The sequence below is a fragment of the Flavobacterium sp. genome, assembly GCF_031381455.1.
Classification (GTDB): Bacteria; Bacteroidota; Bacteroidia; order Flavobacteriales; family Flavobacteriaceae; genus Flavobacterium.
This window is the reverse complement of record NZ_JANMXZ010000041.1, coordinates 57,672-115,342: the sequence shown is the minus strand read 5'-3', so window position 1 is coordinate 115,342 and position 57,671 is coordinate 57,672. Positions and strand designations below refer to the sequence as shown.

Genomic DNA, 57,671 nt, shown 5'->3' with positions numbered 1-57,671 from the left:
TCGTGGAGAATATATGTGGGTTTACAAAATTTTAGAAAATGCCATCGCCGAAGCTAAAGCTGCCGGTTGGTTGGGTAAAAATATATTGGGTTCAGGTTATGATTTGGATTTATACGTTCAAATTGGTGCCGGAGCTTACATCTGTGGAGAAGAAACTGCTCTGATAGAAAGTCTGGAAGGAAAACGTGGAAATCCAAGAATCAAACCGCCATTCCCAGCTGTCATGGGACTTTGGCAAAATCCAACCGTAGTAAATAATGTTGAAACAATTGCAGCTGTGCCTTGGATTGTAAATAATTCGGGTGCTGATTATGCCGGAATTGGAATCGGGCGTTCTACAGGAACAAAATTAATTTCGGCTTCGGGAAATATCAAAAACCAAGGCGTTTTTGAAATTGATTTGGGATTATCCGTATATGAATTCATGAATTCGGATGAATATTGTGGCGGAATGCAAACCGACAGGCCGTTAAAAGCATTGGTTCCGGGAGGAAGTTCAGTTCCGGTTTTACCAGCTCATTTAATATATAAAACGGCTGCAGGTGAAGACCGTTTGATGACATACGAAAGTTTGGCTGATGGTGGATTTACATCTGGTTCAATGTTAGGTTCAGGTGGTTTTATTGTGTATGATGATCGAGCTTGTATCGTTCGTAATACATGGAATTTCTCAAGATTTTACCACCACGAAAGTTGCGGTCAATGTACACCATGTCGTGAAGGAACTGGTTGGATGGAAAAAGTATTATGGAGAATCGAAAATGGACAAGGTCGCGAAGAAGACATCGAACTGTTATGGAGTATACAAGCCAAAATTGAAGGAAATACGATTTGTCCTTTAGGTGATGCTGCTGCATGGCCAGTCGCTGCTGCTATTCGTCATTTTAAAGATGAGTTTGAATACCATATCCGTTTCCCAGAAAAAATTAAAAATAGAGATCACTTTGTTGCTGAACCTTTTGAAAAAGTAAAGCATTTAGTAGCAAAGCAAGAAGTATAATAGTAATGAAAAAGTTTTTGATTCTTTTTTTGGTTAGCGTTTCAATATATTCACAAAAATATCATGGATATGTTGTTACTAATTCAAATGATACAATCAAATGCAAATTTAAAGTACAAACAAATTTGTTTAATGATGATATTTATTATCCGTCGTCAGGAACTATAATAACTTTAAACGATTCTGGTGAAAAAACAAAATATAAGCCAAATCAATTGAAGTCTTATTATCTCCAAGGACCAAATATTAAGAACTATAGATTTGTAAGTCTAAAAGAAGATAAAAATAAAGCTTTTTATGATGAAATACAAAAAGGCAGGATTTGCATGTATTATCATTATAAACCAAATTACGGTGGTGGAGATCCAATAAGGACAATTTATGTTCTTAAAGAAGGCATATTTGAAAAGATAAGTGGTTTAGCCACGAGAAAAAAGTTTGGAGAGTATATAGAGGATTACCCTGAACTATATCAAAGATGGATGAACTCAAACAAATCTTTTGATATCGAAAGTATGGATTATGTTGTTGAGTTGTATAACAAGCATTTTGAGTCTTTAAATTAAAAAAATCTAAGTCTAAAACATAGAGAATGAAAGTAACCATAGACGGTCAAGAAATTGAAGTAGCTCCAGGAACAACCATCCTACAAGCAGCTCGTATGATTGGTGGAGAATCTGTTCCGCCAGCCATGTGTTATTATTCTAAACTAAAAGGAACAGGCGGAAAATGCCGTTGTTGTTTAGTGGATGTAACCAAAGGAAGCGAAGCCGACCCAAGACCAATGCCAAAATTAATGGCATCATGTGTAACTGGTTGTCAGGACGGAATGGAAGTAGCCAGCAAATCTTCTGAACGCGTTCGCGATGCAAGAAATGCCGTAACCGAATTCCTTTTAATCAATCACCCTTTAGATTGTCCTGTTTGTGACCAAGCTGGCGAATGCGATTTGCAGAATTTAAGCTTCGAACACGGAAAATTACAACAGCGTTTTATTGAAGATAAAAGAACATTTGAACCTGAAAATATTGGGGACAAAATCCAATTGCACATGAACCGTTGTATTGTTTGTCAACGTTGTGTGGAAGTCGCAGACCAATTGACTGACGGAAGAGTACACGGTGTGTTGAATCGTGGTGATCATTCGCAAATTTCGACTTGTGTTTCTGCCGCCATTGACAATGAATTCTCCGGAAACATGATTGATGTTTGTCCGGTTGGTGCTTTGACCGATAAGACGTTCCGTTTTAAATCGAGAGTTTGGTTTAATAAGCCATTCAATGCACATAGAGAATGCACAACGCCAGGATGTTGTGGAAAAACTACGGTTTGGATGTTTGGAAACGAAATTCAAAGAGTAACAGCCCGTAAAGATGAATTCCATGAAGTGGAAGAATTTATTTGTAATACCTGTCGTTTCGATAAAAAAGATTTGACTGATTGGGTAATTGAAGGGCCAAGAAAATTCGAGAAAGATTCAGTTATCAACCAAAATAAATATTTCGGCAAAACTGATACAGTAGTTATAAACACCGAAAAAGGAATCCTTCAAGGTAGAGACATCGACCGCAAAAAAATCAGTATGTCTGAGATTGAATACAACGAAAAAATAGACGGTAACCCAGTAAATTCAAACAAAAATGGATAGTGCCTTTATTATAGAAAAAAGCGTTTTAATCGTAACTGTTTTTGCAATAACAATGGTCATGGCAATGTATTCTACTTGGGCAGAACGTAAAGTTGCGGCATTTTTGCAAGACAGAGTTGGTCCAAATCGTGCTGGTTGGGGCGGATTATTACAGCCACTTGCCGATGGAATGAAATTGTTTGCTAAAGAAGAATTCGAGCCTGATACTAAAAATAGATTCTTATTCTTTGTTGGGCCAGCAATTGCCATGAGTACGGCTTTGATGACTAGTGCCGTAATTCCGTGGGGTGATAAATTACATATTTTTGGACGCGATGTTATTTTACAGGCTACAGATATTGACGGTTCATTATTATACATTTTCGCCATCGTTTCTATTGGCGTATACGGAATTATGATTGGTGGTTGGGCATCTAACAATAAGTTCTCCTTAATGGGCGCGGTTCGTGCTGCTTCTCAAATGGTTTCTTATGAGGTGGCAATGGGATTATCTGTGATTGCTTTAATTATGATGACCGGAACCTTGAGCTTAAAAGAAATTTCGGTACAACAAGCCGGAATGAACTGGAATGTTTTCTATCAACCTGTTGGATTTTTAATCTTCTTAATTTGCGCTTTTGCAGAAACAAACAGAACGCCTTTCGACTTAGCAGAATGTGAATCGGAATTAATTGGAGGTTATCACACCGAATACTCATCCATGAAAATGGGATTCTATTTATTTGCCGAATACGCGAATATGTTTATCTCATCAACTATTATCGCAGTTCTTTATTTTGGAGGTTACAACTATCCTGGAATGCAATGGATGGTAGATAACGTAGGCGTAAACACCGCAAATATTTTAGGAATCGGAGTTTTATTTATTAAAATTTGCTTCTTCATTTTCTTCTACATGTGGGTTCGTTGGACGATACCGCGTTTTAGATACGATCAATTGATGAATTTAGGTTGGAAGATTTTGATTCCGCTTTCTATCATTAATATAGTAATAACAGGAATTTGCATTCTAGCTTTTAACTAAGAAAAGAAATTATGTCAGCATCAGTACAAAGTATATCGCTTTCCGGTAGAAAAAAACAAGTTTCCAATAAGGAAATGACTTTTTGGGAAAGACTATATCTAATAGCCATCGTCAAAGGATTGCTTATCACCATCAAACACTTTTTCAGAAAAAAAGCCACTATTCATTATCCGGAACAAACGCGTGAATTCAGCCCTGTTTATCGTGGACAACACATGTTGAAACGAGATGAACTTGGTAGAGAAAACTGCACCGCTTGTGGATTGTGTGCTTTGTCTTGTCCGGCTGAAGCTATCACAATGAAGGCTGAAGAGCGCCAACCCGGTGAAGAACATTTGTACCGAGAAGAAAAATACGCTTCGATTTATGAAATCAATATGTTGCGTTGTATTTTCTGCGGTTTATGTGAAGAAGCTTGCCCGAAAGATGCTATTTATTTGACTATTTCAAAAGAACTAGTTCCTTCTCAATACAATAGGGAAGATTTCATTTTTGGAAAAGATAAATTGGTAATGCCTTTAGAAATGGCAATGAAAAATAACAACCTCCTTGCAGAAGGCAAGCTCAAAAACGCTAACTAATGTCGTCTTTATTAATTACATTCTACTTTTTATCAGCCATTACCTTGGCTTCGGCGTTTTTAACGATTTATAGTAAAAACCCTATTCATAGTGCAATTTATCTGGTGATTTGCTTTTTCACAATTGCCGGTCATTATCTACTATTTAATTCTCAATTCTTAGCGATAGTTCACATTATTGTTTACTCCGGAGCCATTATGGTACTCTTCTTATTTACCATTATGTTGATGAATTTGAATAAAGAAGATGAAGTACACAAGCCACGAATCACAAGGCTTGGTGCAGTTACCGTTTGTATTTTGATGAGTGTGGTTTTGGTAACAATTTTTATCAATTCAAACCCAATTGTTGGTGATGAAGTAGCTACAACTGAAGATTATCAATCTATAAAAAAATTGGGAACCTTATTATTAAACGAATACATGGTTCCATTTGAATTTGCTTCTATCCTATTGTTAGTAGCCATGATTGGTGTGGTTCTATTGTCTAAAAAAGAAAAAACAGAAAAGTAAGATGAATAATGTTATAAATGAAATAGGTATAGAAAACTACATTTTCCTTGCGTCATTGCTATTTTGTATTGGAGTTTTTGGAGTGTTGTACAGAAGAAATGCAATTATCGTATTCATGTCGATTGAAATTATGCTGAATGCCGTAAACTTATTGTTTGTAGCTTTTTCAACTTTTCGTCAGGATGCCGAAGGACAAGTATTTGTGTTCTTCTCGATGGCGGTTGCCGCTGCCGAAGTTGCCGTTGGTTTGGCAATTTTAGTTTCTGTTTACAGAAATGTCGGCTCGATTGATATCGCTAATTTAAAGAACTTAAAAGGATAATCTAAAATGGACAAAACTTTAGCTTTAGTATTACTCTTATCACCATTCGCTGGATTTCTTTTCAATGTTTTCTTTGGGAAAAAAGTAAGCAAAAGAATTTCTGGTGCAGTCGGAACAATCACAGTCTTGGTTTCTTTCCTGATGAGCGTTTGCTTTTTTGCACAATTAAATCAAAACGGAAAACCATTTGAAATCTCTTTATTTGAATGGATTTCAGTTCATAATTTCAAATTAGATTTCGGACTTCTATTAGACCAATTGTCATTGCTCTGGTTGTTGTTCGTTACTGGAATTGGCTCATTGATTCATCTGTATTCAATCAGCTATATGCACGATGACGAGAATATGCACAAGTTTTTTGCGTACTTAAATCTATTCGTGTTCTTTATGATAACATTAGTAATCGGAAACAACTTATTGGTAATGTTTATCGGTTGGGAAGGCGTTGGATTGTGTTCGTATTTACTAATCGGATTTTGGTATAAAAATCAATCGTATAACGATGCCGCAAAGAAAGCATTTATCATGAACCGAATTGGAGATTTAGGATTTTTGATTGGGATTTTCATTTTAGGACTTTTGTTTTCAACATTGAATTTTGTTGAAATGAAACAAGCGCTACTTGCCGGAAATGAAAATACACTTATATTAAGTGTTGCTGCTTTATGTTTATTCATTGGTGCTTGTGGAAAATCAGCTCAATTACCTTTATACACATGGTTACCCGATGCAATGGCTGGTCCAACACCAGTTTCGGCGTTAATCCATGCGGCAACGATGGTAACTGCTGGTATATTTATGATTACCCGAATGAACTTCTTGTTTGACTTAACTCCGGATGTTCAAAATATAATTGCCATTGTTGGTGCAGCAACAGCATTGGTAGCTGCATCCATTGGTTTACTACAAAACGATATCAAAAAAGTATTAGCATACTCTACGGTTTCTCAATTGGGATTAATGTTTTTAGCATTAGGATTGGGAGCTTATAATGTAGCTGTATTCCACGTAATCACACATGCTTTCTTTAAAGCGTGTTTGTTCTTGGGTTCAGGTTCGGTAATTCATGGCTTACATGGCGAACAAGACATGCGAAAAATGGGTGGTTTACGCAAAGCGATGCCAATCACGTTTTGGACGATGATGATTTCTACTTTAGCGATTGCCGGAATATTTCCATTTGCGGGTTTTTGGTCAAAAGACGAAATCTTGATGGTCGCTTTCGAACATAACAAAGTCTTATGGGTTGTCGCTTCAATCGCTTCTATCATGACGGCTTTTTATATGTTTAGATTGATGTATTTAACCTTCTTCAAAGACTTCAGAGGTACTGAAGAACAAAAACATCATTTACACGAAAGTCCTAGTCTGATTACAATTCCGTTAATAATATTAGCTGTTTTGGCAGCTATTGGCGGAGCAATTAACTTACCTGGAAGTAATTGGTTAAACCATTTCTTAGAACCAATTTTAGCCACAAAACACGAAGAACACAATCTGGGAACTCACGAATATATGTTGATGGGAATTGCTTTGGCCGGAGCTGTTTTTGGAATCCTTTGGGCCTATTCAAAATACATAAAACAAGCTTTTGTTCCAAAAGAAGATGCTAAAATTGTTGGCTTTTCTAAAATAATATACAACAAATATTATGTTGATGAATTCTATACTTTTCTAATTGTAAGACCTTTGAACAGTTTGTCTAATTTCTTTAGAACGACATTGGAACCTGCTTTAGGAAAAGTGGTTTTCAGTTTTGGAACGGTTGCCAATGGCATTGGAATACAAGGTAAAAAATTACAAACCGGTAGTATCGGATTGTATTTATTCGCCTTTGTGATTGGTATTGGAGCCATCATAACTTATTTATTTATAGCAAAATAATTTTTACATAATGGATGTAACTACTATATTATTATTACTGTTGGTTGGTGCTTTAATCACCTATTTTTCCGGAGATAAATTGGCTTCCAAAGTGGCGCTGGTTTTTAGTTTGGGAGCACTGGCTGTTACTTTGTATTTATTAAACTCTTGTGTACAACTAAGTGATTTAAGTTTCTTTGCCAATTGGATTGATGCTCCAAAAGTAGCCTTAGCTTTCAAAGCAGACGGACTTTCTTTAGCGATGGTTTTATTGACAACTGCTTTAACTCCATTGATTATTTTTTCATCATTTGGAAATAACTTCAAAAACAGCAAAAATTTCTACGCACTAGTATTATTTATGGCGTTTGCCATGACCGGAACATTTTTAGCAGCCGATGGTTTATTATACTATATCTTCTGGGAATTAGCATTGATTCCGATTTACTTTATTGCTTTAATTTGGGGAAATGGTGATGCCGAAGAACGCAAAAAAGCAGTAGTGAAATTCTTTATTTACACTTTGGCAGGTTCGCTTTTCATGTTGATTGGTTTTGCTTATTTATATACAAAAGCAGATAGCTTCCTTTTAGAAGATTTATACAAATTAGACTTATCGGCTACAGAACAGTGTTATATTTTCTTTGCTTTCTTCTTAGCGTATGCTATCAAAATTCCGATTATTCCTTTCCACACATGGCAGGCAAAAGTGTACCAAAAAGCACCCACTGTTGGCACCATGCTTTTATCTGGTATCATGCTGAAAATGGGATTATACAGCGTTATTCGTTGGCAATTACCAATTGCTCCTTTGGCAGCAAAAACCTATATGCCGGTGCTTATCGGATTGAGTATTGCCGGAGTTATTTACGGTTCAATCGTAGCATTACGTCAAAAAGATTTGAAAAAATTATTGGCTTATTCGTCATTAGCACACGTTGGTTTAATCGCTGCAGGTTGTTATACTTTAACAATTGACGGATTAAGTGGCGCCGTTTCGCAAATGATTGCCCACGGATTTGTTATCGTTGGATTGTTCTTCGCTGCTGAAATTATTTTTAGAAGATACGAAACCGGAACTATCTCTGAAATGGGCGGAATCAGAGCACAAACACCAAGATTCACTTCGATGTTTATGATTTTGGTTTTGGCTTCAGTAGCTTTGCCAGGAACATTCAACTTTGTAGGAGAGTTTACCGTTTTATATAGTTTAATTCAAATCAATATTTGGTTTGTAATCTTAGGTGGAACGACCATTATTTTGGGTGGTTATTATATGCTTAAAATGTTCCAAAATACAATGTTGGGTGAAACCAATACCAAATTTTTTGCAGACGTTACCACCAATGAAGCGATAACATTAGTCGTTATCATAGGCTTTTTATTATTCTTCGGATTGTATCCAAAACCGATAGTGGATTTGGTAACGCCGAGTTTGAATGAAATTTTAGAGACCATAAACAGATAATTGAATTAAGGATTAAGGAATTGGGATTTAGGATTAATAAAATTAACGCCCAATTACTCTTCATCATTAAAAAAATATAAAACAACAAATAAAATAGAGATTTAGTTTTAAAGGATATCAAATCCTAATTCCTAAATCCCAAATCCTAAATAAAAAAATGAATACATTAATTGCCATATCAGGTTTAGGTGTTTTTTGCCTTATTGCTGAAATCTTCAATCTAAGAAGGCTGTTGGTTCCGGTTGCTATTCTTGGACTCTTAGCTATTCTTGGACTTACCATATCTGAGTTTAATACGCCGGAGTTGTACAACAATCCTATGTACAACAACATGATTGTAGTCAGCAAATTTTCGGTGGCATTTTCAAGTCTTTTTATTGTATTGACGATATTCCTAGTCGCTTTAAGTGGCGATTTTTATAAAGACCATCCAACCAAAATTTCAGATTTTATTGCTATCAAGATTTTCCTTTTAGCAGGTGCTGTTGCCATGATTTCTTTTGGAAACTTATCCATGTTCTTCTTAGGAATTGAAGTGCTTTCTATATCCTTATATATTTTGGCAGGAAGCAAACGATTGGATGTAAAAAGTAATGAAGCCGGAATGAAATATTTCCTAATGGGTTCGTTTGCTTCCGGAATTATTTTATTTGGAATTTGCTTGATTTATGGCGCTATGGTTAGTTTTGATGTTGAGTATATAAAAAGCATGTCCCGTTCAGCCGAATTGCCAGTTTGGTATACCATAGGAGTAATATTGTTGCTTATTGGTATGCTTTTCAAAATTGCCGCTGCACCATTCCATTTTTGGGCACCCGATGTTTACGAAGGATCGCCTTCAATCACAACAGCAACTATGAGTACGTTAGCTAAAGTTGTTGCTATGGCTACATTATTCAAATTATTGGATGTTCTTAACGCTGATATTGACTATAAATTTCAAATCGTTTTGGCAGTCGTTTCTGTCCTTTCTATGACTGTCGGAAACATCATGGCATTGCGTCAGAACAATGTAAAACGTATGTTGGCATTTTCGGGAATTTCTCATGCCGGTTTTATGCTTATGGCTTTACTTAGTATGGCAACCGCCGCTTCTACATTACTGTATTATACTGCGGCTTATGCTTTAGCCGGAATTGCTTCCTTTGCCGTAATTATTTATGTGACCAAAGACAAAGACAATGAAGATATTATTAACTTCAATGGTTTAGGAAAAACGAATCCGTTATTGGCTGCTATTTTAACAGCATCACTATTATCCATGGCGGGAATTCCGATTTTCTCTGGGTTCTTTGCCAAATTTATACTAATTACCCAAACTATAAAAGCAGGTTATGTGGTGGTTGTGATTGCGGCAGTTATCAACTCTATAATAAGTGTGGGTTATTACTTCAAACTGATTTTAGCAATGTATACTAAGGAAGCTTCTGAAGATAAAAAGGCTGTCCCTTTTGTATATTATGCTGTAGCAGTTGTTGCTATTTTACTAAATATCATAATAGGAATTTATCCATCATTAGTGACTAATTTATTAAATTAAAGAGTCATTTAATAGACACACTACAATATCATATAAATAAAAAAGCACACTATTTAGTGTGCTTTTTTGTAACTGTTCGTAAGAGTTGTGGGTGCTCGTTCGAACAAGTGTTGAATTGTCAGTTATACAAAGCTCAATTATGATTTATAGCTAGAGATTGCATTACTGGTATCTTTTTTTACTTCATCATATTTAGCTTTTCCATTTTCGGCTAGTTCTTGTGCATCATATTTGGCGTTTTGAAACTTTTCTGAAATAGAATCTGCAAATTCTTTATACTTTGATTTAAAATCATCCGCATAATCATTTCCTTTATCCATGATTTGTTGACGTGTTACTGAACCCTTTTCTGGAGCAAATAAGATTCCCAAAACTGCTCCTACGGCAAGTCCTGCCACTGTTCCTAATACTACTTTACTTGTACTCATAATCGTTTTTATTTTATTGTTATTATTTTATTATTTTATTATTTAATTGTATTTCTTATTCTGCAAAGTTGAACATAGTATCCCTCAATCTGTTATAATATTTTTTGATAAACTTATGGGATTCACATATTTGAGTCATCATCTTAAAAGAACGCGAATGGTGCTGGACCAATTTTGAGTTATGAAGTTTTAAACCGCTTCTGAAGCAGCTTCAACATTCACAGTATCTATAGCCACACTAGATAATTTTTCATCAGCCGCTTTTTCTTCTTGAAGCGTTGCTGCTAATAGCACAACTGCATCTGTTAAATTTAGCGTTTCACTAAACTGCCGCAGCGTTCCATAGGTTGCCATTTCATAGTGCTCTACTTTTTGTGCGGCCGAAATTATTCCGGCATCTCGCATTGGGCCTTCTTCGCATGATTTCATGATTTCACCAGCTTCGGCTATCAAACCTTGCATGGCTTTGCATGGCTTTGTTTCGGGTTTTTGCCCCAAGAGTTCAAAGACTTGTTTCAGTCTTTCTACATGCTCATGTGTCTCTTCGAGATGGAGAGTTAAAGCATTAATTAATTCTAAAGAGGATGCGTTTTCAATCATTTCGGGAATGGCTTTAGTCAACGCTTTTTCTGCCCAATAAATATCCTTTAATTCATCTACAAACAATTTCATTAATTGTGATGAATTCATCGGAGTATGAGTTTTTTTCTCTTTTGTGGTGTTTGAAGTTTCTTTCATTTCGTCTTTTATTTAATTATTACTGATTTATTTAAGAAAAGAAAACTAACCCTTTTGTGAAACTTTGGTTTTCTGTTTTTACTCACTTGCATACTTTGAATCTGAATTTTGGTCACCGACTCACTTAACTTATTGCTTGGAGGTTGCTATTTTCTTTTTATCTCCTGATTTTTCTTTTGCAGAGGCACTTTTTTTGGTGTTCTCACTAGAAGAATTAACCGTTTTGGTGTTGTTTGAATCTGAGTTTGTTCCTCCTTTTAACTTGCTATCACTTTTTGTATTAGCAACCCTTTTTTGATCTTTTTCCATTTTTGTTTATATTTATTTACAACTTAATTGTTATAATGCAAAATTGAAAAATAGTAGAAATTAAATAGTTGTGAAATTATATTTTAAAATTGCAACATTCACATATTGAGCCTCTCACACAAAGCAAACTGCTTTTGGTAGCTGGCATTTTTATTCAAAAAAAAATCGCAAACTGTTGTTTACGATTTTTAAGAAGTTAGATAGAACTATTTTTAATTAAAATGTTTCATCATAAAAAGGGCTAGATTTTCATCGCTCATTTTATTAGAAGTGCTTTCTGTTGAAATTGCATTTTTGTATTGTGGCGTTTCAGCTAAAAACTTCATAAACTGCTCCTGAATTTGCCCCGTTCCGGTTATATGAATTTCATCAATGTTTGGCATTTGACTAGCAATTTCCTTGAAAAATTTATGAGTCAAAGCAATCTCCTGATTGTTTGATGCACTCTCATTAGAATTTTTATCTGGCCCTGCATTTTTTACATGCCCTAGAATTATAAATTCTTTGTTTTCGAAATCTTCTTTTCCTACGATTGTTGCGTTGTGTGAGTCCATCCAAACTCCGAACAACTTTTTGTTTTTATCTGACATATTTTTACTTTTTTTAAAGGTAATCCTTTGGCGAAGTAAAGATTTGTTTTTGTGTTAAGTTTGTGATTATCCGCATTATAATACAATAAAATAATTGTATAACACAATTGACAATTAAAAAGACATATTTGTAACTGGATTCTATTCACAGAATCTATTAATCTAAAAGTAATATGATATCGGAAGAAACTACCAAAGTTCTTAAAGAGCAGTACGTCCCGAGTGCAGAATTTTATAGCCAAATAATTGATAGTCTGCAGGATTATTCAATTTTTACAGTCGATAAAGACCTGAATATAAACAGTTGGAATTCGGGTGCAACAAAAATATTTCAATATGAAACAGATGAAATTATAGGCAAACCATTTGAAATCATTTTTACGAAAGAAGATAAAGAAAATGGTATTCCAAAAGAAGAAATTGATATAGCCCTTAAAGCTGGAAGATCGGTAGATGTGAGATGGCATTTGTGTAAGGACGGAAAAACATTTTATGCCGATGGCTTAGTATTTCCATTAAAAAATGAAGTTGATGAAGTGATTGGATATGTAAAAATATTGCGTGATATCACTGCTAGAAAAGTATCGGAAGATGCTATAAAAGAATATGCAAAAGAGCTTGAAGAGCTTAACACACACAAGGAAAATGTACTTGCCATTTTATCTCACGATTTAAGAAGCCCACTGGCAGGTATTATCCAAGGTGCTGACTATTTGAAATCAAATTTCGATACAATAGAACCTGAATTAGCAAAAAATTTGTTGCAGGAATTTTATAATGCTTCTGTAAATGAATTAAACATGTTGGATTATCTGGTAGAGTGGGCAAGGATAAAGTATGCAGCCGAAGCGTTTGTTCCTGCCAAAATTGAACTTATCCATTATGTAAAAAAAGTTTTTGAATCATTAAAAGAAACCGCCGCCATTAACACAATAAATCTCCATAGTGAAATACAAGAAAATTGTAGTGTGTTTGCCGATGAGAAAATGTTGCTTTCTATTCTTCAAAATATAGTGTCCAATGCTATAAAACATTCGCATAAAGGAGGACAAATTACCTTATCAGCCAAACAAAGTGACAATATGATGATTGTACAAATAAAGGATACAGGTGTTGGCATGTCAAAAGAAATACAAGATAGCCTTTTCGCTCCTCAGGTAAACTCCCTTTCTAAAGCAGTAGAAGAAAACAAAGGAGCAGGTATTGGGCTATTATTGGCAAAAGGTTTTTTAGAAAAAAACGATGGTCGTATATGGGTTGAAAGTGAATTAGGTAAAGGATCTTCTTTTTATTTTACATTACCAATTGACAAACCTTCAGATAAAACGGCTGTCTTGGAAGAGGTGGAAACTGTTAACATATAAAAAACAGAACCCTGCGAGGATTTATTCCTTATTAATATCTTTAAAGAGAATCATTTTACCAATTTTAAATGAGGCACCGTGATAAAATCCGGTTTCCTTAACAAAGTCTTTAGGGTTGCGGAATGTTCCAAATATAATGTCAAATATAGGAAGGTCGGAATAATTATGCGCATGAACTCCTTTTTCGTGATGCAGTGAATGAGATTCTGGACGCTGAAAAATATAACCCATCCACTGAGGCGTTTTGATATTGGCATGTTGAATAACCGCTAAAAATGTGGCACCATAAATAGCATAAATAGTGGCCTGCGCCGAAAAACCAATCCATACCATAGCAAGGCTGGTAAGAAAAGTAAAACCTATCATATCCATTGGGCTAAAGAAGAAAGCGCCATAGGTATCTACCCGTTCGGCACTGTGATGCATTTGATGAAAAACCCTCCATAGCAGGTTGCTTCTATGCATTGAACGATGCCAAAAGTAAACGCCGAACTCATAAACCAAAATTGCAACCAAAGCGCCCCAGTAATCTCCTAATAAGGACAAGTCGATAAGTTGGTATTTCGCAAAATAGTCATTCCATAGTAACGGAAGATAAGAGGAAAGAAAGAAATAGATAATAAAGACACCAATACCTTTAATTTTCCAATACCGGATTTGAGGTAAAGGCCTGCCCGGGAATAATTCCTCTGCAATTAACAGGCAAAGAAATATACTAATAACAATAAGAGATACGGGATCACTAACGATTTGAAATGGAGTCGGCAGATTGTATATTTTTTCGAGCATCTTGTTTTAATTTAGGTATTTCTGATGAAAACTGTAATTTTAAATTAGGCGCTAACATTCCTCGGACGCAAAGTGCTTTTGTAAATTCGCTCATCTAAAATAGCAATTATTTTGCAAATAATTACTTGCTATGCAAAAAAGAGGATAAACCTCAAAATATACTGAACTCCATTTAGAATCATTTTGATTGCTTTTTTAGTTATCAACAGCCGCAAAAATTAATCGGCTATTGCTTAAATTTACAACATGTATGGTTTAGTCGATTGCAATAATTTTTACGCTTCCTGCGAACGTGTTTTCCAGCCACAGCTGAACGGAAAACCCATTGTTATTTTGTCCAATAACGATGGCTGCATTATTTCGCGTAGTGATGAAGCCAAAGCTTTAGGCATACAAATGGGCGCGCCTGAGTTTAAAGTACGGCAGGAATTAAAAGAAAAAAACATCCTCGTTTTTTCTTCCAATTATCCTTTGTATGGCGATTTGAGTAATCGTGTGATGACCATTTTAGAAGGGTTTACTCCGAATGTGGAAGTGTATAGCATAGACGAAGCGTTTATGAATTTTGATGGTATAACCATTGCCGATTTTCATGACTACGGACTGCAAATGAAACGCCGCATTATAAAATGGCTCAGCATTCCGGTTTCTGTCGGTTTTGCCGAAACCAAAGCGTTATCCAAAGTTGCCAATAAAATCGCCCGTAAGTATCCCGAAAGAACCAAAGGTATTTATGTTATCGATTCGGAAGAGAAGCGAATTAAAGCTTTGAAATGGACCAAAATTGAAGATGTTTGGGGCATTGGTTTCCGATTAAAAAAGAAAATGCAAGCCAAAGATATCAAAACCGCTTACGATTTTACATTACCACACAACGAAGCCTTCATCAAAAAAGAAATGGGCGTCGTTGGATTGCGATTAAAATATGAACTCGAAGGTAAATCAGTATTAGAATTGGATTTACCCAAAGACCGAAAAACCATTGCCATTACCCGAAGTTTCAACGGAAACATTACCACTTTAGACGAAATGAAAGAACGCGTTTCTACTTTTGCTACGGTCTGCGCCGAAAAACTCCGAAAACAAAAATCCTGTTGCCATGGTGTGATGGTCTATTTGCGAAAAGACAAGTATAAAACAGAAAGACAGCGTTACAATTTTTATAAAATAGAAACCTTACCTTTTGCCAGCAACTCTTCCATTACGATTAGTAATTTGGCCGTAAAGATGTTGAAAACCATGTTTGAAGAAGGCGAAATTTATAAAAAAGCGGGCGTAATTGTAACCGAAATCATTCCCGAAAATCAAAAGCAATTCCATCTTTTTGAAAACGAAAATCCAAAACACATCAAGCTGATGCAAGTGATGGATGATTATCATAAAAAAACCGGCGAACGCAAAATACGATTGGGCAATCAGGACTTGCAACGCACCTGGAAAATGAAACAAGAGCATTTGTCAAATAAATACACGACCGACTTCAAGCAAATTTTAGAAATCAAATGTCACTAAAAAGCAACATCACATTCTTTATCCCCGATTTGGAAAACAATCAGGAACTTCCGTTTTATGCTGCTGGTATAAAAGCAGGATTCCCATCGCCTGCAGGTGATTTTGATGAAGCTAAAATCAGTTTGGATAATGTATTGGTAAAAAACAGAGGAACTACTTTTTATGCCAAAGCCGTTGGTACTTCTATGATTGGCGCAGGCATTGACGATGGTGATATTATGGTTATTGATAGAAGTTTGGAACCTACAGATAATAAAATTGCCGTGTGCTATATTGATAATGAGTTTACCGTAAAGCGTATTAAAACAGAAAAAAAGTGTGTTTATCTAATGCCAGAAAATGCGGCTTTTCACCCGATAAAAGTCACCGAAGACAATGAACTTATCATTTGGGGAATTGTGACGTATGTTATAAAAAGTGTTTGAAATAAAAAGTAATTAAAAAAAGAAAGAGGCCATAAAGGCCTCTTTCTAATAATTAACTTAAATAATAGTTACTCTTTAACTAATTTTTTAACAACAGTTTCACCGTTAGATGCATTGTAAATTTGTACAAAGTAGATACCACTGCTTAATGAAGATACATCTTCATTGATAACATTGTTACCTTCTGTTAACTGTACATTTTTAGCTCTAACCATTGCGCCGTTCATATTGTAAATTGTCATTGACATTTCACTTACTTCTGAAGCTGTTAACTCTAGATTAAAATTATCTCTAGCAGGGTTTGGATAAATTGAAACTTCAGAAACCATTACTGGTGAAGCCATTTTACCTGTACATGAAGAAATACCATCCCATGATAAAGATATAGATTTTTCTGCACTAAATACTCCACATGCATTAACTGCTTTAACTTTTACAATATTTTTAGTTGTTGCAATTAATGGAGAAACTGCTGAGAAGTTAACAACAATTGAGTTTGTTGTTGAAGTTCCAGTTGCCCCATTTTGTAATGTCCAAACATATGAAGTTGCATATGGAACTGCAGGTACTGTAATTGTTTGAGGAGCACACTTAGTAAAGTATGCTGCAGAAGGTAGTCCAGTTGCAGGAACAACATATGAATACGAGTTAGTATTCACTCCTACCGCAGCTAATGCTGTAGCTAATGTAAGAGCTTTAGTTGTAGCACTTGTTCCCATTCCGTTTACAGAAGTAACATAAATAGTTTTGTCTACAACTGGAGTTGTAGTCGTTACAACAAATCCAATAGGGTATGTAACTGTAAACGTTAAAGTACTTGTGAAATTTACAACACAACCAGCTGGAGCAGTAGCAGAATATGAACTTGCTAAAGCAGTATCTGTAATAGTATAAGTATAAGTACTACCTCCACATAAAGCAGCAATTTGTCCTGCAACAACTGTAACAGCTGCTGGTTTAACAGCAGTTAATGTTAATTGCTTAGCTGTCGATGAAGTTGGTGGGTTAACAAGCGTAACATTACTTGTAGTTGAATCACCAACACCATTTCTAGATTTTACCCCTATTCTTAAACTGTTAGTTGAAACACCAGTTAAAGTTAAATAATTGAAAGTATTCTCACTAGTCACTCCTAAGAAATTAACAGTAATTACATTTGAAGTACCACCACTTAATTGATTTACTCCTGTAGGCAATTCCCACACATAAGAAGTAGCTGTAGTAGATGGAGTAGCTGTTAAAGTAACAACTCTACTAGTTCCCATATATTTTGCAAAACTAGTAACAGCTGTTGGAATTCCTGTTGTTGGAACAGGTAATAAAGCATCTGTCATTTTTATAGCAGCAGGTGCTGTAGGTAAAACTTTAGTAAGTGCTACTGATTTTGCTGTAGTTCTACAACCGTTAGCATTTTGTGCTTGAACAGTAATACTACCAACAGCTCCTATTCCTGAAGAAACGCCTAGGAAATTAACCGTTAAAGTATTTGCTGTTTGACTTACTATGTTAACGCCTGTTGGTACAGTCCAGTAATACGAAAGTGTAGTGTCAACAAATGCTGGTACTCTATAAGATACTGTTGTAGATGTTCCAACGTATTGTCCAACTGCTGTTGCAGCAGCAGCAAACCCTGTCGTTGTAGTAGCGCTTACTGTAGTACTTGTAATTGTTCCTAAAACCTCCGTTGGTAAAGCAAGCACATTTACTGTAATATCTGCTTTTGGACTTTCACTTCCATCAGATAACATTTGAGAAACTCGATATTTTTTTGAAGGAGATGCCACTGTTGATGTAACAGGTGTAGGGGCTGTAGCAGATGCTAATCCATAAGTAGTTACACCTGTAATAGCACTAGTTGTACCTGTGTACCATTTTAAAGAATTTCCAGCAAAACCAGTTGCGCTTAATGGTGTAGCAACTGTACCTTTACAATAATTAACAACAGCTGTAGTAGTTGGAGCTATTGAACGTGGTGTTGGTTTTGTAAAGTAGATATTATCAAGATAAACAACGCTTCCTGCTGGCGTACCAACAAGCTTGAATTGTTGAACTGCGGTTAAAGCAAGTGTATTATAAGATGACATAGGAATATCAATAGAATTCCATCCATTTTGCGTTAGAGATACTGAAACAGCTTGCTCTGCTGGAGGAACTCCAACGGGAGCAGAATCTATCAAATAAAATTCGAATGTTGTGCAATTTGGTGTCCAAATATCAACATGTAAAGTAGTCATTGATGAAACATCTATATTACTTGCTAATTGAACTCCTTGATATGATAAATTATCAACCTTCAAAGTATTGTTACTTGGCGATCCTATTGGTGTTACAGCTGGAGCTATATATCCTGCAGGTTGTCCCCAATATGGGTAATAAGCACCACCTTCATTTGTGTAAGCATCACTAAAAATAGATAAAACTCTGTCCGAAGGTACAGTTGGCGTAGGAGCAGCTGTAGTCGGTGGAGGGAAAGAAACCACAAAAGAAGATGCAATAGCTCCAGAACTATAAGAACCTGTAGCTGCTTGATTAGCTGTTATGAGAGAAGTTCCTGCTCCTACTACTGTAACGGTTGACCCGCTTATAGTAGCTACAGCAGCATTACTACTTGTGTAAGTAAAAGCACCTGAACTATTACTAGTTGGAGCTGTTAAAGTGAATGCTGGTGCACCAACTAGTTTATTTGGAACTGTAAAGTTTGAAAGTGTTGGAGTTGGATTAGTAGTTGCTGGTCTCCAAAAATAAATATTATCAAAATAAATTGAATTTGTTTCTCCATGATAAACAAAACCTGGTTTTTCAAATTTCATTTGTCTTAATGTAGCTAAACTTCTAGCAGGAAAATCAGTACTTAGTGTAATATCATAACTATTCCATCCTGAAAGAGTTGGAGTAAGTGTCACTGGGCTTTCACCACTTCCATCAATAAGAGAAAATAAGAATGGAGAAACATCCGGAGTCCAAACATCAATATGTAATTTTGTCATACCCAAAACACTCGTTCCCGGTGGATCTCCGTTAGGAACTAAATTTAAACCTTCATAATCTAAATTAGAATATTTTATAGTATTGTCAGCACCAGTTCCTAGTTGAACTTCTGTAAATGTAGTTCCTTGTCCCCAATTAGGGAATAATTCAACATTTGGAATATTTGAACTAGCATAAGCACCACTATAAACAGCTTTAACATCCCATGCATTTCTTGCAGTTGGTGATGGTGCAGCAGTAGTTGGAGCGGTTGCAAGTACAGCGGTAACTACAAAGCTTGCAGTAATACTCCCTGATGTATAGCTCCCAGAAGCAGCTTGAGTAGCTGTAATAGTACTAGTGCCTATTCCAACAATATGAATAGAGTTACCACTTACTATAGTAGCCACAGCGGTATTACTACTAGTGTATGTAAAAGCTCCTGAGCTAGTACTTGTTGGAGGAGTGATAGTAAAGTCTGCATCTCCTGTTTGTTTTGCAGGAATAGTAAAATTACTTAAAGTAGGCGCCACAGTTATAGCTTGATTTCCAAAATAAATATTATCAATATACATAGTACCAGAACCTGCAGGGCTACCAGAAAGGATAATTTGAGCAACATGCGCTCTTGCAGTCATACCTGTAAAACTAGAAAGTAATAGATTATAACTATTCCATCCATTTAATGTAGGTGTCATTGATAATTCATGTTCTGTATCATCTCCGCCACCATATCCAGCATCAGCTCCGAAATCAACTAATTTTACTCTGAAAGTTGTCATATTAGGTGTGTAAACATCAATATGAAATAAATTCATTCCAGTGGCATTAATTGGAGTTGTTGTTGTTTCAATTCCTAGATAATTAACATTACTATATTTAAGAGTATTGTTAGCTGTAGGTATTACTACAGGCGTAAGAGAAGCTGCTGACCAGCTAGTTAAAAAAGTATCAACTGTCGCCAATTCAATTGTTGGATAAGCGTCAGTATATAGTCCAATAATATTGGCTGCCGCAATTGTAGGATTTGGTGCAGCAGGTGGAGTAACATCAAAAGTAGTTGTCGTACTTCCTGCACTGTAAGATGCAGTAGCAGCTTGATTTACAGTAATAGTAGTTTGACCTATACCAGTAATAGTTATAGTATTACTTGATATTGTAGCTACACTAGTATTACTACTAGAATAAGAAAAAGCACCAGTGCTATTACTAGTAGGAGCAGTAATTGTAAATGGAGCTGAGCCACTTGCTTTTGTAGGGATACTGAATCCAGTGATTGTAGGTGACGGTAAGCTAGTTGCTGGTCTCCAAAAGTATACATTATCAATATACATAGTAATACCTGTTGGCCAAGTAGCTGTTGATACAGGGACAATCCATTTTAAATGAGCTAAATCAACAGCAGAATAATTGCTTAAATCAATATCATAAGAAATCCAATTACCTGTTGTTCTTGTAGGGCTTGCAGGAGCATCTAGTTCAACATTAGAACCGTTAACAGCTTCTAATTTAATTCTAAATGATGTTACAAAACTCGCATCTGGAGAATACACATCAAGATGCAATTTAGTCATTATTGTAACATTAAGATCTCCAGCTCCAGCACGAATACCAGAATAACGGTGACCTAAGTATTTTGCTGCAACATTGGAGTCGCCTAATGTAACGTCTGCAATAGATGTTGCTCCGTCACCAAAAGTGTCGAAAATAACACTCGGCTCGTTGGTATAAATACCACCGTACAAAGATTTTACATCCCACGCATTTCTTGCAGGAGGATTTGTTGGACCCGTTGCTGGGTCTTGCGAATATCCTAATGAAATAGTCATCAGGAAAAATAATAATAATAATTTTTTCATTGAGTTTTGTTTTAAAAAGTTGAGGTGTAAACATAGATAAATAGTATCTGAACCGAAAACGTTTGCGTATACAAAAACTATACACTTTAAAAAAAATCAAAAACTCTTGAAACCTTTACTTATATAGAGTTTTTTTATTTAATACCGCATCTTCTTTTTTGAGTTTCACTATAAATGAATAGTTAATGTATAGGTAAGATATGGTATTTGAATATTTTTTAGGCATAAATACCATCGTGGAATATGTAATTTTTTGAGATATTTTATATTAATGCTATAAAAATTATCTAAATTATTTTTCTTATTGATAATTTAAAAACAGTTTTATCAAAAAAATTATAACTAACGATCAACTCTTTTGCGCAAAAAAAACCAACAGGATTGTTGGCTTTTGTTTGAAATAAAATAGGTTTCTATTATTTTTTAAAATATTACTTTTTTATTGGTAGACTCTAACATAATCCACTTCCATACTACTTTGTGTGAAAGTAGAATCTATTGCTGGTTGCATAGCTACATTCAACAAAATATATTGCGGAGAGTCAAAAGGCCAAGTAGTAGTGTCTTTAACCGTTGGATTATAAGTATAATGCACAACTCCGTCTATACTAAATACCATTTTTTGGGCTGTCCACTCAAGTGTATAAATATGAAAATCACTTGAAGCTGTTGCTATCGTTCGTCCACCAAGATTTACAGTGCTCCCAAAACTGGAAGGAGTATGCATAGCACTTTGAACATAATTTTGATTATTCCCCCAATGTTCCATAATATCTACTTCACCACAAGCAGGCCAATTGGCTGTTCCGTATGTGTTAGTCCAATAGCCTCCTGGTTCAATAACATTTTTACCTAACATCCATATTGCCGGCCAAGTTCCACCACCAATTGGTAATTTGGCACGAACTTCAACTCGTCCATAAGTAAAGGCGAATTTTGAATTTAATCTGGCCGAAGTATATTGTTTTGTTATTCCTTGGTCGGTAAACGTTTCTTTTTTTGCCACTATTTTTAAAGTCCCGCTGCTCACATTGGCGTTAACCTGACGGTTGGTGTAATGTTGTACTTCTCCATTGTACCAGCTATCACCATTAGGTAATTGAGTTTGTTGATACCAATTTGCAGAAGTGACAACACCTGTACCATTAAATTCATCTGACCAAACTAAAGTGCTGAAAGAAGTGCATGCACCATAGATGTACTGACTATTACAATAAGATACAATCTGACCAATAGTTCCATTTTGATCAAAAGGCACATTAATCCATTGGCAAGAATTAGTTCCTGTAAAAAACTCAACGGTTAAGTAATGAATTCCTTGCGTCCAATTGATTTGTGAAAAAACGCCTGTAGTGGCAGTACCATTTCCAATCATAACAGTAATATTCCCTTGAGCGTCAGTTAATGGATGTTGGATTTCTGAATAAACATTAGTTCCGGTAGCAGACGCCAACTTAATATTAAATCGCAATGATATAATTTGATTGGTTACCAATTGACTACTATTATTGCGTATAGTAGATTGATAATTAAATTGGGCGTTTGCAAATAGAGCTGTAAGGACAAATATTATAGTAGCTAGTTTTTTCATAAGAGAATATATTTTATATAATTACAAATAAAACAAAGCTTGACAACATGAGACTTCTTTTATTGTATAAATAAACTATACAGAAATATGAAAAGTGATGATTTTATATGTTTTTAAACCAAATAATTATAATCCAGCGAAAAAAATATAAAATAGTTACTTTTAGAACAACATCAAAATACAACTAGCGAAAGAAATAGATAAATTGACAATTTCAAAAAAAACTATAACTCAACAATAAAAAAAGGCAACTGAATCAGTTGCCTTTTTATTACTCTTTTCCAACTTGTTCCTGAAAAATTTTCCAGTCTTTTTCGGAAAGTGTTTGTTTGTTTTTTAGTTTCTTGTCTTTGATATATTCCAAAATATATTTGGCTCGTTCTTCAGATTCCGGATGATCAGCAATCCAATACATCGCTTTATTAATGCTGCTGTCTTGTGCCATCTGATACATAAAATCTGCCATTGGTTTCGGATTGATATCGGCTTTCATCATATACTTCACACTGGTAATATCAGCTTCTTTTTCGAGTGATCTATCGTAAGCTGAAGAGCTGAGTGTTTTCAGGATTTCTCTTGCCATTTGCCCGCCTTTTGAACCGCCTGCTGCTGTTAACAATACCGAATAGCCAACTTCTTTGGATAATTTTTTCATTACATGATTGTTTTCGATATGCGCTATCTCGTGCCCTAAAACTCCTTGTAAAGCTTCTTGTCTTTTGCAATCTTCTATCAATCCTGTGTAGACCACCAAATGATTATTTGGTAAAGCAAAAGCATTGATTTCATCCTTATTTATTATATGAACTTTCAATGAATCTTGTTCAATATCATTAGCGTCGCACAAAGGTTTTAGCAGCTTGTCCAATGATTTTGTAATGCTGTCATTATAAATGATTTTTTCGGTATCTTCCAATTGATTCCAAATCAAATCACCAAGTTTGCTTTCTATAGTTGTAGTTCGTTCTTTTACTTTGAACAAGGTCATAAAATCAACTTGTGAAAATCCAAACCATATCAGGAAAAATGCTGATACTATAAGTAGTGCCTGAAGAAATGTTTTCTGAATCATTTTCTGCAAATTAAGTTAGTAAGATTTCCAAAGAATAAAAACTGAACATGTTTTCCTTTACGGACTTGTACAGCAGCATAAATAGTAGAGAAAATTTCGAATAAGTTGAATAAAATTACCGTAAAAATATAGGCAAAATACTTGTTACTTACTTTTTCATCTGTGAAAATAATAGAAACCGTCCACCAAAAACTGGCGCTGTTAATTCCCAACAAAGCTAGTTGTGAAAACAAAGATTGAGTACAATGCCAGCGTACAAAATAAGTGCCTTTTCTATTGGCTAAAAAGAAAAAGAACGTGGCTAATAAATTAATAATCGGCAAAGGCAATCCGGCGATGAGTGCTACCAAAGACATCAAATAACTGTTGGATGCTTTTTCGCGTTCGTGCTCGCCCGGTTTATAGGCAAAAGTGGTTTCCTGTATCATAAGTGTTTGTATATATTCCAAATCCAGTTGAGAAGTACTAATAGTATTAAAATCGAGGCTAGCCAAGGTTTTCTGATAGTCGCTTCTGTTTTTTTATACATTCTGAAAAAACTTTCTTTTTTGAGTATGATATCTATTAATATCCAAAAAGGAAAGATTGTCATCACGACAGCAACTAGTATTCCAAACGGATTTAGAAGTAACGATTCTATAAATTTTCCTTCTAAAATCAAAGTTACAGCCCGAGTTGTTCCACAAGATGGACAAGGAAAACCTGTCACATTTTTAATGATACAAACTCGGAATGTTTGACTTTGTAGAGTGTGAATATTGTAAAAAAGGTAAATAAATCCAGCTAAACAAGCAATAAGCAATAAGGAATATAACTTATTTCTGGTCATCTATTAGTAAAATGCATTCTGGAATGTTTCCATGTTTTTTTCACGAGTGGCACCCATAATTAAAAACCAATCTATGATTGTCCAGATTCCTAGACCACCACAAGTTAATAGTTTACCAATACCCATTCCGGTATCGCCAATCATAAATCGGTCTATTCCTAATCCGCCTCCTAAAAGCGAAACGATTATACTTGTTGTTGGGTCTTTAAATTGCATGGTTTGAACTAATCCCCATTTTGAATCGTCTAAACTTATTAGTCTTTCTCTAATTGCGTTTAGGTGATGCCCTTCAAAAAATTTGGCGTTGGTCATCATGAACATGTCTACTTTTTGTGATTCCATAATACTTTTGGTTTATTATTGGTTATGTTTTTGTTTATTCGACTAAAATATAAAAAATTATAAGAAAGCGCTATCAATTGGTTCCCAAAGTTCGATTTTATTTCCTTCGAATTCAAAACCTAGCCGAACAGCCTGTTACTCTTTAACGTCTTTATTATTAATTTTAGTTATTTATAGTTCGTCACTTCGATTTGATTTTAAAAAATTGCATCGAGAAGTTTCGATATAAAATTGGTTCACGATACTTCAGTTAGATTTTCTGTCGCAAATCTCACTTCAACTCGAACTGACGCTGTTGAATAATTTCTTGATTTTATCCACAATAACCTGCGCTAGTTTTTGATGACTTTCAAATGTCCAGCCCGCAATATGTGGGGTTAGTAAAACGTTTTCAGCTTGTACTAAATATTCGAAAGCTTTGGGAAGGTCTCTCGACTGTACTTCGGCTCCGCTTAGCATAGACTGGGATGACAAAAAAAGGTTTTCAAAAGACAACTTTTCATATTCCAAAACATCCAATCCTGCACCGAGAATTTTTCCTGATTCTAACGCAGTTACTAAATCATCCGTCACCACATTTTTCCCTCTTGAGGTATTGATAAACCAAAAAGGGTTGGTAAATGCATTAATGAAATCTACATTGACCAACTTATGCGTTTCCGAAGTCCATGGAATATGCAGACTTAAAACATCGGCTTTTTGTTGAAGTTCTTGTAAAGAAACTTGTCTGGCATTTTCGTCCCCAACATTGGGCAAGATATCATAACACATAACTTCAACATCAAATCCGCGCAGTTTTTTAGCAAATGATTTTCCCATATTACCATAACCAATCAGCCCGATGGTTTTGCCTTCCAATTCATAACCTCGATTTCCTTCGCGAATCCATTGCCCATTTCGAACCAATTTATCGGCGCGATTTAGTTTGTTCATCAAAGACAAAAGCATTCCTATTGCATGTTCACCAACAGCATTTCTATTCCCTTCCGGAGCAGCTATAAGATGAATGTTTTTTGATTTTGCATACTCACAATCAATACTTTCCAATCCGGCACCAACACGCGCAATGAATTTTAAATTGGTAGCCTTATCAATAAAATCTTTGTCAATTTTGAATCGGCTCCGGATAACGATTCCGTGATAGTTGTGGATTTTAGTCTCAATTTCATTTTTTGATGAAGTAAAATCGGCTTCGTTTTGAAAACCGGCTTGTTCCAATTGTTCCCATAACAATGGATGATTGCTGTCGAAGTGAAGTATTTTGACGTCTTTATTGGACATGATTTTGTGTTGAAAAAGTAAAGATAGCATTTATTAAAAGAGAATAAAAAAAGCCGCCAAATTTCTCTGATGGCTATTTCTTTCTGAATGGCTTGTAATACTATTTGGTTTTATTTTTTTAATACCTCCCTTACTGTTCCCAATAAAACATTGGCACCAAGAGCCAAATCTTCATAAGAGGAATACTCAAGCGGATTATGACTGATGCCATCTTTGCAACGAACGAATATCATTCCGTAATCGCAGGCGTAAGACAGCGCTAATGCATCGTGGAATGGGCCGCTCATTAGTTCGATTTCATCCAAATCTAACTTTTTACATTCGTCATGCATGATTTCCTTTATCCAATCAGCGCAATAACGCGGGTCGCTTTTGGTGTCTTCGGATATTTCGTAAGTGAGTTTATGTTTGGCACAAATGGACTCTATTCTATCTCGAAGCTCTTTCTCGTAACGGTTTCTTCGTTCTAAATCAATGTCGCGCAAATCAACGGTAAAGGTCACTTCTTCCGGGATAATATTTCTTGATGATGGAAAAATATTCAAAGTTCCGACTGTTCCAACGGTTGGGTTTCCCGGAACTTGAGTGGCAATTTCGTTGACGGCGACAATAATTTCGGCTGCACCAACTAAAGCATCTTTTCGAATCGGCATTGGAACAGAACCCGTATGTCCTGCCATTCCTTTTAGTTTGACTGTCCACCACAATGGTCCCGAAATTCCCGAAACAACTCCTATTGGTTTGTGTGCCATGTCCAAAACCGGACCTTGCTCTATGTGCAATTCTAAAAAGCAAAAAATGCTTCCCGGCTTATACTCTGATTCCTTGAATTTCGTAATGTCGCAACCAAAATCTTTTAGTGCTTGTTCTCTAGTAATTCCGTCTTGGTCTTTTCGTTGTAATTCGCCTTCTTCTAGTTTGCCTAAGATTCCGCGTGAACCGAAAAGTCCTTTGTTAAAACGCCAGCCTTCTTCATCGGCAAAGGAAATTACTTCAATGCTTCTTTCTGGAACAATGCCGTTTTCATGTAAAGTTCGAACAACTTCAATCGCACATAAAACGCCGGCGACACCATCAAATCGACCGCCATAAGGTTGTGAATCGAGATGCGAACCCATCATCAAAACGGGTAAGTTTGGATTTTTGCCTTCGAGTCTTCCGATTAGGTTTCCGAAATTATCGATATGTGTTGACATTCCGGCTGCTGCCATCCAGGAAGCTGCGATTTCAAATCCTTGTTTTTCCAATGCTGTATGCGCAGGACGACAAGTTCCTGTTTCGCCTATTTTACCTATTTCACTCATTGCTTCAAAATAACTTTGAAGTCGAGTTGCGTTTATTTTCATTTGCTATTATTTTAACAGAATTCTTTTAGTTTTTTAACCATTAAGAAATTAAGGTAATTAAGTATTGTTGGTTTGCGTGAGGGATTGCAGCAAGTATCCTTTTTTGTTAGTGAATAGCCCTCTCCCGAAACTTCGGGACCGCTAAGGGTGACAAACAAAAAAGATACTGCGGAAAGCCCGACCTCGTCTTTTCGACGAGGACACGCCCACACGAGCGTCAGCGAACTGAACGTAGTTAAATATTAATGATCATTCAACGGACGGCCTTCTCTTTGCCAATCTTTCCAGTTTACATATTCAGGAGCTACGCGATGTACTTCCATCGTGATGCAGGCATCAACCGGGCAAACCAATTTACACAAATTACATCCTACGCATTCTTCTTCTTTCACGGTGTAATTGTTGTACGGATTTCCTCTTTCCACATTAATCGATTGGTGTGAAGTGTCTTCGCAGGCAATGTAGCACAGTCCGCAATGGATGCATTTATCTTGGTCGATTTTGGCGATATGATGGTAGTTAATATCCAAATCTTCCCAATGAGTAATTTTCTCTACTGATTTTCCGATGAAATCGGTGGTCTTTTCAAATCCTTTTTCGTCCATCCAGTTGTTTAAGCCTTCACACATATCTTCTACTATTCGGAAACCGTGATTCATTGCTGCTGTACAAACCTGTACAGAAGTTGCGCCTAAAAGCATAAATTCTACAGCATCTTTCCATGTACTAACGCCACCAATTCCAGAAACAGGAACTCGGGAAGCAATTGGATCTTGTGCCACAGTCGTTAGCATTTTTAAGGCGATTGGTTTTACGGCCGGACCGCAATAACCGCCAAAAACACTTTTCCCTGCTACATAAGGATTCGGTACTAAAGTATCCAAATCAATTCCGGTTACACTCTGAATAGTGTTTATTAAACTCAATGCACTTGTTCCGCCTTGAACTGCCGCTTGTGCTGTTGGCACCACCGAATGTACATTTGGTGTAAGCTTTGTGATTACGGGAATTGTTGCTTTTTCCATTACCCATTCGACTACCATTTTGGCAATTTCCGGGTCTTGTCCTACTGCTGCTCCCATGCCTCTTTCGGTCATTCCGTGTGGGCAACCAAAGTTTAATTCAAATCCCATTGCTCCGGCATCTTCTGCTTTCATGATTAAATCATGCCATGATTTTCGGTCGTTGTCCGCCATCAGCGAAACAATCATTGCTCTGTCCGGGAACATTTTTACGACTTCGTAAATTTCTTTTAGATTGATTTCTAATGGTCGGTCGCTGATTAATTCGATGTTGTTGAAACCCATCATTCGTTTTCCACCATAATCCACGGAGGAATAACGAGAAGAAACATTTTTGACTTGCGAACCCAAAGTTTTCCATACGACTCCGCCCCAACCTGCTTCAAAAGCGCGAACGACATTGATTAACTTATCTGTTGGTGGCGCGCTGGCTAACCAAAATGGATTGGGAGATTTTATGCCTAAGAAATCTGTTGATATATCTGCCATAATTTTTTATTTTATTGTTGAGCTTAATTTTTCTTAATTCCTTAATGGTAAAAATTTTAAACCATTAAGATATTAAGGTTCATTAAGTTTTTAATTGTTGAAGGTTGGTTTTAATTCGGATTCTAAAATGTATTCAGGTCCAAAGAGGTGTTTTACAATAGCAGCTGCGCCGTCTTTTCCTGCCTGAACTGCGTCTACAACTTCTTTTCCGCCGTTGACACAATCGCCACCGGCAAAAACTCCAGCTAGTTTCGAAGCTGATTTTCCGCTTACTGCAACTTTTCCGTTATTGTTTTCGATGTTATTATCATTGACTAAAGATTCGAAAGGCATTTGCCCTGCCGCTTTAATTACCATATCAACATCTAATGTAAACGTTTCACCAGATACAATTGGACTTCTTCTTCCGCTGCCGTCAGGTTCTCCTAATTTCATTACATCGCAAACCAATTGAGATACTTTCCCATTGTTGCCAAGGATTTCTTTTGGAGAAGCCAACCAAGTAATTTTACAACCGTCTAATTTGGCTATATCTAATTCTTTTTGGGTACACGGCATTTCGGCTTGTGTTCTTCGGTAAACCAAAGTCACATCGCTTGCTCCTAATCTTTTAGCCTGAGTTGCGGCATCGATAGCGGTCATTCCCATTCCGATTACGGCTACTTTATCGCCGACAGCAATTTTGGAATAATCGTTATCCCGTAATTCGTAAATGAATTTAATCGCATCTTCAACACCTTCTAAATGTTCTCCCGGAATGTCTAACTGACGCGCCAATCCCACTCCGAACGCCATATAAACAGCATCGTAATTTTTTTGAAGTTGTTCTAACGTAATATCTTTTCCAAATTCCTGGTTGTATTTGATTTCGATTCCGCCGATAGATGTAATATAATTTACCTCATCTTCACAGAATTCAGGTGTTACTTTGTAAGCTGCAATTCCGTAGGTCATTAATCCGCCGCCTTTGGCTTCTTTTTCATAAATGGTTACATCTATTCCTTCGCGGCTCAAGGTATGTGCACAGCTCAAACCAGCAGGACCGGCACCAACGATGGCGACTTTCTTGTCTTTGGATGGTTTTCTGTCAAATAATTGCCATTTGTTTGCCATGGCTTTTTCGGTAGAATAGCGTTGTAAGCGAGCAATATTTATTGGTTCTTCGTGCATCATATTATATACACAAGCGCCTTCACAAAGTTTTTCTACAGGACACACTTTACTGCATCCTGCTCCCATAATATTGGAAGCAAAAATAGTATGTGCGGAACCTTTTAGATTCTCAGTAGCAATTTGTTTGATGAATTTTGGAACGTTGATCGATGTTGGACACGACTTCATACAAGGCGGATCGTAACAAAAAAGGCAACGATTTGCTTCTACCAGAGCCGCATCTGACGTTTCAAATGGTGGATGAATATCGGCAAAGTTTTCCTGATATTCAGCTGTGGTTAATCGGTTATTTTTAATGCTCATATTTTGGTTGGTTTTTTATTGTGATTAAAGTTTTACCGCAGATTCGCAGATTTTTTTAAAAAAATTTAATTAATGAAAATTAAAAATCTGTGAATCTGCGGTTCATTTTTTTAAGGTGCTGTGATTTCGCCATAAGTTTCCGGTCTTCTGTCTCTATAAAATTGCCATTTGCTTCTGATTTGTTCGATTAAATCCAAATCGAATTCAGCTACTAATAGTTCGTCTTTATCTTCGGACGCTGTCGCAAAAATTTCGCCTAACGGATTCACGAAATAAGACGTTCCGTAAAAGCGTCCTAAGTTCCATGGTTTTTCAATTCCGACACGATTGATGCAACCCATAAAATAACCATTCGCTACAGCATGTGCCGGTTGTTCGAGTTTCCATAAATTTTGAGATTGTCCAACGGTTGTTGCGGATGGATTGTAAACAATTTCGGCACCGTTTAATCCTAAACATCTTGCACCGTCAGGGAAATGTCTGTCGTAACAAATGTAAACTCCGACTTTAGCATATTTGGTTTGGAAAACAGGATAACCTAAATTCCCAGGTTTAAAGAAGAATTTCTCCCAAAAACCACCTGTTTGTGGAATGTGATTTTTTCGGTATTTACCTAAATACGTTCCGTCAGCATCGATGACTGCAGCAGTATTGTATAAAACACCCGCCTGGTCTTTTTCGTAGACAGGAACAACAATTACCATATCGTATTTTTTGGCGTAAACCTGCATTCTTTCCGTTGTTGGACCTGGAACACTTTCTGCCGAAGCATACCAAGCGCTGTCTTGTCCCGGGCAGAAATAGGGCGTATTGAAAATTTCCTGAAAACACAAAATCTGAACACCTTGTTTTCCTGCTTCTTCAATATATGGAATGTGCTTTTGCACCATCGCTTCCATGATTTCGGGAATGGTTCCTTCGCCTTCTGTTTTGGCTAAACTCAATTGAATTAGGCCTGATTTTACTATTCTTGCCATACTTTATGGTTTGTGGTTTGTGGTTTGTGGTTTGTGGTTATAACTATAAACAACAAACCAAAAACTATAAACTCATTATATTTTCCCTGCCACTTTATTTCGTTTCACAAATTGGCCGTAGCCTTTTTGTACTTTACATTCGTTATTGTCAATTACCACTTTTCCTCGAAGCAAAACGGTTTTTACTTTTCCTTTTACTTCCCAACCTTCATAACCGCTGTAATCTACGTTCATGTGATGGGTTTTTGCGGAAAGCGTATGCTTTTCATTTGCGTCAAATAATACAATATCGGCATCGCTTCCTATTGCAATCGTTCCTTTTTTCGGGAACATTCCGAAGATTTTTGCAGCATTAGTTGAAGCTACTTCTACGTATTTATTTAATGTGATTCTGCCTTTGTTTACGCCTTCGCTGAAAAGCAATTCCATACGGTTTTCGATTGCAGGATGACCATTTGGGATTTTGGAGAAATCATCCTTGCCCATCAGTTTTTGTTCCCACATAAACGGACAATGATCCGTAGCAACCACATTTACCATACCTTGATTCAATCCTGCCCAAAGTGTTTCCTGATCTTTCTTTTCGCGAAGTGGCGGCGACATCACCCATTTGGCACCTTCAAAATTTTGTTCATATAAACTAGCATCCAAAACCAAATACTGGATACAGGTTTCAACGAAAAGATTTTGATTTCTTCTCGTTGCATTACGCACCGCATTCAAAGCGCCTTCACATGTTAAGTGAACAATATAACCAGGACAGCCAGTATAATTTATCATATCTACAAAACGCTCGCTGGCTTCGGCTTCAGTAACTTCGGGTTGTGATAAATAATGATATAGTGGAGATAATTTGCCTTCTTCTCTGTGTTTGGCAATCAGGTAATCAATCATATCGCCATTGGTAGCGTGGACGTTTATTAAACCGCCGTGTTTTTTGACTTCTTCCATAAGACCAATCATTTGACGATCGTCAATCATTAGAGCGCCTTTGTAAGCCATAAACGTTTTGAAAGATGTAATTCCTTCAACTTCTATGAAATGCTGAATTTCTTTTTTGGTTTCGTCATTAAAATCGGTTACTGCCATGTGAAAACTATAATCACCAACGGCATTATTATCACTTCTTCCTTTCCAATCTTTTAATGCGGATTGTAGACTTTTGCCTTGCGTTTGCAGGATGAAATCAATCACCGTTGTTGTTCCGCCATAAAGTGCGGCACGCGTTCCTGTTTCATAATTATCGCTTGAATAGGTTCCCATAAACGGCATATCTAAATGCACGTGTGGGTCAATTCCGCCGGGCATCACTAATTTTCCAGAGGCATCGATGACTTCATCGGCAGTCACATTTAAGTTTTTACCAATAGCCGAAATGGTTTCGCCTTCAATAAAAATATCAGCTACATAATCATCCGTTGCTGTTATTATTCTTCCGTTTTTAATTAAAATACTCATTTTATTTTTAGTTTCTAAGTGTCTGAGTGTCTATGTTCCTGAGTTTTTTACTCAGCTACTTAGCTACTCAGTTACTCTGTTTTTTCATTAATAACCAATATACAAATCCGCTTAACGCGAAACCGACAAACCACGCATAACTATATAATCCGATTAACCAGCCAGGAAACAGGTCTGCTGGAAATACTTTTATAGTGGTAAAAAATCCGGGGACATTTGGTGCAATTCCAATCAATAAAGCGATAATCGCGCTGAAATTGAATCCTTTTGAAAAAGCATAAATTCCTTTAGTATTGTATAAATCATCAACGACTAAAGTTTGTTTTCGGATAAAATAATAATCGACAATCATGATTCCGCCGACTGGTCCGAGCAAACTTGAATAGCCAACCAGCCAAGTGAAAATATAGCCAGTTGGATCAGCAATCAATTTCCATGGAAAGATTAAAATTCCGATTATTCCTGTGATGTAACCGCCTTTTCTAAAGTCGATTTTTGATGGCGATAAATTAGCAAAATCATTAGCTGGACTTACAATATTCGCAGCAATGTTTGTCGCCAATGTAGAAATAGCTACTGCAATCATGGCAACGCTAACTAATAGTTTACTATCAAATTTTCCGGCTAAAACTACAGGATCCCAAATCATGGTTCCAAAGACAATTGTGGTTGCTGAAGTCACTACAACTCCAACAAAAGCAAACAAGGTCATCGAAGTTGGCAAACCATAAATCTGTCCTTTTATTTGCGCTTTTTGAGAAGTGGCATATCTTGTAAAATCGGGAATATTTAACGAAAGTGTCGCCCAAAACCCAACCATTCCGGTTAACGCTGGGAAAAAGAAATGAAAGAAATCGGTCGTGTTTGTAAATTTTGATGGTGTGTCTAATATTGGTCCCAAACCATGAGCCGCACTTAACGCCCAAAACAAAAGGGCTAAAGCTGCAACTGGTAAAAAAATCGCTTTAAAAACCAATAATTTTCGGATGCTGTCTACGCCAAGATAAACCACATACATATTTAGTAACCAAAACAAAATAAAACATATTGCAGGTCCGGTTTGCAATCCCCAAGAATCTGGAAAAACTTGTGGCAAGGTTTCTAGTGACGGAATCCATAAACGCGCCATTTGAAAGATTGCAAATCCACCAATCCAGGTTTGAATTCCGAACCAACCGCAAGCTACAATTGCTCTCAACATTGCAGGAATATTGGCTCCAGCCGTTCCGAAACTCGCTCTTGCAAAAACCGGAAATGGAATTCCATATTTGGCTCCGGCATGGCCGTTTAAAATCATCGGAATTAAAACTACTGTGTTTCCCAAGAATATTGTTAGGATTGCCTGCCACCAATTCATTCCGCCTTCTATCAATGAACTTGAAAGCATGTACGTTGGAATACACAAACTCATGCTTATCCAAAGTGCTGCATAATTCCACGTCGTCCAAGTTCGCTTTTCAGTCGAAATTGGAGCCAAGTCTTCGCTATACAAGGATGAATTTGTATTCATTGGTTTTGGATATTTGTAAAACAGTTTGAATTTTTAAACCATTAAGGCATTAAGAATTTTAAGCATAGTTTGACTTAACAAAGCTTAATTTCTTAATGGTTTATTTTTTTTAAATTAAAGCTTCATCCGAAATTTTTAAAGCTTCGCTGATAATGGCTAATCCTTCATCTATTTGCGCTTCCGTGACGCACAATGGTGGCGCTATAAAAATATAACCCCAACGAACGAACGTGTATAATCCCAATTCGCGAACTTTAGCCGCAATTTGATTCGTAACTTTTAAATCATCGCCAGCAGCATTATAAGGTGCGATTAATTCACCAGTCGTTTTGTTTTTTAAGACATCCAAACAACCTAAAAGTCCCGTATTTCTGAATGCTCCCATGCTTGGATGCTGGCTTCTCATTTCTTCGATTCTTGATTCGAGATAAGCACTCATTTGACGCGTGTTTTCGATCAATTTATCACTTTCGTAGATGTTGATTACTGCCAAAGCAGCAGCTAAAGCTACCGGATGACCATTATACGTCAGGCCAATCATCATTGGAGTGTTTTCAAATTTTTCGGCAATTTTGTCAGAAACCATTAGACAGCCTAATGGTAAATAGGATGAAGTCAATCCTTTTGCCATACAAACCATATCGGGAACGATGTCATGATTTTGAAAACCGAACCATTGTCCCGTTCGACCAAAACCGCTCATCACCTCATCGGCAACGAACAAGATTCCATATTTTTCACAAAGTGCTTTTACACCTTTTAAATATCCTTTTGGATAATGAAGACAACCCGACGAACCGCTTTCGCCTTCAAAAATGAAAGCTGCAATATTGGCTTTACCTTCCAAATGAATTACTCTTTCTACATATTCCAAACTTAAACTCAGCTTAGTAGCATTGTCTAAATCTTTCATTCCGAAGAAATAATACGGATCATCTAAATGCACCGCATTAGGCATTTGTTGGGAATCGTTAGCCAGTTTTCTTGGGTCGCCACCAACGGTCATTCCGCCGATTGAACCTCCGTGAAAAGCTCTGTATCTTCCGATGATTTTGTGTCTTCCTGTGTATAATCTTGCTAGTTTAATAGCGTTGTCAATAGATGAAGTTCCGCATAAAGTGTAGAATGCTTTGTTCAAATCGCCAGGACATATTTCGGCTAATTTTTTGGATAATTTAGCTCTGACTTCTGTCGTACATGATGGTGTCACGAAGCTAACTTTTTGCATTTGTTCCACCACTGCATCGGTAACACGTTGGTCGCCGTGACCAATATTTACCGACATTAAGCCAGAAGAGAAATCGATTATTCTGTTGCCATCGTAATCGTATAAATAAACACCTTCGGCTCTTTCAATAGCAATTGGGTTCACAGGAGCTTGTGCCGACCATGAAAACAAACTGTATTTTTTGCTATCGCTGATGATTTCTTCTTTCGTCATTTCTTGTTCTTTCGTAATCATTGTCTTTTCTCTTTTTTCTATGTTCTATTCTCTTTTTTTAGCTCATCCAGTTAACTCCGGCTTCCGCATTCCACTTAATAGTACTTTTTTTCAATTTTGTCCAAAACTCTATTGAGCTTTTTCCGGTGATGTCACCAACTCCGAATTTACTTTCGTTCCATCCTCCGAAACTAAATGGCTCTCTTGGCACAGGAACTCCAACATTTACACCAATCATTCCGGCACTGGCTTTGTCAATAATGTAACGTGCCATTCCGCCATTTTGCGTGAATACGCTGGCGGCATTTCCGTAAGGATTCTTATTTTCAATTACCAAGGCTTCGTCAACGGTTTTGGTTCTGATGATTGAAATTACAGGTCCGAAGATTTCTTCTGTCGCAACACTCATTTCCGGCGTGACAAAGTCGATTACGGTTGGGCCAACATAAGTCCCTTTTTCTTTCCCTGCTACTTTAAAATTTCGTCCGTCTACTAATACTTTAGCGCCGTCTTTTTCAGCTTGGGAAATATATCTTTCAATACGTTCTTGCGATTCTTTATTGATAACCGGACCAAGATTAACTCCAGGAATTATCTTTCTGGCTTCGTCACAAATTTTGGCTACGATGTGATCTACATCACCAACTCCAACCATAGCAGAAGCTGCCATGCAACGTTGACCTGCGCAGCCCGACATAGAAGCCGCAACGTTTTGAGCTGTCATATCAGGAATAGCATCAGGTAAAACCATCAAGTGATTTTTGGCACCGCCAAGAGACAAACATCTTTTATAATTGGATGTAGCACGTTGATAAACAATCTTCGCCACTTTGGTTGAACCAACAAATGAAACTGCTTCAATTTTTGGATGATCGCAGATTGCATTTACGATATCTACATCGCCATGAACTACATTGAAAACGCCGTCAGGTAAACCTGCTTCTTTTAACAATTCGGCTAATCTTCCGCAGCTCAACGGCACTTTTTCGGAAGGTTTTATAATCATGCAATTCCCTAACGCAATTGCATTTGGAATCGTCCAGTTTGGAACCATAGACGGAAAGTTAAAAGGTACGATTGAAGCCACAACGCCCAATGGTACATGTTCTGTTCTGCACTCAACGCCTCTGCTAACTTCTAATAATTCTCCTGTGATTAGTTGAGGTAATGATGTGGCAAATTCTGTAAGTTCGATACATTTTTCTATTTCGGCGACAGATTCTCCGTAGGTTTTTCCGTTTTCCTCGCTACATAATTCGGCAAGTTTTTTTAGGTTTTTTTCCAGTAGTGTTTTATATCTAAAAAATACCTGAACTCTTTCCTTGATTGGTGTTTTGCTCCAAGCTGGAAAGGCGGCTTGAGCAGCTTTGACAGCATCGTCTAAATCTTTTGAACTTGACATCGGAACGGTTGATAAATGATTCCCATCTAAAGGCGAAATTACATCCATCGTTTTTGAGGTAGACGCATCGACAAACTTGCCTCCGATGTAATTCTGAATTGCTGAATATTTCATTGAAATTCGTATTGTTATTAGTTAAATTGAAAATTTTAGGACAGCTAATTTGATTAATTAATTGGTATAAAAAAAATAATATTTCATTTATTTTGTTAAAAAAGGCAGTTTGTTTCCATTTTTAATAATTTGCCTACCCATAAATTCATAATTTGCTTGTTAAATAGATGAAAAGTCTTTATTTTAAAAGATAATTGAACACAAAAAAGTACAAAAAACATTAAGGTATTAAGTTTCATTAAGATTTATATTTCTTAATTTTCTTAATACCTTAATGGTTTAACTATAAGTAAAAAGTAAATAAATTATTTACTAAAATTTCTAGAATAGTGGCAGAATCTTAAATTTTATTCTAATAACCTGCTCCAGCACCAGCAATAACTTCAATTGGATGCCAAGTAGTTTTGGTTTCCTGGAAGTCAAAAATCGAATAAGGCGACTCGTGTTTGTCATCGAAATAATCACCGTCTTCACGAAGCACCACACGCTTTAAATTTTCGATGGCTAAATCCTGAATTTTGGCGATGATTTCTGAAGCTGCACCGCAATACAAAATTGCATTAACATCTTTGTGAGCGGCAAACTGCGTTAATAATTCCGTTTGATTTCCCGTAAGGATATTAACTACACCGCCTGGAACATCTGAAGTTGCTAGCACTTCGGCAAAAGTAACAGCGCACAATGCCAATTGTTCAGAAGCTAATACTATGCAAGTATTTCCACCTGTGATGATGCTTGCAATTTGAGTTACTAAACCAAGCAAGCTACTTTGTTGTGGTGCAAAAACTGCTACAACTCCGGTTGGTTCTGGCACAGAAAAGTTAAAGAAACTTCCCGAAACCGGGTTTACACTGCTGAAAAGTTGCGTGTATTTATCGCACCAGCCTGCATAATAAATCAAACGGTCAATACTTAAATCGACTTCTGTCTGCGCTTTTGCTTTGCTGATTCCCTGCAATTCGAGTTCTTCAATAAACTGCGCTTTTCTGCCTTCCAGAACTTCTGCAATTCGATACAAAATCTGATTGCGATTGTAGGCCGTTTTGTGTGCCCATCCACCTTGTGCATTTCGAGCTGCCACTACAGCATTTCTAAAATCTTTTACAGAAGACAAACACATGTTAGCTACCGTTTTTTTGTTCACGATAAGTGGATAATAACGTCCCGATTCGGTTCTTGGAAAACTTCCGCCGATATATATTTTATAGGTTTTCAAAACTTCTATTCTTGCCATGATGTTAGTTTTTATTCAAATTTTAAATAAGGTTCTAATCCGTGTAAACCGCCTTCTCTACCGAAGCCGCTTTCTTTATACCCTCCAAATGGCGAGGCTGGATCAAACTTGTTAAAAGTATTAGCCCAAACCACTCCGGCACGCAACTGTGATGTCATGTTGAAGATTTTTGAACCTTTATCTGTCCACACTCCAGCGGATAATCCGTAAGGTGTGTTGTTTGCTTTTTCGATAACTTCATCCACCGTTCTAAACGTTTGAATCGCTAAAACCGGCCCGAATATTTCTTCTTGTGATATTCTATTCGACTGGCTTACTTTGGTAAATATTGTTGGTCGGCACCAAAATCCTTTTGATGGTAAATCGCAAGTTGGTTGATACATTTCGGCACCTTCTTGTTTTCCGATTTCGATATATTTATTGATGGTTTCCAATTGTTTTTTGGAATTGATAGCACCGATGTCTGTATTTTTATCCAATGGATCACCAACGTGTAATGAATTCATTCTGTCTTTCAGTTTTTGAACGACAACATCAAACACTGATTCCTGCACATACAAACGAGAACCTGCACAACAAACATGTCCTTGATTAAAGAAAATTCCGTTTACGATTCCTTCCACAGCTTGGTCTAACGCAGCATCTTCAAAAATGATATTGGCTGCTTTTCCGCCCAATTCCATCGTAGATTTTTTAGGAGTTCCTGCAATGGCTTTCATAATTATTTTACCAACAGCAGTCGAACCTGTGAAAGCAATTTTATTCACATCGGGATGATTTACAATGTGTGAACCTGTAAGTCCTGCACCCGAAACGATATTCACAACTCCGGCAGGCAAACCAGCTTCTTGAATCACTTCTGCCAATAAATATAAGGTTAACGGAGTCGTTTCAGAAGATTTAATAACAACCGTATTTCCTGCAGCTAAAGCAGGTGCAATTTTCCACGCAGCCATCAATAATGGGAAGTTCCATGGGATAATTTGTCCTGCAACGCCCAGTGCTTTTGGTTTTCTGTTTGGAAAAGCATACTCCAATTTATCAGCCCAACCGGCGTAATAAAAGAAATGTGCTGCTGCCAAAGGAACGTCAACATCACGCGATTCACGAATTGCTTTTCCGCCGTTTAGAGTTTCCACAACTGCAAATTCTCTTGCGCGTTCCTGTATGATTCTGGCAATTCGGTAAATGTATTTTCCGCGTTCTTTTCCGGATAATTTTGACCAAACGGTATCGTATGCTTTTCGGGCTGCTTTAACAGCTGAATCAATATCGGCTTCATTTGCTTCGGCAACTTTAGCTAAAACTTTTTCGTTGGCAGGATTAATCGTGTCAAAATATTTTCCTGATTTTGGCGCTACAAATTTGCCGTTGATAAACAAATCGTAAGTATCCTTTAATTTGAAATGTGTCGTGCTTTCCGGAGCGGGAACTAAATTCCAGTCGGAACTAAAATCTATTTTATGTGTTTTTTTCATTCGGATTAAACTTTAGAAAAATAATCGTTTGATTGGTAAATGCCTGATTTTTGTTTTACGATTTGTAGCAAAACATCATTGGCTAAACTACTGGCTCCGAAACGGAAATACTCATTGGTTAACCATTTTCCGCCAAGGGTTTCTTTTACCATTAATAAATAGTGGAGGGCTAATTTTGAGTTTGAAATTCCACCCGCAGGTTTCATTCCAATCATAATTCCGGTTTTGTAATAATAATCACGGATGGCTTCTAACATTACTAAAGTTACCGGTAGTGTTGCCGCTGGTTTTATTTTCCCTGTAGAGGTTTTTATAAAATCTGCTCCGGCATACATGGCGATATCACTTGCCTGACGTACTTTGTCAAGGGTTCCGATTTCGCCTGTTTCTAAGATAACTTTTAGTCGTACATTTTTGCCGCAAGCTTCTTTAATCATTGCGATTTCATCGAAAACAAAATTGTATTCACCACTATGGAATTTGCCTCGGCTAATTACCATGTCAACTTCGTCAGCACCGCCATCAACCGCCATTTTTGTGTCTAATAATTTGATTTCAGCGCTTGATTGTCCACTTGGAAAAGCTGTTGCAACCGAAGCCACTTTTACGCCGGTTCCTTTGAGTTCGTTAACGGCAAGTTTGACAAAATTTGGATACACACAAACTGCCGCAGTAGTAGGTAATCCCGGTAATTCGTCATGTAAATGATGTGCTTTGAAGCAAAGTTGTTTTACTTTTTCATCGGTATCAGCACCTTCTAAAGTAGTTAAATCAATCATATTCAAAGCCATAAGTAAGCCTTGCATTTTTGATTCTTTCTTTATACTTCGGGAAGTAATTCGGGCAATTCTATCCTCAATCCCAACTTGATCTATTCGTGGGGAATTTAAAAAATCATTATGTTTCATTTACTAATTTTAATTAAAAATCCGTATGGATTATTGATTTCAAATCAACACGAACAGACAAAGATATAAATATCTTAATGACTAAAACCCATTATTGGTAATTTATTGCTTTTCAGTGTAACAATTAATGCATCTGTGATGTCTAACATTTCTTCAACTTATATTCACTATTTATAATTCATTATCTTTAGCGGATTAATTAACTAAACCAATCAATGAAAAACTTAAAAATCACACTTCTTGTGGCAGTTGTTCTGTTAGCTTCCTGTGCCAAAAAAGAAGAACTCACTTCGGGTATCACCAAAAAAAATATGGATACCAAAGTAAAACCAGGCGATAATTTTGCTGATTATGTAAATGGAACTTGGAATAAAAACACCAAAATTCCCGCAGATAAAGCATCGTATGGCGCATTTGATTTACTATACGACCAATCTCAAAAAGATGTAAAAGCTATAATTGAGAATGCAGCCAAAGGTAATAATGCTGATGGTAGTGACGAGCAAAAAATAGGGGATTACTATGCTTCTTTTATGAATAGAAAAGACAGAAATGCAAAAGGAATAACACCTATCCAATCTGAATTAAAAACTATAGATGCGATTGCGAATTATACTGATTTGGCTAGCTATTTTGGGACATCGAATAGAACAGGCGTGACTAATCCTTTTAATATATCTGTTAGCCAAGATTCTAAAAACCCTAATGAGTATGCCTTAACAACATGGCAATCAGGACTTGGGCTTCCTGAGAGAGAATATTATACAGCAACTGATGCAAAGATGGTAGACATTCGCAAAAAATATGTAGCCCATGTTGAAATGATGTTGCAATTATGTAACATTGAAAATCCGGCTGAAAATGCTGCTAAAATCATGGCGCTTGAAACCACTATTGCTTCAAGTCACATGAAAAAAGAAGACACTCGTGATGTAGTTAAGCTTTACAACAAATACAATACGGCTGATTTAAAAACTTTAACGCCTGATTTTGATTGGGCAGCTATGCTTAAAACAGCTGGTATGGATAAAGAGAAAACAATTATAATTTCACAAGTTGACTATACAAAAAGCCTAAACAATATCATTAAAAACACACCTCTTGACACTTGGAAAACATATCTTAAATGGGGGTTGATTAAAAGAAATGCTAATAGGCTGAACACTGCATTAGACAATCAAAGTTTTGCCTTTTATGGTAAAACATTATACGGAGTTGAGAAGCAAGAAGAAGATTGGAAACGTGGCGTTAATGGTGTTAATGGTGCAATGGGAGAAATGGTAGGGAAAGTTTATGTTGAAAAACATTTCTCTCCAGAAGCCAAAGAGCGCATGGTAACTTTGGTTAAAAACCTATTGAAAGCTTACGCCGAAAGCATCAAAAAATTAGACTGGATGAGCACTGATACCAAAAAACAAGCGCTGGCAAAGGTTGATAAATTCCTGATTAAAATTGGCTATCCAGATACATGGAGAGACTACTCTTCGTTGAAAATTGCTAAAAATGATTTGTATGGAAATTCAGTAAGAGCCAACGAATTTGAATACCAAAGAAACCTCAGCAAATTAGGAAAACCTGTTGACAGAACCGAATGGCTTCTGACTCCACAAACGGTGAATGCATACTATAATCCTACTCTAAACGAAATCGTGTTTCCTGCTGCTATTTTGCAACCTCCTTTCTTTGACTTAAATGCTGACGATGCTGTAAATTATGGTGGAATTGGGGCTGTAATTGGTCACGAAATTGGTCACGGTTTTGATGACCAAGGAAGTGCTTTTGACGGTGATGGTGTTATGAAAAACTGGTGGACTGATGCAGATTTAAAAGCTTTCAAGGCCAAAACTGCTGCATTAGAAACACAATATAATGGCTTCAAAGCATTCCCTGATTTGAATGTGAATGGAGCATTTACTTTGGGAGAAAACATTGGTGACCTTGGAGGATTAAGCATTGCTATTAAAGCCTACAAAGCAAGTTTGAATGGTAAAGAAGCACCAGTTATGGATGGTTTCACTGGTATGCAGCGTGTTTTCTTAGGTTGGGGACAAGTTTGGGGAGAAAAAACTCGAGAAGAAGCGCTTCGTAGTCAAATTGCAGGCGATCCACATTCGCCTGCAAAGTTCAGAATTAATGGTGTCGTTAGAAACGTACCTGAATTCTATGAAGCATTCAACATAAAACCAACGGATTCCTTATATCTTGCTCCTGAAAAGCGAGTGAAAATTTGGTAATCTTTTTAAAAAATAAATTAAAAGCCCAATCTCGTTCAAAAAGAGATTGGGTTTTTTAGTAAGTTTGGAATAGCAAATACTAACTTCCAAAAAAATGAAACTAAAAACTTTTTTTTTACATTTCATAATAATCATTCTTCCGACAATTAGCTTCGGTCAAATCGCAATTACAAGTGTTAGTGAAATAGCTAAAATAAAAACCGGCACTACGTTTTTTGCGATGAAAGATCCGGCGTCGCCAAAAGCAGCCGCTTATGTTGAGGCTATCAAAAAAAACTGGACGTTTTCAAAAGTAGAATGTATAAAATATACAGATGTAGAAAAAAACATTGCACCTAATAATAGCTTTGTTACGATCAGTGCGAGTATGACCAATTCCAATAGTACTATGGGGAACACGGAAACCCATATTTATTTAGAACTTTGGACGACCAACGGAAATTACACTTACGACCAAAAAAAAAGAAAACACTTCAACCAAGCTGATAAAATCTCACTCGCCACTATAGAACTTTTTGGCGATTTCACAGCGCAAAACTATCCAAGCAGTCTTTATAAAATGGACTATGATGCCAGTGGGCATCTTGAAAACTGGAGTGTCGGCATCGTCGGCAATTATATTCAACAATTAACAATCTTGCTCAATAAAGGTGAAATCCGTGAAACCAAAGCCCCTTTTTACAACAAAGATGAATTCAAAAGAGTAGCTTCCGAAACGCTATTCATTCCCGATTATGTTATGACTAAGTTTTCGAAAAACGCAGATGACGAAAGCAAAAAATTTGAAACTAAAGAAATCTTTGACGGCTACAATCTCACTTACAAACTACTTTCTTTAGAGGAGCTTAATGATAAAATCCTGAACAATCCAACTCCGTTTTGTTACTTGCTGTTCATTAAAACGATTACCGAAAAGTTTATCACGGTAACCAATTCTAAAACCGGAGAGATTATTTATTCGGAGTATTCAGGTTCGCCTTCCAACTTTAAATCAAGCGATTTAAAAGAATTACAGAAAGCAATTCAAAAAAAATAAAACTGTTATTCCTCAACCAACATAGCCGCTAATCGCTCATCTCTTTCATAAATATCTTTATAGAAATTGATGGTGCCATCATCATCAACCCAAGCGGTAAAGTAACCTATGTAAACCGGGATTTTATTTTTTAGCGTATACCAGGATTCTTTTCCTTTATTCATCGCCGCATCTATTTTTTCCGGTGTCCAATTAGCATCATCTTCCAAGATTAAATCGGCCAATTCTTTTGGTTTTTCCACTCGGATACAACCATGACTAAAAGCTCTTTTTTCTTGATTAAACAATTCTTTGGCTGGTGAGTCGTGTAAATAAATATTATTCGTGTTTGGAAACAAGAATTTAACCAAACCTAAGGAATTATTTTTTCCCGGTCTTTGTCTAATATTTGCCCCATTCCATTCCATATTATGTTTTGCCAAATAGTTTTTATTCTTCTTAATTCCGGGAAGAATTTCTTTTTCTTTAATACTTGTAGGCACATTCCAATAAGGACTAAATACAATATAACTCATCATTCCACTAAAAATAACCGTCTTGTTCATCATGTTTCCAACGACAACATTCGAACTCAAAACCACTTGCCCTTCTTTGAAATACCTCAAACGATAAGATGGGATATTTACTACGATAAATTCTTTGGCTTTTGCCACATCGGTAGAAATCCATCGGCAACGTTCCATATTGACGATAATAGTTTTTACACGACTGCTAATTGGCACATTCATCTCATTTATATGCTTTGGCAAAATAGTTTTGTCTAAAGTAAAACCATTGCGTTTCTTGTATTTCAAAACAGCTTGTTGAAGCGCAAATCCATATAATCTCTTCCCGGAATCAACATCGATGTCTCCTGTTAAAAATAATCGCGTTCTAATTTTAGCCACTACATCAGAACTGTCGCCAGGCTTTATTGCCACAAAATCTTTAGGAACTGCAATAGAATCCCAACCTCCTTTTTGTTCAATGTCTCGGTATCTTTTTAATACGGCTTTGAGTTTGTAATATTGCTCAATATGCTGCTCTTTTTTGTCTATGAGTTTTGGGTCGACCAACAAAGAATCTAAATACGTTACATAAGATTGTTTTTCTCTTGGTAAATACCATTCTAATTCGTTGGATTTTGTGTCGTCAATTCCTTGTAGTACTTTATTTGTATAGTAAAAATAATAATTGGACAAGAACAACTCTACATCAATATCGGGTTTTGCAGAAGTCTTTTGAAACAAGGCATCAAGTGTTTCTTTATAAGGCACTTTGGTAATTACTCCGTCTTCAAATAGGTTGTTTATTTTATTATATATAACATCTGCCGTTTCTTTTCTGCCTTTTTTGTCATACCAAATAAAATCATAGTTGTTTTTTTGATACAAGGAAAGCACTTGCTTTTTATACAAAATCAATTTGGGATATTTGGCATAAAAAGTTTCCACCAAAGTACTATCAAAAGACAAGGAAAAGGATTCCTTCTTCTTTTTGACCGCGGCAATTTTTTTACTCTCTTTGTTAGCGCAATGCCAACTAGTCAGAGAAATACTCACCATAAAAAGCATTAGTAAAAGCCCGTATAACCTCGTGTTATTCATTCACTTTTGTTTATTCAGTTTATAAAAATACAAAAACTAATAGCATAGTATGACAATCCTAAACACTATATTTACTTCATAGTTTCGAAATACAATGATATGCTAAACCAACTAAGCAATTCTTATGAAAAATTTACTTCTTTTTATAGTATTCCCATTTTTGGTTAACACTGTTAATGCACAAGATAACCTCAAGACGCAAATCGATATGACACTTGATGCTTGGCACAAAGCTGCTGCTGAAGCTAACTACAATAATTACTTTGACGCCTTAACGGATGATGCTGTATTTATCGGAACTGACGCTACAGAAAACTGGACCAAATCCGCATTTCAAGCATATTCGAAACCTTATTTTGACAAAGGAAAAGCATGGAGTTTTAGCGCGTTAGAAAGACATGTCTATTTTAGCGAAGACAAAAAAATTGCTTGGTTTGATGAATTACTCGATACGCGAATGAAAATCTGTCGCGGTTCAGGAGTGTTGGTCATTGTTAACAATCAATGGAAAATAAAACACTACATTTTGTCTATGACTATTCCAAATGACGCAACAGACGAAGTAATAAAAATTAAAACCCCTATTGAAGACGCTTTGATTAGCGATTTTAAAAACAAGAAAAAGTAAACCTTTTTACTTCCCGAAAACCATAATCTTTCTTTTCTCGTAATTGAGTTTAAGAACCTCAAATTCTATGATTATGGATATCAACAAAAAAATTAATAAATTATTCGAAACCACAACTTTTATAGCCATGGTTACATTAGTATTTCTTATCATTTACTTAGCCCTGTTTGCTCCGGTATAAATAAAAGTTGTGCTAAAATTACTTGATGATGTTTGGTTAGTTTTGTTTAGAGAAAAGCACTGTTTCGTGTCAAAAACAGTGCTTTTAAATAACATAATTTTAATGTAACTGCTTACAATAATCATGTAACCCTAATTTACAAATATCAAATACTATTATAAAAATTTCTTTTTTTTAAAACCAATCTTATTCTTTTCCCGTAAATCACTTCACAAAACAAAAAAATTATGAAGAACAGTAAGAAAATAAAAATCGCATTATTAAGCATACTAGGATTTTTCCTTTTGATGTTTGTGATATTGGTGTATCACATTGCTGCCGCAAGACCAGTTGAAAATGCAACAATACAAGTGAGCCGGATAGATTTCGACAAACCTTTTGACTCTTTAACTACAATTGAAATTAAACAAAAATTACACACTATTGCTGGCGTAAAAAGTGAAATCATCGTAAAAAGAAATGTTGTTGTCTATTTTCACGATAATCAAATTTCCGACTCCAAAAAGGTCTATGATGAGTTAATGACTAAAGGAAATTACGAAGCAGAACGTTTTGTGTTACCTGAAAATCTTGCAAATAAACAAGTTTGCCCGGTAATGAAGAAAGATGGTGTCAGCTATAAATTTACCAAGTTCGTACAAGGAATTTTCAATAAATCTTAAATATAAAAACTATGACTAAGTATTCAAAATTTGCACTATGTGCATTAGCAATTGGAGCGTTTACCTTCACATCTTGTAGTAAAGATGATGATCCGGCTCCACCAGCCTCAATCTATGAAAGATTAGGAGGTTCAACGTTGGTAGATGATCCGGATAGTTCTGATCCAGCAGTAACAATTGAAGCCGGACGTTTGGCTTACAGAAAAGTGGTAAACTCAACTGTAGGTTTAATCGTTGCTGACATCCAAGCAAACGCATCTGGAAATTTAAGCGCACATTTTGCCCCACTTTTAGGTGAAGTTGGAGCAGGTAACACTACTAATTTAGCTGAATTAGTAGACAATTTAACTGACTTTTTCTCTTTTAATACGGGAGGAACAAACGCTGTAAATACGTACGTAGGTTTAGATATGGTTACAGCTCACAACCCGGCATTAAATTCAAGAATGGGAACTACAGCAACTGATGCTAATTACACTAAATTTGAAAGTTATGTTGGTACCGCTGCTGTACAGAATGGTGTTGCAGCTAACACACAATTGTATACTGATATCGTTGCTGTATTAGAATCATTAAGAGATCCTATTGTTCAATAATATGGTTTTTGTTTTGTTTAGTGAAAACGCCACCTTATTTTTTTAGGGTGGCGTTTTTTTTATTTTAAATGAGCTAACATTTCTTCTGTCATCGAAGCTAAATCAAATTTATGTTTCCAATTCCAATCTTTTCTCGCGCTGCTATCATCAATTGAAGCGGGCCAACTGTCTGCAATCTTCTGACGGAAATCAGGTTTATAGGAAATCGTAAAATTTGAAATGTGCTTCTTTATTTCGTCAGCAATTTCAGCTGGTGTAAAACTGATTCCTGATAAATTATAAGAAGAACGAATTTTAATTGATTCTGCTGGAGCCTTCATTATTTCTATCGTAGCTCTAATCGCATCATCCATATACATCATTGGTAAAGCTGTTTTTTCGGAAAGGAAACATTCATACTTCCCATCTTTTAATGCTTTGTGATAAATATCAACTGCATAATCTGTCGTTCCGCCACCAGGTTCTGTTGACCAACTAATCAATCCCGGATACCGAATGCTGCGTACATCTACACCATAAATATGATTATAATATTCACACCATCTTTCACCGGTTTGTTTACTAATTCCGTAAACGGTTGTTGGTTCCATAATGGTATATTGTGGCGTTTTATCTCTGGGTGTTGTTGGTCCAAAAACAGCAATACTCGATGGCCAAAATATCTTTTTAATCTTTTTGGCTTTCGCCAGATTCAAAACGTGGAACAACGAATTCATATTCAAATCCCAGGCAAATGCTGGATTTTTTTCGGCTGTAGCTGAAAGCAAAGCTGCCATTAAATAAACATCCGTAATTTGATATTGCTCAATTAAATGCTCAATTTGATTATAATCTAAAGCATTGACAACTTCAAAAATACCATTATTGACAATGTCGTTGTTTAGTTTTCTGATATCGGAAGCAATAACATTATCATTTCCATAAATGCTTCTTAACTTTTGGGTAAGCTCGGTTCCTATTTGTCCGCAAGCTCCGATGATTAATATTTTAGTGCTCATGTAGTAGTGTTGTTTTTATTCCAATGCGTTCCATACAGTTCACCTGCAACTCGAGTGTGTCACAAAGATACCTTTTTTAAGAAAAATAGCTTTTGCTAAAAGGCAGTTTTCTTTTTAATAAAATTATAATCCCTTTAACTACTTCATACTGAACTTTCCTTTTACCTTTGTACCTTTGTGTCTTTAACGCCTACCCATGAAATTATCATTTTCGACATTACTATTGTTATTGATATTCCTTACTTCTTGTCAGGAAGATCCAAAAGTTCGTGCCTTGGCGCAAGAAAAAGAAACGCAGAAAAGAGAAGTCATATTTTCCAATATCAATAAAGGTTGGAACTTTAATTCACAACCTTTAAACCAAACTTCAAGTGAATTGAGAACCAATTGGGCCGAATGGCGTGTGTTTTTAAACGAGTTAGGCCAAAAACCAAAAAGCAGTATTGGTGCCTTTCAACAAAAAGCCAAAACCCTCTCTAAAAAAGCGGATGAATTAAACAACAACATACCTATTAAATATAGTATCCCTGAAGTAAAAAGCAGAATTGCCGTTCTTACGACCAAAGTCAATGCTGTAAATCTATACATTCACCTGAATCAAATTCCCGATCAAAAGATTGTGCAATTAATTCAGGAAATTAATACCGAAGTCGCATCTATGCAATGGCAATTGGATGAAATTAATCGTAAAAGCGAAATCAAAACAGAAGATGGCGAAAGTGATATGCTGAAAATGCTTGATACCACAAGAGCAATTCCAATGGGTCATGATCCAAAATTAAAACCTTACAAATAAGCTTTGAGTCAATCATCGTTATACAATACCTATCTCCATTCTCCTAAGGTTAAACAGATAGCTAATACGCTTGGCACGAGCGTTAGCGAACTGGCGGAGCAAAATCCTTTAACTAAAATTCAGTTAAAAGGACTTTTAGGCTCCTCATTCTCGTTTGTATTTCAGGCCATTTTTAAGCAAAGTGATAAACCTTTTCTTTTAATTTTTAACGAAAAAGAAGAAGCTGCGTATTATTTAAATGATTTAGAACAGATGATTGGCGCCAATGACGTGCTGTTTTATCCAAGTTCCTATCGTCGTCCCTACCAAATTGAAGAAACCGACAACGCGAATGTTTTATTGCGTTCTGAAGTATTAAACCGAATCAATTCACGCAAAAAACCAGCTGTAATTGTTACCTATCCCGAAGCGCTTTTCGAAAAAGTAGTTACCCGAAAAGAGCTCGAAAAAAACACCTTGAAAATTGCTGTTGGTGAAACGGTTACCATCGATTTTATCAATGAAGTGTTGTTTGAATACGAATTCAAGCGCGTCGATTTCATTACAGAACCTGGCGAATTTTCGGTTCGTGGTGGAATTCTGGATGTGTTCTCGTTTTCGAATGACAATCCGTATCGTATCGAGTTTTTTGGTAATGAAGTGGAGAGCATCCGAACCTTTGATGTGGCAACCCAGCTTTCGGTAGAAAAGCAAACTAAGATTACCATTATCCCCAATCTGGAGAATAAATTCATAGATTCCTCAAATATCGGAATGACACGCGAAAGCTTCCTAGATTATATAAGCGATAAAACCGTTTTGTGTATCGAAAATACTGAGTTCCTGACTTCGCAATTGGACAAACTTTTTAGCAAAGCGATTGAAACTTTTGACAAACTTTCGAAAGACGTAAAACATGCTGAACCCAAACATTTATTCCTAAATCAGGAAGGGTTTTTACGCAAAGCATTAGACTTTTCTATTATCGAATTATCGAACAAACCGTTTTTTAAAACAACTAAATCTTTCGAATTTCACATACAACCTCAACCTTCATTTAACAAGCAATTTGATTTGTTATTGAACAATTTAAGCGACAATCATTTTAACGGCTATACCAATTATTTATTTTGTTCAAATGAAGGACAAGCCAATCGTTTTCATGATATTTTTGAATCAATAGACGAGGAAAACAGCGAGAACATTCGCAAACAATATCATACCATTGTTTCCTCTTTGTATCAAGGTTTCATCGACGAAGAAAACCAAATTGCCTGTTACACCGATCATCAGATTTTTGAGCGTTACCATAAGTTCAACATCAAAAATGGCTATTCCAAAAAGCAAACACTTACCCTAAAAGAACTGAATTCATTGTCTGTTGGCGATTACGTAACGCACATCGATCATGGAATTGGGAAGTTTGGTGGTTTGCAAAAAATTCAGGTTGAAGGCAAAACGCAAGAAGCAATAAAGTTAGCTTACGCCGATAATGACATCGTGTATGTGAGCATTCATTCGCTGCACAAAATTTCAAAATACACCGGAAAAGACGGAACACCACCAAAGATTTACAAGCTCGGTTCGAATGCTTGGAAAACCTTAAAACAAAAAACCAAAGCGCGTGTAAAACACATTGCGTTTAACTTGATTCAGTTGTATGCTAAGCGTCGTTTGGAAAAAGGTTTTGCCTGCGCACCCGATTCTTATCTACAAAAGGAATTGGAAAGTTCCTTCATTTACGAAGATACTCCGGACCAAATTACGGCAACTCAAGACGTCAAAGCCGACATGGAAAAAGACCGTCCTATGGACCGATTGGTTTGTGGTGATGTTGGTTTCGGAAAAACAGAAGTCGCTATTCGTGCGGCTTTCAAAGCTGTGGATAATAGCAAACAGGTCGCGATTTTGGTGCCAACAACAATTTTGGCGTACCAACATTACAGAACTTTTACCGAAAGATTAAAAGACATGCCGGTCAATATTGGCTACCTCAACCGTTTCAGAACTGCCAAAGAAAAAGCAAAAACCATAGAGGATTTAGCTTCCGGGAAATTAGATATACTAATCGGAACGCATCAATTGGTGAGCAAAAATGTAGTCTTTAAAGATTTAGGTTTGCTGATTGTTGACGAAGAACAAAAGTTTGGCGTCAACGTAAAAGACAAACTAAAAACCATTGCGGCAAACGTGGATACGTTGACATTAACCGCAACTCCAATTCCGAGAACCTTACAATTTTCTTTAATGGCAGCTCGGGATTTATCCGTAATCACAACAGCTCCGCCAAACCGTTATCCAATAGAATCAAAGGTTGTTGGTTTTAGCGAAGAGTTGATTCGCGATGCGGTTTCGTATGAAATTCAAAGAAACGGGCAGATTTTCTTCATCAATAACCGAATTGAAAACATCAAGGAAATTGCCGGAATGATTCAACGTTTGGTTCCCGATGCGCGTGTTGGTATCGGTCACGGCCAAATGGAAGGAAACAAACTGGAAGAACTGATGCTTGGTTTTATGAATGGCGAATTTGATGTACTCGTAGCCACAACGATTATTGAAAGTGGTTTGGATGTGCCAAATGCGAATACGATTTTCATCAATAATGCTAATAATTTTGGTCTATCCGATTTACATCAAATGCGAGGTCGTGTTGGTCGAAGCAATAAAAAAGCATTCTGTTATTTTATTTGTCCGCCGTATTCGGTGATGACTGATGATGCTCGAAAACGTATTCAGGCTTTGGAACAATTTAGTGAATTGGGAAGCGGTTTTAATATTGCAATGAAGGATTTAGAAATCCGTGGTGCAGGAGATTTATTGGGCGGTGAACAAAGTGGTTTTATCAACGAAATTGGTTTTGAAACCTATCAGAAAATCATGAATGAAGCTATTGAAGAGTTGAAAGAAAACGAATTCAAAGAACTTTATGAATCAGATAATGATGTTGACACAAAAGAATATGTAAAAGAATTGCAGATAGACACCGACTTCGAATTACTATTTCCTGATGAATACATCAACAACATTACCGAGCGTTTAAATTTGTATAACGAACTCGGAACTATCAAAGACGAAGCTGGATTGTTGGCGTACGAAACCAAACTGATTGACCGTTTCGGAGCATTACCAAAAGAAGCAAAAGCGCTCTTGAACAGCATCCGAATCAAATGGATTGCAACCCAAATGGGAATCGAAAAAATCATTATGAAGCAAGGCAAATTGATTGGCTATTTTGTGGGCGACCAACAATCAGACTATTATAATTCGAAACAATTCCGCAGAATGCTACAATTTGTGCAACAAAACGGAAACATCTGTAAAATGAAAGAGAAGGAAACCAAAAACGGTCTGCGATTACTCTTAACATTCGAAAATGTAAAATCCATAAATAAGGCTTTGGAGTTTATGGAAATGATGAAACAATAAAAGGTTTTGAACCACACAAGCCATAAAAGAAAATAGAAGTTTACAAAAAAAGGCGTTCACTAATCTGAACGCCTTTTACTTATATGAAACTTAGATGAATTATATGGTTCAACCTAAAACTACATTTTCAAAATCTTGAAATTTACTTCTTTATCGTTGATTTTTAATTTAAAGAAATACGTTCCAGTTGCAAATTGAGAGATGTCAACATTAGTACTTAACTCATTCATTTTTTGGTTAAACAACAATTGTCCTTGAACATTATAAACGGCAACTCCAGCAATTGGATCTTTAGAACTAATGGTTACTTTTCCGGTAGTTGGATTTGGATAATAACTATAGTCTAAGAAATTATTGCTTTCTTCTCCTAAAGTTCCTGTGCATGTTATAGTAGCATTCCAGCCGGCAGCAACCGTATTTTGATCAGAAATAAACTCAAAAGTTAATGAGCCGTCGGAAGCTGTTGAATCAAAAGTTCCCGGATTTGTATTTCCTGTTAAACCACCAAATGTTAAATCTGTAGAAAGTACATCTGGACCATTATAGATATATAGAAAATCCCAATTATCTTCAAGATCGAAACTTGAGAAAGTAGCTCTTAATTTTAACCCTGGATTATTTGGTGTCATCGTTCTTATCCAAGACTGCATATCGGTATAATCTCCGGTTATGCCACCTGTATCTGTAAATGGCGTAATTGAACAGTAATTAACTGCCGCAGTGGCAACTATTTTCTCCCTTACAGCTGGCTGTGTATCAACACATAAAGGTCTAACTCTTATATTGTAATAAACATTTGGGTTTAATCCGGTTGCTGTATAGGAATTGGTTGTAACCGTATTCCAAACAGAATTTGACGAAACGGGTCTAACCGAAACTTGCCAAGAAGTTGCAGAACCTATTTCAGTCCATGCTATTTGTACCGAATCTGAAGTAACATTTGAAGTGGTTATATTGGTAACCGTATTTGGACAACTGGTTACACAGTCTGCACTTAAACATGCTCTGGAGTTGACGGCATTTAAAATAACTTGTGCTGGTTGTGATCCAAAACCATTGTTAAAATTAATTCCAACACCACCTACTAAATGGCAATAACTCATTATCGTTCCTTTTACTGATCCGGATGGAATTGGTCCCAAAGCGCAACTTCCTTCTGTAAATCCGGCCTGTGTTCCGCAACCATCTATAGATGTATTGTTACCATTCCAAACACAGGCATGCGTGTGTCTAGAGCCTAAAAGATGTCCGAATTCATGTGTGATAACCTGAACTGTCCATGAAAAAGTAGGTACACTTTCGTAACTAAAATTCACGTCTGAATAGCTATAATTATTCTGAGAACAAAGACCATTAATGGCAACAGCAACTCCGCCTAAACCACCTGTTCCTGATGGCTGAGGATCTATACCTATTAATTGACCAACATCTCCATCAAATACAGGGGAGTTTTGATTAAATGCATTCAAATATGCGTTTGAAGTTGTTCCAATTCCTTCATAAGGATCTGGAATTGACCAAATATAAATAGATTTTAAACCTACCGAAATTCCATCATTAGTGTACAATGTTTGCACATTATTAAAAACGGATGTCATCCAATTAGTTGTGGTAGTGGAGTCACTTCCGTTTTGAACGAATAAATTATTATCTACTTCAAAATACATTGAAACACATCTGGCACTAGTGATGTTTCTGTTAAAGTCACCATTCATTTCAGCCGAATCATCTCCATCCTTTGTATGACAATTAAAGTCGTTTAACACTTTCATTTTGGCATCCGAATAAACGATATAATCTTTTTGATTGTTTACTTTGTCTAATTTACCAACAACTACGTTTCCTAATGCTGAACTGGAAATGATTCCGTTAAACTCGCCATTAAAAAAATTGAATGCTGAAACCGAATTAATTTCTCCTTTTATTATTCCGCGATAGTAAACTCCTTTTTGATAGTTGATGTTTTTTGCTTTATCAGTATCCACATGAAAACCTTCTACAAATGGATTTACTTTATACAAAAGCACAGAAATATTCTGGTTTTGATAGGGTATTTCTAATTCAATTGTTTCATAATGGTTAATGACAACTGCATTGATTTTTTCAAAATTTATTGTTGCCAAAGTTGCTCCATTAACAACTTTGTTTACTTCGCTGTCAATAGTATTTTGAGTTGCAGACAAAACAGAAATTGGTTTAAAGCTGGCTTTTAAGCTCTGTAATTCCGATACTTTTTCCGCTATCTTATTTTGCGCTACTAAATTCGTCAAGCAAAATAATGCGGTTAGTAATAGGTGTTTTTTCATTGGATTGGTTGTTGATTTTTTGTAAAGTTATTGAAATTCAGCATAAAACAAATTTTACACTATAATTTTAAGATTTGTTTACTTAAAAATGGTAAAAAGCATCTTCAATGTGATCTATTTTATAAGTTTTGTCTTCTTTGTATATCGCAATAATGTCAAAGCGAACTTCGGAATCTATTTCATTAGAAACTATGTATTCATTTACGGCTTTGACTAACAATTGGATTTTCTTTGGTTTTACAAAATCTTGAGGCAATCCAAAGTCAATACTTGAGCGGGTTTTGACTTCAACAACTGCAACTATGTTATCTTTTTGAGCAATGATATCAATCTCGGCTTTTTGAAATGTCCAGTTAGTTTCCAGAATAGCATAGCCGTTTTTTTGCAGAAATTCTACAGCTAATTCTTCACCAAATTTACCAAGTTCGTTGTGTTCTGCCATGTAAATAGTGTTCAGTATTCAGTCGCAGTATTCAGTTGTAATGCTTAATGAAACCCTTAATTTCTCTTAACTTCTTAATGTTTAAAATCATTCAAAAATCACTTTACTTTGTTCAGCATTGACTTCCATCGAAACTATTCTCCCAAAAATCAACGCGCGGTTGTCTCTAATATGTCCTGCTGGGAAATTGTAAATGATAGGTATGTTTAATCCTTTAACAGTGTCTTCTATAATTTCGAGAGCATTTCTTCCCCATGGAATATCGTTGTCTTTCATTTCGGTCATGGCACCAACAATTATTCCCTTCAAACTTTGCAAACAGCCGTTGCGTTTTAAGTTCGTCATCATTCGGTCAACGTGGTATAAATATTCATCCAAATCTTCGATAAACAATATTTTATCATTGCAATCGATCGCTGATTCAGAACCTAACAAACTGTATAAAATAGAAAGATTTCCACCAACCAATTCGCCTTTGGCTTTGCCGTTATGATTTAAAGCGTCACAATCTATAGTGTATTGCAATTTGTCTCCGAACAAAGCTGCACACAACGAATTTTTAGCTTCATCTGTCGCTCTCGGAATGGCGACTGGCATCGTTGCGTGCAACGACTCAATTCCCATTCGGTTCAAATGACTATGCAAAACGGTCACATCGCTAAAACCAATAATCCATTTTGGGTTTTGTTTGAATTTGGTAAAATCCAATTTATCGATAATTTTTACCGTTCCATAACCACCGCGAACACACCAAATTGCTTTGATGTTTGGATTGTCCATTTGCTTTTGAAAATCTTCTGTACGTTGTTCTTCAGTTCCTGCCAATTGATAATAATCTAAACCAATTGTGTTTCCGATTTTTACCTTCAATCCCCAACCTTCGAGCAAATCAATAGTTGGTTTTAAATTGTCGTCAATGTTTTTTCTTGCGGTAGAAACTATGGCAACGGTGTCGCCTTTTTGCAGATAAGCTGGTGTAATCATCTTTTTTTGAGAATGAAGATTTAAAAAGAATAAAGATAATAGAATATAGAATATAGATTTTTTGTTCATTTTTGAAAATGATATGAGCAAATATAATCAAATTATAGTTTAAGAAAACCAATGCCATAGCCCAGATTGCAACGGAAATACTTTTTGGATTACCCGAAGCGCAGCGTAGGGAAATCAATGCAGCGCAGCGAAATGACAAAAAGATTGCAGTGTAAAGCTGGAAATAGCTTCAAATAAAAAAGCTATTGCTTATTTTTGCAAATTACATACTGAATTTTATCATGTTAGAAAATCCAAAAAGATATACCATCACAGCCGCGTTGCCTTATACCAATGGCCCAATTCATATTGGTCATTTGGCGGGCGTTTATGTGCCATCTGATATTTATGCCCGTTATTTAAGATTACAAGGAAAAGATATTGCCTTCATCTGCGGAAGCGATGAACACGGTGTTGCCATTTCAATGAAAGCCAAAAAAGAAGGCATTACACCACAACAGGTTATTGATAAATACGACGGAATTATTCGTCAGTCGTTTATCGATTTTGGAATTTCATTTGATAATTATTCGAGAACATCATCCAAAATTCATCACGATACGGCTCAGGAATTTTTCAGAAAATTATATGATAATGGCGATTTCATTGAAGAAGTCACCGAACAATTGTATGATGCCAAAGCGGATCAATTTTTGGCCGATAGATTTGTAACCGGAACGTGTCCAAAATGTGACAATCCCGAAGCTTATGGCGATCAATGCGAACGTTGTGGTTCGACTTTGAATGCAACAGATTTGATTAATCCAAAATCAACAATTACAGGCGATACGCCAATTTTAAAATCTACAAAACACTGGTTTTTGCCATTAGATAGATACCAAGATTTTTTGCAAAAG

49 protein-coding genes (2 of these 49 cut by a window edge) are annotated in these 57,671 nt (G+C 36.3%); 21 read left to right on the top strand and 28 right to left on the bottom strand.

Annotated features, from left to right (window positions below; all coding sequences use genetic code 11):
- The 10 genes from nuoF to RMN97_RS10265 form a co-directional block, all read left to right on the top strand.
- Positions 1-1,000, top strand: the 3' portion of a protein-coding gene (nuoF, locus tag RMN97_RS10310; RefSeq protein ID WP_309614435.1) for an NADH-quinone oxidoreductase subunit NuoF. It extends 368 nt beyond the left edge of the window; the window shows 1,000 of its 1,368 coding nt (coding positions 369-1,368); its start codon lies off the left edge, out of view; it ends in the stop codon at positions 998-1,000.
- Between the two features lie 5 nt (positions 1,001-1,005).
- Complete coding sequence (locus tag RMN97_RS10305; protein WP_309614434.1) at positions 1,006-1,566, top strand: hypothetical protein; 561 nt, start codon at positions 1,006-1,008, stop codon at positions 1,564-1,566.
- A gap of 26 nt (positions 1,567-1,592) precedes the next feature.
- The gene (locus RMN97_RS10300; protein ID WP_309614433.1) at positions 1,593-2,648 is read left to right on the top strand and encodes a 2Fe-2S iron-sulfur cluster-binding protein; all 1,056 of its coding nucleotides are present in this window, start codon (positions 1,593-1,595) and stop codon (positions 2,646-2,648) included.
- Positions 2,641-3,672, top strand: coding sequence for an NADH-quinone oxidoreductase subunit NuoH (gene nuoH, locus RMN97_RS10295; protein ID WP_309614432.1), 1,032 nt, complete (start codon positions 2,641-2,643; stop codon positions 3,670-3,672). Before RMN97_RS10300 ends, nuoH begins: the two co-directional genes overlap by 8 nt.
- Before the next feature lie 11 nt (positions 3,673-3,683).
- A complete protein-coding gene (locus RMN97_RS10290; protein ID WP_309614431.1) occupies positions 3,684-4,253 on the top strand; it encodes an NADH-quinone oxidoreductase subunit I in 570 nt (189 codons plus the stop codon).
- Positions 4,253-4,765, top strand: coding sequence for an NADH-quinone oxidoreductase subunit J (locus tag RMN97_RS10285; protein WP_309614430.1), 513 nt, complete (start codon positions 4,253-4,255; stop codon positions 4,763-4,765). Before RMN97_RS10290 ends, RMN97_RS10285 begins: the two co-directional genes overlap by 1 nt.
- A gap of 1 nt (position 4,766) precedes the next feature.
- Entirely contained in the window at positions 4,767-5,087 is a 321-nt protein-coding gene (nuoK, locus tag RMN97_RS10280; protein ID WP_136151242.1) for an NADH-quinone oxidoreductase subunit NuoK, read from the top strand.
- 6 nt (positions 5,088-5,093) lie between these two features.
- On the top strand, positions 5,094-6,971 hold the full coding sequence (gene nuoL / locus RMN97_RS10275; protein ID WP_309614429.1) for an NADH-quinone oxidoreductase subunit L: 1,878 nt from the start codon (positions 5,094-5,096) through the stop codon (positions 6,969-6,971).
- A 10-nt stretch (positions 6,972-6,981) separates the two neighbouring features.
- Positions 6,982-8,418 carry an NADH-quinone oxidoreductase subunit M gene (locus RMN97_RS10270; protein WP_309614428.1) on the top strand — a complete coding sequence of 479 codons (1,437 nt, stop codon included), beginning with the start codon at positions 6,982-6,984 and terminating at the stop codon, positions 8,416-8,418.
- 157 nt (positions 8,419-8,575) lie between these two features.
- Complete coding sequence (locus tag RMN97_RS10265; protein WP_309614427.1) at positions 8,576-9,958, top strand: NADH-quinone oxidoreductase subunit N; 1,383 nt, start codon at positions 8,576-8,578, stop codon at positions 9,956-9,958.
- A 137-nt stretch (positions 9,959-10,095) separates the two neighbouring features.
- Here the strand turns inward: RMN97_RS10265 and RMN97_RS10260 are convergent, their stop codons facing one another.
- The 4 genes from RMN97_RS10260 to RMN97_RS10245 all read right to left on the bottom strand — a co-directional run bounded on the left by RMN97_RS10260 (position 10,096) and on the right by RMN97_RS10245 (position 12,023).
- Positions 10,096-10,386: a YtxH domain-containing protein gene (locus RMN97_RS10260; RefSeq protein ID WP_309614426.1), complete on the bottom strand. Its 291-nt coding sequence runs from the start codon at positions 10,384-10,386 to the stop codon at positions 10,096-10,098.
- Between the two features lie 189 nt (positions 10,387-10,575).
- On the bottom strand, positions 10,576-11,124 hold the full coding sequence (locus RMN97_RS10255) for a ferritin-like domain-containing protein (RefSeq protein ID WP_309614425.1): 549 nt from the start codon (positions 11,122-11,124) through the stop codon (positions 10,576-10,578).
- 129 nt (positions 11,125-11,253) lie between these two features.
- On the bottom strand, positions 11,254-11,433 hold the full coding sequence (locus RMN97_RS10250) for a hypothetical protein (protein ID WP_309614424.1): 180 nt from the start codon (positions 11,431-11,433) through the stop codon (positions 11,254-11,256).
- Positions 11,434-11,645: 212 nt separating this feature from the next.
- A complete protein-coding gene (locus RMN97_RS10245; RefSeq protein ID WP_309614423.1) occupies positions 11,646-12,023 on the bottom strand; it encodes a hypothetical protein in 378 nt (125 codons plus the stop codon).
- Positions 12,024-12,196: 173 nt separating this feature from the next.
- On the opposite strand from RMN97_RS10245, the gene RMN97_RS10240 reads away from it, so the two are divergent.
- The gene (locus RMN97_RS10240) at positions 12,197-13,387 is read left to right on the top strand and encodes a PAS domain-containing sensor histidine kinase (RefSeq protein WP_309614422.1); all 1,191 of its coding nucleotides are present in this window, start codon (positions 12,197-12,199) and stop codon (positions 13,385-13,387) included.
- Between the two features lie 21 nt (positions 13,388-13,408).
- Here RMN97_RS10240 and RMN97_RS10235 read toward each other — a convergent pair whose 3' ends face one another.
- A complete protein-coding gene (locus RMN97_RS10235; RefSeq protein WP_309614421.1) occupies positions 13,409-14,176 on the bottom strand; it encodes a sterol desaturase family protein in 768 nt (255 codons plus the stop codon).
- 246 nt (positions 14,177-14,422) lie between these two features.
- Here RMN97_RS10235 and RMN97_RS10230 point away from each other — a divergent pair, with 246 nt between their 5' ends.
- On the top strand, positions 14,423-15,688 hold the full coding sequence (locus RMN97_RS10230; protein WP_309614420.1) for a Y-family DNA polymerase: 1,266 nt from the start codon (positions 14,423-14,425) through the stop codon (positions 15,686-15,688).
- Positions 15,679-16,113 (top strand): translesion error-prone DNA polymerase V autoproteolytic subunit, encoded by a 435-nt coding sequence (locus tag RMN97_RS10225; protein WP_309614419.1) that lies wholly within the window; start codon positions 15,679-15,681, stop codon positions 16,111-16,113. Before RMN97_RS10230 ends, RMN97_RS10225 begins: the two co-directional genes overlap by 10 nt.
- 68 nt (positions 16,114-16,181) lie before the next feature.
- Here the strand turns inward: RMN97_RS10225 and RMN97_RS10220 are convergent, their stop codons facing one another.
- The 18 genes from RMN97_RS10220 to deoC all read right to left on the bottom strand — a co-directional run bounded on the left by RMN97_RS10220 (position 16,182) and on the right by deoC (position 40,909).
- Positions 16,182-20,939, bottom strand: a complete 4,758-nt coding sequence (locus tag RMN97_RS10220; RefSeq protein ID WP_309614418.1) for a T9SS type A sorting domain-containing protein — start codon at positions 20,937-20,939, stop codon at positions 16,182-16,184.
- A gap of 439 nt (positions 20,940-21,378) precedes the next feature.
- Entirely contained in the window at positions 21,379-22,530 is a 1,152-nt protein-coding gene (locus RMN97_RS12905) for a family 16 glycosylhydrolase (protein ID WP_409024890.1), read from the bottom strand.
- A 271-nt stretch (positions 22,531-22,801) separates the two neighbouring features.
- Complete coding sequence (locus RMN97_RS10210) at positions 22,802-23,602, bottom strand: M48 family metallopeptidase (RefSeq protein WP_309614417.1); 801 nt, start codon at positions 23,600-23,602, stop codon at positions 22,802-22,804.
- The gene (locus RMN97_RS10205; protein WP_309614416.1) at positions 23,599-24,030 is read right to left on the bottom strand and encodes a DUF4870 domain-containing protein; all 432 of its coding nucleotides are present in this window, start codon (positions 24,028-24,030) and stop codon (positions 23,599-23,601) included. The genes RMN97_RS10210 and RMN97_RS10205 overlap by 4 nt, the downstream gene beginning before the upstream one ends.
- On the bottom strand, positions 24,027-24,431 hold the full coding sequence (locus RMN97_RS12900) for a DUF2752 domain-containing protein (protein WP_409024889.1): 405 nt from the start codon (positions 24,429-24,431) through the stop codon (positions 24,027-24,029). Before RMN97_RS12900 ends, RMN97_RS10205 begins: the two co-directional genes overlap by 4 nt.
- Positions 24,432-24,434: 3 nt before the next feature.
- On the bottom strand, positions 24,435-24,773 hold the full coding sequence (locus tag RMN97_RS10195) for a TM2 domain-containing protein (RefSeq protein WP_309614415.1): 339 nt from the start codon (positions 24,771-24,773) through the stop codon (positions 24,435-24,437).
- A 276-nt stretch (positions 24,774-25,049) separates the two neighbouring features.
- Positions 25,050-26,054 carry a 2-hydroxyacid dehydrogenase gene (locus RMN97_RS10190; protein WP_309614414.1) on the bottom strand — a complete coding sequence of 335 codons (1,005 nt, stop codon included), beginning with the start codon at positions 26,052-26,054 and terminating at the stop codon, positions 25,050-25,052.
- Positions 26,055-26,164: 110 nt separating this feature from the next.
- The gene (locus RMN97_RS10185; protein ID WP_309614413.1) at positions 26,165-27,400 is read right to left on the bottom strand and encodes a M20 family metallo-hydrolase; all 1,236 of its coding nucleotides are present in this window, start codon (positions 27,398-27,400) and stop codon (positions 26,165-26,167) included.
- A 242-nt stretch (positions 27,401-27,642) separates the two neighbouring features.
- A complete protein-coding gene (gene preA, locus RMN97_RS10180; RefSeq protein WP_309614412.1) occupies positions 27,643-28,911 on the bottom strand; it encodes an NAD-dependent dihydropyrimidine dehydrogenase subunit PreA in 1,269 nt (422 codons plus the stop codon).
- Positions 28,912-29,001: 90 nt separating this feature from the next.
- Positions 29,002-30,387 carry an NAD(P)-dependent oxidoreductase gene (locus RMN97_RS10175; RefSeq protein ID WP_309614411.1) on the bottom strand — a complete coding sequence of 462 codons (1,386 nt, stop codon included), beginning with the start codon at positions 30,385-30,387 and terminating at the stop codon, positions 29,002-29,004.
- A gap of 110 nt (positions 30,388-30,497) precedes the next feature.
- Complete coding sequence (locus RMN97_RS10170; protein WP_309614410.1) at positions 30,498-31,364, bottom strand: nitrilase-related carbon-nitrogen hydrolase; 867 nt, start codon at positions 31,362-31,364, stop codon at positions 30,498-30,500.
- Positions 31,365-31,439: 75 nt separating this feature from the next.
- Entirely contained in the window at positions 31,440-32,822 is a 1,383-nt protein-coding gene (gene hydA, locus RMN97_RS10165) for a dihydropyrimidinase (protein WP_309614409.1), read from the bottom strand.
- Positions 32,823-32,889: 67 nt separating this feature from the next.
- On the bottom strand, positions 32,890-34,332 hold the full coding sequence (locus tag RMN97_RS10160; RefSeq protein ID WP_309614408.1) for an NCS1 family nucleobase:cation symporter-1: 1,443 nt from the start codon (positions 34,330-34,332) through the stop codon (positions 32,890-32,892).
- A 109-nt stretch (positions 34,333-34,441) separates the two neighbouring features.
- Complete coding sequence (locus RMN97_RS10155; protein ID WP_309614407.1) at positions 34,442-35,794, bottom strand: aminotransferase class III-fold pyridoxal phosphate-dependent enzyme; 1,353 nt, start codon at positions 35,792-35,794, stop codon at positions 34,442-34,444.
- Positions 35,795-35,831: 37 nt separating this feature from the next.
- Positions 35,832-37,289 carry a CoA-acylating methylmalonate-semialdehyde dehydrogenase gene (locus RMN97_RS10150; RefSeq protein ID WP_309614406.1) on the bottom strand — a complete coding sequence of 486 codons (1,458 nt, stop codon included), beginning with the start codon at positions 37,287-37,289 and terminating at the stop codon, positions 35,832-35,834.
- Between the two features lie 352 nt (positions 37,290-37,641).
- Positions 37,642-38,523, bottom strand: a complete 882-nt coding sequence (locus RMN97_RS10145; RefSeq protein ID WP_309614405.1) for an aldehyde dehydrogenase family protein — start codon at positions 38,521-38,523, stop codon at positions 37,642-37,644.
- Positions 38,524-38,534: 11 nt separating this feature from the next.
- Positions 38,535-40,001 carry an aldehyde dehydrogenase family protein gene (locus RMN97_RS10140; protein WP_309614404.1) on the bottom strand — a complete coding sequence of 489 codons (1,467 nt, stop codon included), beginning with the start codon at positions 39,999-40,001 and terminating at the stop codon, positions 38,535-38,537.
- Between the two features lie 5 nt (positions 40,002-40,006).
- Positions 40,007-40,909, bottom strand: coding sequence for a deoxyribose-phosphate aldolase (deoC, locus tag RMN97_RS10135; RefSeq protein ID WP_309614403.1), 903 nt, complete (start codon positions 40,907-40,909; stop codon positions 40,007-40,009).
- A gap of 215 nt (positions 40,910-41,124) precedes the next feature.
- Between deoC and RMN97_RS10130 the strand changes: the two genes are divergently transcribed.
- Positions 41,125-43,143: a M13-type metalloendopeptidase gene (locus tag RMN97_RS10130; protein WP_309614402.1), complete on the top strand. Its 2,019-nt coding sequence runs from the start codon at positions 41,125-41,127 to the stop codon at positions 43,141-43,143.
- Between the two features lie 94 nt (positions 43,144-43,237).
- Positions 43,238-44,179, top strand: a complete 942-nt coding sequence (locus tag RMN97_RS10125) for a hypothetical protein (RefSeq protein ID WP_309614401.1) — start codon at positions 43,238-43,240, stop codon at positions 44,177-44,179.
- Positions 44,180-44,184: 5 nt separating this feature from the next.
- On the opposite strand, the gene RMN97_RS10120 is transcribed toward RMN97_RS10125, so the two are convergent.
- Positions 44,185-45,765, bottom strand: a complete 1,581-nt coding sequence (locus RMN97_RS10120) for a L,D-transpeptidase family protein (protein WP_309614400.1) — start codon at positions 45,763-45,765, stop codon at positions 44,185-44,187.
- Positions 45,766-45,889: 124 nt separating this feature from the next.
- Between RMN97_RS10120 and RMN97_RS10115 the strand changes: the two genes are divergently transcribed.
- The 3 genes from RMN97_RS10115 to RMN97_RS10105 all read left to right on the top strand — a co-directional run bounded on the left by RMN97_RS10115 (position 45,890) and on the right by RMN97_RS10105 (position 47,832).
- Positions 45,890-46,393 carry a nuclear transport factor 2 family protein gene (locus RMN97_RS10115; protein WP_309614399.1) on the top strand — a complete coding sequence of 168 codons (504 nt, stop codon included), beginning with the start codon at positions 45,890-45,892 and terminating at the stop codon, positions 46,391-46,393.
- 408 nt (positions 46,394-46,801) lie between these two features.
- Positions 46,802-47,236 (top strand): hypothetical protein, encoded by a 435-nt coding sequence (locus RMN97_RS10110; protein ID WP_309614398.1) that lies wholly within the window; start codon positions 46,802-46,804, stop codon positions 47,234-47,236.
- Between the two features lie 11 nt (positions 47,237-47,247).
- Positions 47,248-47,832, top strand: coding sequence for a hypothetical protein (locus RMN97_RS10105; RefSeq protein ID WP_309614397.1), 585 nt, complete (start codon positions 47,248-47,250; stop codon positions 47,830-47,832).
- Positions 47,833-47,891: 59 nt separating this feature from the next.
- Here RMN97_RS10105 and RMN97_RS10100 read toward each other — a convergent pair whose 3' ends face one another.
- Entirely contained in the window at positions 47,892-48,830 is a 939-nt protein-coding gene (locus RMN97_RS10100; protein WP_309614396.1) for an L-threonine 3-dehydrogenase, read from the bottom strand.
- A gap of 196 nt (positions 48,831-49,026) precedes the next feature.
- Here RMN97_RS10100 and RMN97_RS10095 point away from each other — a divergent pair, with 196 nt between their 5' ends.
- Complete coding sequence (locus tag RMN97_RS10095; RefSeq protein WP_309614395.1) at positions 49,027-49,626, top strand: hypothetical protein; 600 nt, start codon at positions 49,027-49,029, stop codon at positions 49,624-49,626.
- A 3-nt stretch (positions 49,627-49,629) separates the two neighbouring features.
- The gene (gene mfd / locus RMN97_RS10090; protein WP_409024888.1) at positions 49,630-53,034 is read left to right on the top strand and encodes a transcription-repair coupling factor; all 3,405 of its coding nucleotides are present in this window, start codon (positions 49,630-49,632) and stop codon (positions 53,032-53,034) included.
- Positions 53,035-53,153: 119 nt separating this feature from the next.
- Here the strand turns inward: mfd and RMN97_RS10085 are convergent, their stop codons facing one another.
- From RMN97_RS10085 to RMN97_RS10075, 3 genes are all read right to left on the bottom strand, one after another.
- Positions 53,154-55,340, bottom strand: a complete 2,187-nt coding sequence (locus RMN97_RS10085) for a M12 family metallo-peptidase (RefSeq protein ID WP_309614394.1) — start codon at positions 55,338-55,340, stop codon at positions 53,154-53,156.
- An 82-nt stretch (positions 55,341-55,422) separates the two neighbouring features.
- A complete protein-coding gene (locus RMN97_RS10080; protein WP_309614393.1) occupies positions 55,423-55,782 on the bottom strand; it encodes a YraN family protein in 360 nt (119 codons plus the stop codon).
- A gap of 87 nt (positions 55,783-55,869) precedes the next feature.
- The gene (locus tag RMN97_RS10075; RefSeq protein ID WP_309614481.1) at positions 55,870-56,766 is read right to left on the bottom strand and encodes an LD-carboxypeptidase; all 897 of its coding nucleotides are present in this window, start codon (positions 56,764-56,766) and stop codon (positions 55,870-55,872) included.
- A gap of 290 nt (positions 56,767-57,056) precedes the next feature.
- On the opposite strand from RMN97_RS10075, the gene metG reads away from it, so the two are divergent.
- On the top strand, positions 57,057-57,671 hold the start of the coding sequence (gene metG / locus RMN97_RS10070) for a methionine--tRNA ligase (protein ID WP_309614392.1). Its footprint extends 1,443 nt past the window's final position; only the first 615 of its 2,058 coding nucleotides appear in the window; it begins with the start codon at positions 57,057-57,059; its stop codon lies off the right edge, out of view.

Coding starts and splice junctions, on each gene's coding strand:
- RMN97_RS10305 (WP_309614434.1), top strand. CDS start 1,006: ATGAAAAAGTTTTTGATTCTTTTTTTGGTTAGCGTTTCAATATATTCA.
- RMN97_RS10300 (WP_309614433.1), top strand. CDS start 1,593: ATGAAAGTAACCATAGACGGTCAAGAAATTGAAGTAGCTCCAGGAACA.
- nuoH (WP_309614432.1), top strand. CDS start 2,641: ATGGATAGTGCCTTTATTATAGAAAAAAGCGTTTTAATCGTAACTGTT.
- RMN97_RS10290 (WP_309614431.1), top strand. CDS start 3,684: ATGTCAGCATCAGTACAAAGTATATCGCTTTCCGGTAGAAAAAAACAA.
- RMN97_RS10285 (WP_309614430.1), top strand. CDS start 4,253: ATGTCGTCTTTATTAATTACATTCTACTTTTTATCAGCCATTACCTTG.
- nuoK (WP_136151242.1), top strand. CDS start 4,767: ATGAATAATGTTATAAATGAAATAGGTATAGAAAACTACATTTTCCTT.
- nuoL (WP_309614429.1), top strand. CDS start 5,094: ATGGACAAAACTTTAGCTTTAGTATTACTCTTATCACCATTCGCTGGA.
- RMN97_RS10270 (WP_309614428.1), top strand. CDS start 6,982: ATGGATGTAACTACTATATTATTATTACTGTTGGTTGGTGCTTTAATC.
- RMN97_RS10265 (WP_309614427.1), top strand. CDS start 8,576: ATGAATACATTAATTGCCATATCAGGTTTAGGTGTTTTTTGCCTTATT.
- RMN97_RS10260 (WP_309614426.1), bottom strand. CDS start 10,386: ATGAGTACAAGTAAAGTAGTATTAGGAACAGTGGCAGGACTTGCCGTA.
- RMN97_RS10255 (WP_309614425.1), bottom strand. CDS start 11,124: ATGAAAGAAACTTCAAACACCACAAAAGAGAAAAAAACTCATACTCCG.
- RMN97_RS10250 (WP_309614424.1), bottom strand. CDS start 11,433: ATGGAAAAAGATCAAAAAAGGGTTGCTAATACAAAAAGTGATAGCAAG.
- RMN97_RS10245 (WP_309614423.1), bottom strand. CDS start 12,023: ATGTCAGATAAAAACAAAAAGTTGTTCGGAGTTTGGATGGACTCACAC.
- RMN97_RS10240 (WP_309614422.1), top strand. CDS start 12,197: ATGATATCGGAAGAAACTACCAAAGTTCTTAAAGAGCAGTACGTCCCG.
- RMN97_RS10235 (WP_309614421.1), bottom strand. CDS start 14,176: ATGCTCGAAAAAATATACAATCTGCCGACTCCATTTCAAATCGTTAGT.
- RMN97_RS10230 (WP_309614420.1), top strand. CDS start 14,423: ATGTATGGTTTAGTCGATTGCAATAATTTTTACGCTTCCTGCGAACGT.
- RMN97_RS10225 (WP_309614419.1), top strand. CDS start 15,679: ATGTCACTAAAAAGCAACATCACATTCTTTATCCCCGATTTGGAAAAC.
- RMN97_RS10220 (WP_309614418.1), bottom strand. CDS start 20,939: ATGAAAAAATTATTATTATTATTTTTCCTGATGACTATTTCATTAGGA.
- RMN97_RS12905 (WP_409024890.1), bottom strand. CDS start 22,530: ATGAAAAAACTAGCTACTATAATATTTGTCCTTACAGCTCTATTTGCA.
- RMN97_RS10210 (WP_309614417.1), bottom strand. CDS start 23,602: ATGATTCAGAAAACATTTCTTCAGGCACTACTTATAGTATCAGCATTT.
- RMN97_RS10205 (WP_309614416.1), bottom strand. CDS start 24,030: ATGATACAGGAAACCACTTTTGCCTATAAACCGGGCGAGCACGAACGC.
- RMN97_RS12900 (WP_409024889.1), bottom strand. CDS start 24,431: ATGACCAGAAATAAGTTATATTCCTTATTGCTTATTGCTTGTTTAGCT.
- RMN97_RS10195 (WP_309614415.1), bottom strand. CDS start 24,773: ATGGAATCACAAAAAGTAGACATGTTCATGATGACCAACGCCAAATTT.
- RMN97_RS10190 (WP_309614414.1), bottom strand. CDS start 26,054: ATGTCCAATAAAGACGTCAAAATACTTCACTTCGACAGCAATCATCCA.
- RMN97_RS10185 (WP_309614413.1), bottom strand. CDS start 27,400: ATGAAAATAAACGCAACTCGACTTCAAAGTTATTTTGAAGCAATGAGT.
- preA (WP_309614412.1), bottom strand. CDS start 28,911: ATGGCAGATATATCAACAGATTTCTTAGGCATAAAATCTCCCAATCCA.
- RMN97_RS10175 (WP_309614411.1), bottom strand. CDS start 30,387: ATGAGCATTAAAAATAACCGATTAACCACAGCTGAATATCAGGAAAAC.
- RMN97_RS10170 (WP_309614410.1), bottom strand. CDS start 31,364: ATGGCAAGAATAGTAAAATCAGGCCTAATTCAATTGAGTTTAGCCAAA.
- hydA (WP_309614409.1), bottom strand. CDS start 32,822: ATGAGTATTTTAATTAAAAACGGAAGAATAATAACAGCAACGGATGAT.
- RMN97_RS10160 (WP_309614408.1), bottom strand. CDS start 34,332: ATGAATACAAATTCATCCTTGTATAGCGAAGACTTGGCTCCAATTTCG.
- RMN97_RS10155 (WP_309614407.1), bottom strand. CDS start 35,794: ATGATTACGAAAGAACAAGAAATGACGAAAGAAGAAATCATCAGCGAT.
- RMN97_RS10150 (WP_309614406.1), bottom strand. CDS start 37,289: ATGAAATATTCAGCAATTCAGAATTACATCGGAGGCAAGTTTGTCGAT.
- RMN97_RS10145 (WP_309614405.1), bottom strand. CDS start 38,523: ATGGCAAGAATAGAAGTTTTGAAAACCTATAAAATATATATCGGCGGA.
- RMN97_RS10140 (WP_309614404.1), bottom strand. CDS start 40,001: ATGAAAAAAACACATAAAATAGATTTTAGTTCCGACTGGAATTTAGTT.
- deoC (WP_309614403.1), bottom strand. CDS start 40,909: ATGAAACATAATGATTTTTTAAATTCCCCACGAATAGATCAAGTTGGG.
- RMN97_RS10130 (WP_309614402.1), top strand. CDS start 41,125: ATGAAAAACTTAAAAATCACACTTCTTGTGGCAGTTGTTCTGTTAGCT.
- RMN97_RS10125 (WP_309614401.1), top strand. CDS start 43,238: ATGAAACTAAAAACTTTTTTTTTACATTTCATAATAATCATTCTTCCG.
- RMN97_RS10120 (WP_309614400.1), bottom strand. CDS start 45,765: ATGAATAACACGAGGTTATACGGGCTTTTACTAATGCTTTTTATGGTG.
- RMN97_RS10115 (WP_309614399.1), top strand. CDS start 45,890: ATGAAAAATTTACTTCTTTTTATAGTATTCCCATTTTTGGTTAACACT.
- RMN97_RS10110 (WP_309614398.1), top strand. CDS start 46,802: ATGAAGAACAGTAAGAAAATAAAAATCGCATTATTAAGCATACTAGGA.
- RMN97_RS10105 (WP_309614397.1), top strand. CDS start 47,248: ATGACTAAGTATTCAAAATTTGCACTATGTGCATTAGCAATTGGAGCG.
- RMN97_RS10100 (WP_309614396.1), bottom strand. CDS start 48,830: ATGAGCACTAAAATATTAATCATCGGAGCTTGCGGACAAATAGGAACC.
- RMN97_RS10095 (WP_309614395.1), top strand. CDS start 49,027: ATGAAATTATCATTTTCGACATTACTATTGTTATTGATATTCCTTACT.
- RMN97_RS10085 (WP_309614394.1), bottom strand. CDS start 55,340: ATGAAAAAACACCTATTACTAACCGCATTATTTTGCTTGACGAATTTA.
- RMN97_RS10080 (WP_309614393.1), bottom strand. CDS start 55,782: ATGGCAGAACACAACGAACTTGGTAAATTTGGTGAAGAATTAGCTGTA.
- RMN97_RS10075 (WP_309614481.1), bottom strand. CDS start 56,766: ATGATTACACCAGCTTATCTGCAAAAAGGCGACACCGTTGCCATAGTT.